This is a genomic window from Mycobacterium ostraviense (assembly GCF_002705925.1).
In the GTDB taxonomy this organism is placed as follows: Bacteria; Actinomycetota; Actinomycetes; order Mycobacteriales; family Mycobacteriaceae; genus Mycobacterium; species Mycobacterium ostraviense.
Map to the genome: position 1 here is coordinate 4,779,764 of NZ_NKRE01000001.1, position 57,671 is coordinate 4,837,434.

49 protein-coding genes and 4 pseudogenes (2 of these 53 running past the window's edge) are annotated in these 57,671 nt (G+C 66.7%); 36 read left to right on the forward strand and 17 right to left on the reverse strand.

The genetic code is table 11. The annotated features are described in order from the left end of the window. The 12 genes from CDN38_RS22285 to proB all read left to right on the forward strand — a co-directional run. Nucleotides 1–1,046: the 3' portion of a saccharopine dehydrogenase family protein gene (locus CDN38_RS22285; protein ID WP_075512933.1), read on the forward strand. It extends 211 nt beyond the left edge of the window; the window shows 1,046 of its 1,257 coding nt (coding positions 212–1,257); the start codon falls outside the window, past its left edge; it ends in the stop codon at nt 1,044–1,046. A 71-nt stretch (nt 1,047–1,117) separates the two neighbouring features. After that, nucleotides 1,118–1,711 carry a DUF937 domain-containing protein gene (locus CDN38_RS22290; protein ID WP_075512934.1) on the forward strand — a complete coding sequence of 198 codons (594 nt, stop codon included), beginning with the start codon at nt 1,118–1,120 and terminating at the stop codon, nt 1,709–1,711. Between the two features lie 44 nt (nt 1,712–1,755). Further along, nucleotides 1,756–2,370 (forward strand): LysM peptidoglycan-binding domain-containing protein, encoded by a 615-nt coding sequence (locus tag CDN38_RS22295; RefSeq protein WP_075512935.1) that lies wholly within the window; start codon nt 1,756–1,758, stop codon nt 2,368–2,370. A gap of 76 nt (nt 2,371–2,446) precedes the next feature. After that, on the forward strand, nt 2,447–5,110 hold the full coding sequence (locus CDN38_RS22300; RefSeq protein ID WP_075512936.1) for a valine--tRNA ligase: 2,664 nt from the start codon (nt 2,447–2,449) through the stop codon (nt 5,108–5,110). After that, a complete protein-coding gene (gene folC, locus CDN38_RS22305) occupies nt 5,107–6,540 on the forward strand; it encodes a bifunctional tetrahydrofolate synthase/dihydrofolate synthase (RefSeq protein ID WP_075512937.1) in 1,434 nt (477 codons plus the stop codon). The genes CDN38_RS22300 and folC overlap by 4 nt, the downstream gene beginning before the upstream one ends. Then, nucleotides 6,537–6,923, forward strand: a complete 387-nt coding sequence (locus CDN38_RS22310) for a DUF4233 domain-containing protein (protein ID WP_075512938.1) — start codon at nt 6,537–6,539, stop codon at nt 6,921–6,923. The genes folC and CDN38_RS22310 overlap by 4 nt, the downstream gene beginning before the upstream one ends. A gap of 49 nt (nt 6,924–6,972) precedes the next feature. Continuing rightward, nucleotides 6,973–7,383 (forward strand): nucleoside-diphosphate kinase, encoded by a 411-nt coding sequence (ndk, locus tag CDN38_RS22315; RefSeq protein ID WP_075512939.1) that lies wholly within the window; start codon nt 6,973–6,975, stop codon nt 7,381–7,383. Nucleotides 7,384–7,704: 321 nt separating this feature from the next. Beyond that, the gene (gene rne, locus CDN38_RS22320) at nt 7,705–10,614 is read left to right on the forward strand and encodes a ribonuclease E (RefSeq protein ID WP_075512940.1); all 2,910 of its coding nucleotides are present in this window, start codon (nt 7,705–7,707) and stop codon (nt 10,612–10,614) included. 214 nt (nt 10,615–10,828) lie between these two features. Beyond that, nucleotides 10,829–11,140, forward strand: a complete 312-nt coding sequence (gene rplU / locus CDN38_RS22325; RefSeq protein ID WP_075512941.1) for a 50S ribosomal protein L21 — start codon at nt 10,829–10,831, stop codon at nt 11,138–11,140. Nucleotides 11,141–11,187: 47 nt separating this feature from the next. Continuing rightward, nucleotides 11,188–11,442: a 50S ribosomal protein L27 gene (gene rpmA / locus CDN38_RS22330; RefSeq protein WP_075512942.1), complete on the forward strand. Its 255-nt coding sequence runs from the start codon at nt 11,188–11,190 to the stop codon at nt 11,440–11,442. 79 nt (nt 11,443–11,521) lie between these two features. Continuing rightward, nucleotides 11,522–12,961, forward strand: coding sequence for a GTPase ObgE (obgE, locus tag CDN38_RS22335; protein ID WP_075512943.1), 1,440 nt, complete (start codon nt 11,522–11,524; stop codon nt 12,959–12,961). Then, complete coding sequence (gene proB, locus CDN38_RS22340) at nt 12,958–14,076, forward strand: glutamate 5-kinase (protein WP_075512944.1); 1,119 nt, start codon at nt 12,958–12,960, stop codon at nt 14,074–14,076. Before obgE ends, proB begins: the two co-directional genes overlap by 4 nt. Here proB and CDN38_RS22345 read toward each other — a convergent pair. Next, nucleotides 14,065–14,718 carry a TetR/AcrR family transcriptional regulator gene (locus tag CDN38_RS22345; protein ID WP_075512945.1) on the reverse strand — a complete coding sequence of 218 codons (654 nt, stop codon included), beginning with the start codon at nt 14,716–14,718 and terminating at the stop codon, nt 14,065–14,067. The genes proB and CDN38_RS22345 overlap by 12 nt on opposite strands. Before the next feature lie 87 nt (nt 14,719–14,805). On the opposite strand from CDN38_RS22345, the gene CDN38_RS22350 reads away from it, so the two are divergent. After that, nucleotides 14,806–16,062 carry a cytochrome P450 gene (locus tag CDN38_RS22350; protein ID WP_075512968.1) on the forward strand — a complete coding sequence of 419 codons (1,257 nt, stop codon included), beginning with the start codon at nt 14,806–14,808 and terminating at the stop codon, nt 16,060–16,062. Here CDN38_RS22350 and CDN38_RS22355 read toward each other — a convergent pair. Continuing rightward, nucleotides 16,059–16,931, reverse strand: a complete 873-nt coding sequence (locus CDN38_RS22355) for a Sir2 family NAD-dependent protein deacetylase (RefSeq protein WP_075512946.1) — start codon at nt 16,929–16,931, stop codon at nt 16,059–16,061. The genes CDN38_RS22350 and CDN38_RS22355 overlap by 4 nt on opposite strands. A 54-nt stretch (nt 16,932–16,985) precedes the next feature. On the opposite strand from CDN38_RS22355, the gene CDN38_RS22360 reads away from it, so the two are divergent. From CDN38_RS22360 to CDN38_RS22365, 3 genes and pseudogenes are all read left to right on the forward strand, one after another. Then, nucleotides 16,986–19,028, forward strand: coding sequence for an NAD(+) synthase (locus CDN38_RS22360; protein WP_075512947.1), 2,043 nt, complete (start codon nt 16,986–16,988; stop codon nt 19,026–19,028). Nucleotides 19,029–19,245: 217 nt separating this feature from the next. Further along, nucleotides 19,246–19,374 (forward strand): hypothetical protein, encoded by a 129-nt coding sequence (locus tag CDN38_RS31955; protein WP_267888311.1) that lies wholly within the window; start codon nt 19,246–19,248, stop codon nt 19,372–19,374. Between the two features lie 145 nt (nt 19,375–19,519). Next, nucleotides 19,520–19,753: pseudogene (locus CDN38_RS22365) on the forward strand (hypothetical protein); the annotation flags it as partial. A 4-nt stretch (nt 19,754–19,757) separates the two neighbouring features. On the opposite strand, the gene CDN38_RS22370 reads toward CDN38_RS22365, so the two are convergent. Both CDN38_RS22370 and CDN38_RS33135 read right to left on the reverse strand, forming a co-directional pair. Next, complete coding sequence (locus CDN38_RS22370; protein WP_075512241.1) at nt 19,758–20,270, reverse strand: LeuD/DmdB family oxidoreductase small subunit; 513 nt, start codon at nt 20,268–20,270, stop codon at nt 19,758–19,760. Further along, nucleotides 20,267–21,128: pseudogene (locus CDN38_RS33135) on the reverse strand (isocitrate lyase/PEP mutase family protein). The gene CDN38_RS22370 and the pseudogene CDN38_RS33135 overlap by 4 nt, the downstream one beginning before the upstream one ends. Here CDN38_RS33135 and CDN38_RS22385 point away from each other — a divergent pair. Next, nucleotides 21,092–21,907: a GntR family transcriptional regulator gene (locus CDN38_RS22385; protein WP_075512239.1), complete on the forward strand. Its 816-nt coding sequence runs from the start codon at nt 21,092–21,094 to the stop codon at nt 21,905–21,907. The pseudogene CDN38_RS33135 and the gene CDN38_RS22385 sit on opposite strands and share 37 nt — an antisense overlap. Here CDN38_RS22385 and CDN38_RS22390 read toward each other — a convergent pair. Continuing rightward, nucleotides 21,900–22,763 (reverse strand): ribokinase, encoded by an 864-nt coding sequence (locus tag CDN38_RS22390; protein ID WP_099319181.1) that lies wholly within the window; start codon nt 22,761–22,763, stop codon nt 21,900–21,902. The two genes, CDN38_RS22385 and CDN38_RS22390, sit on opposite strands and share 8 nt — an antisense overlap. Nucleotides 22,764–22,900: 137 nt before the next feature. Between CDN38_RS22390 and CDN38_RS22395 the strand changes: the two genes are divergently transcribed. Then, entirely contained in the window at nt 22,901–25,108 is a 2,208-nt protein-coding gene (locus CDN38_RS22395) for an adenylate/guanylate cyclase domain-containing protein (protein WP_099319182.1), read from the forward strand. Next, nucleotides 25,105–26,508 carry a mechanosensitive ion channel family protein gene (locus CDN38_RS22400; protein WP_075512236.1) on the forward strand — a complete coding sequence of 468 codons (1,404 nt, stop codon included), beginning with the start codon at nt 25,105–25,107 and terminating at the stop codon, nt 26,506–26,508. Before CDN38_RS22395 ends, CDN38_RS22400 begins: the two co-directional genes overlap by 4 nt. 153 nt (nt 26,509–26,661) lie before the next feature. On the opposite strand, the gene CDN38_RS22405 is transcribed toward CDN38_RS22400, so the two are convergent. Next, complete coding sequence (locus tag CDN38_RS22405; protein ID WP_075512245.1) at nt 26,662–27,342, reverse strand: esterase; 681 nt, start codon at nt 27,340–27,342, stop codon at nt 26,662–26,664. Between the two features lie 247 nt (nt 27,343–27,589). Between CDN38_RS22405 and CDN38_RS22410 the strand changes: the two genes are divergently transcribed. Beyond that, a complete protein-coding gene (locus CDN38_RS22410) occupies nt 27,590–29,773 on the forward strand; it encodes an adenylate/guanylate cyclase domain-containing protein (protein ID WP_075512235.1) in 2,184 nt (727 codons plus the stop codon). Continuing rightward, on the forward strand, nt 29,770–31,173 hold the full coding sequence (locus CDN38_RS22415) for a mechanosensitive ion channel domain-containing protein (RefSeq protein WP_075512234.1): 1,404 nt from the start codon (nt 29,770–29,772) through the stop codon (nt 31,171–31,173). The genes CDN38_RS22410 and CDN38_RS22415 overlap by 4 nt, the downstream gene beginning before the upstream one ends. A 24-nt stretch (nt 31,174–31,197) precedes the next feature. Here the strand turns inward: CDN38_RS22415 and CDN38_RS22420 are convergent, their stop codons facing one another. Next, nucleotides 31,198–32,907: an amidohydrolase gene (locus CDN38_RS22420; RefSeq protein WP_082277295.1), complete on the reverse strand. Its 1,710-nt coding sequence runs from the start codon at nt 32,905–32,907 to the stop codon at nt 31,198–31,200. 191 nt (nt 32,908–33,098) lie between these two features. Here CDN38_RS22420 and CDN38_RS22425 point away from each other — a divergent pair, with 191 nt between their 5' ends. Genes CDN38_RS22425 through CDN38_RS22435 form a run of 3 tightly spaced genes read left to right on the forward strand, consistent with a single transcriptional unit; the run spans nt 33,099 to nt 36,754 of the window. After that, on the forward strand, nt 33,099–34,400 hold the full coding sequence (locus CDN38_RS22425) for a glutamate-5-semialdehyde dehydrogenase (RefSeq protein WP_075512233.1): 1,302 nt from the start codon (nt 33,099–33,101) through the stop codon (nt 34,398–34,400). Between the two features lie 25 nt (nt 34,401–34,425). Further along, nucleotides 34,426–35,301: an AAA family ATPase gene (locus CDN38_RS22430; RefSeq protein WP_099319183.1), complete on the forward strand. Its 876-nt coding sequence runs from the start codon at nt 34,426–34,428 to the stop codon at nt 35,299–35,301. 13 nt (nt 35,302–35,314) lie between these two features. Beyond that, complete coding sequence (locus CDN38_RS22435) at nt 35,315–36,754, forward strand: vWA domain-containing protein (protein WP_075512231.1); 1,440 nt, start codon at nt 35,315–35,317, stop codon at nt 36,752–36,754. Nucleotides 36,755–36,760: 6 nt separating this feature from the next. Here CDN38_RS22435 and CDN38_RS22440 read toward each other — a convergent pair whose 3' ends face one another. Continuing rightward, a complete protein-coding gene (locus CDN38_RS22440; protein ID WP_075512243.1) occupies nt 36,761–37,753 on the reverse strand; it encodes a class I SAM-dependent methyltransferase in 993 nt (330 codons plus the stop codon). A gap of 165 nt (nt 37,754–37,918) precedes the next feature. On the opposite strand from CDN38_RS22440, the gene CDN38_RS29665 reads away from it, so the two are divergent. The 6 genes from CDN38_RS29665 to CDN38_RS22465 all read left to right on the forward strand — a co-directional run bounded on the left by CDN38_RS29665 (nt 37,919) and on the right by CDN38_RS22465 (nt 41,742). Beyond that, a complete protein-coding gene (locus tag CDN38_RS29665) occupies nt 37,919–38,059 on the forward strand; it encodes a hypothetical protein (protein ID WP_180276372.1) in 141 nt (46 codons plus the stop codon). Between the two features lie 402 nt (nt 38,060–38,461). Continuing rightward, nucleotides 38,462–39,127, forward strand: coding sequence for a nicotinate-nucleotide adenylyltransferase (gene nadD / locus CDN38_RS22445; protein ID WP_082277293.1), 666 nt, complete (start codon nt 38,462–38,464; stop codon nt 39,125–39,127). Then, nucleotides 39,124–39,504 (forward strand): ribosome silencing factor, encoded by a 381-nt coding sequence (gene rsfS, locus CDN38_RS22450; RefSeq protein WP_075512229.1) that lies wholly within the window; start codon nt 39,124–39,126, stop codon nt 39,502–39,504. The genes nadD and rsfS overlap by 4 nt, the downstream gene beginning before the upstream one ends. Continuing rightward, complete coding sequence (gene gpgP, locus CDN38_RS22455) at nt 39,501–40,181, forward strand: glucosyl-3-phosphoglycerate phosphatase (protein WP_075512228.1); 681 nt, start codon at nt 39,501–39,503, stop codon at nt 40,179–40,181. Before rsfS ends, gpgP begins: the two co-directional genes overlap by 4 nt. Further along, on the forward strand, nt 40,171–40,908 hold the full coding sequence (gene octT / locus CDN38_RS22460) for a diglucosylglycerate octanoyltransferase (RefSeq protein ID WP_099319185.1): 738 nt from the start codon (nt 40,171–40,173) through the stop codon (nt 40,906–40,908). Before gpgP ends, octT begins: the two co-directional genes overlap by 11 nt. Before the next feature lie 3 nt (nt 40,909–40,911). Beyond that, the gene (locus CDN38_RS22465; protein ID WP_075512226.1) at nt 40,912–41,742 is read left to right on the forward strand and encodes a DegV family protein; all 831 of its coding nucleotides are present in this window, start codon (nt 40,912–40,914) and stop codon (nt 41,740–41,742) included. Between the two features lie 15 nt (nt 41,743–41,757). On the opposite strand, the gene CDN38_RS31960 is transcribed toward CDN38_RS22465, so the two are convergent. The 5 genes and pseudogenes from CDN38_RS31960 to CDN38_RS22485 all read right to left on the reverse strand — a co-directional run bounded on the left by CDN38_RS31960 (nt 41,758) and on the right by CDN38_RS22485 (nt 46,805). Beyond that, nucleotides 41,758–42,249: a hypothetical protein gene (locus CDN38_RS31960; protein WP_275539812.1), complete on the reverse strand. Its 492-nt coding sequence runs from the start codon at nt 42,247–42,249 to the stop codon at nt 41,758–41,760. Beyond that, nucleotides 42,177–43,295, reverse strand: coding sequence for a PE domain-containing protein (locus CDN38_RS31965; RefSeq protein ID WP_142361315.1), 1,119 nt, complete (start codon nt 43,293–43,295; stop codon nt 42,177–42,179). The genes CDN38_RS31960 and CDN38_RS31965 overlap by 73 nt, the downstream gene beginning before the upstream one ends. Further along, nucleotides 43,283–45,176 (reverse strand): annotated as a pseudogene (locus tag CDN38_RS22475) (MMPL family transporter). The gene CDN38_RS31965 and the pseudogene CDN38_RS22475 overlap by 13 nt, the downstream one beginning before the upstream one ends. Next, nucleotides 45,173–45,606, reverse strand: a pseudogene (locus CDN38_RS22480) (MmpS family transport accessory protein). The pseudogenes CDN38_RS22475 and CDN38_RS22480 overlap by 4 nt, the downstream one beginning before the upstream one ends. A gap of 149 nt (nt 45,607–45,755) precedes the next feature. Beyond that, the gene (locus CDN38_RS22485) at nt 45,756–46,805 is read right to left on the reverse strand and encodes an NAD(P)H-dependent amine dehydrogenase family protein (RefSeq protein ID WP_075512221.1); all 1,050 of its coding nucleotides are present in this window, start codon (nt 46,803–46,805) and stop codon (nt 45,756–45,758) included. Nucleotides 46,806–46,930: 125 nt separating this feature from the next. Between CDN38_RS22485 and CDN38_RS22490 the strand changes: the two genes are divergently transcribed. Then, a complete protein-coding gene (locus CDN38_RS22490; RefSeq protein WP_099319456.1) occupies nt 46,931–48,100 on the forward strand; it encodes a GNAT family N-acetyltransferase in 1,170 nt (389 codons plus the stop codon). Nucleotides 48,101–48,308: 208 nt separating this feature from the next. On the opposite strand, the gene CDN38_RS22495 is transcribed toward CDN38_RS22490, so the two are convergent. The 3 genes from CDN38_RS22495 to CDN38_RS22505 are packed head-to-tail and all read right to left on the reverse strand — an operon-like array spanning nt 48,309 to nt 51,207. Further along, entirely contained in the window at nt 48,309–48,884 is a 576-nt protein-coding gene (locus tag CDN38_RS22495; protein ID WP_075512220.1) for a VOC family protein, read from the reverse strand. A gap of 39 nt (nt 48,885–48,923) precedes the next feature. After that, nucleotides 48,924–50,033: an acyl-CoA dehydrogenase family protein gene (locus CDN38_RS22500; protein ID WP_075512219.1), complete on the reverse strand. Its 1,110-nt coding sequence runs from the start codon at nt 50,031–50,033 to the stop codon at nt 48,924–48,926. 7 nt (nt 50,034–50,040) lie between these two features. Further along, nucleotides 50,041–51,207, reverse strand: coding sequence for an acyl-CoA dehydrogenase family protein (locus CDN38_RS22505; protein ID WP_075512218.1), 1,167 nt, complete (start codon nt 51,205–51,207; stop codon nt 50,041–50,043). Nucleotides 51,208–51,510: 303 nt separating this feature from the next. Here CDN38_RS22505 and CDN38_RS22510 point away from each other — a divergent pair, with 303 nt between their 5' ends. The 3 genes from CDN38_RS22510 to holA all read left to right on the forward strand — a co-directional run bounded on the left by CDN38_RS22510 (nt 51,511) and on the right by holA (nt 54,968). Beyond that, nucleotides 51,511–52,380: a ComEA family DNA-binding protein gene (locus CDN38_RS22510; RefSeq protein ID WP_075512217.1), complete on the forward strand. Its 870-nt coding sequence runs from the start codon at nt 51,511–51,513 to the stop codon at nt 52,378–52,380. Between the two features lie 62 nt (nt 52,381–52,442). Continuing rightward, nucleotides 52,443–53,966, forward strand: a complete 1,524-nt coding sequence (locus CDN38_RS22515; protein ID WP_075512216.1) for a ComEC/Rec2 family competence protein — start codon at nt 52,443–52,445, stop codon at nt 53,964–53,966. A 30-nt stretch (nt 53,967–53,996) separates the two neighbouring features. Beyond that, nucleotides 53,997–54,968: a DNA polymerase III subunit delta gene (holA, locus tag CDN38_RS22520; protein ID WP_099319457.1), complete on the forward strand. Its 972-nt coding sequence runs from the start codon at nt 53,997–53,999 to the stop codon at nt 54,966–54,968. A 4-nt stretch (nt 54,969–54,972) separates the two neighbouring features. On the opposite strand, the gene rpsT is transcribed toward holA, so the two are convergent. Then, a complete protein-coding gene (gene rpsT / locus CDN38_RS22525) occupies nt 54,973–55,236 on the reverse strand; it encodes a 30S ribosomal protein S20 (protein WP_075512214.1) in 264 nt (87 codons plus the stop codon). A 138-nt stretch (nt 55,237–55,374) separates the two neighbouring features. Between rpsT and CDN38_RS22530 the strand changes: the two genes are divergently transcribed. Both CDN38_RS22530 and CDN38_RS22535 read left to right on the forward strand, forming a co-directional pair. Continuing rightward, nucleotides 55,375–57,009 (forward strand): circularly permuted type 2 ATP-grasp protein, encoded by a 1,635-nt coding sequence (locus CDN38_RS22530; RefSeq protein ID WP_075512213.1) that lies wholly within the window; start codon nt 55,375–55,377, stop codon nt 57,007–57,009. After that, nucleotides 57,009–57,671 carry the 5' portion of an alpha-E domain-containing protein gene (locus tag CDN38_RS22535; RefSeq protein ID WP_099319186.1) on the forward strand. It continues 315 nt past the right edge of the window, so 663 of the gene's 978 nt are visible here — the first part of the coding sequence; it begins with the start codon at nt 57,009–57,011; its stop codon lies off the right edge, out of view. Before CDN38_RS22530 ends, CDN38_RS22535 begins: the two co-directional genes overlap by 1 nt.

Genomic DNA, 57,671 nt, shown 5'->3' on the forward strand with positions numbered 1-57,671 from the left:
CGACCCTCGAGCAGATGGCGGCCCGCACCCGTGTCGTCGTCACCACGGTCGGGCCCTACATGCGCTACGGGCTGCCGTTGGTGGCCGCATGCGCCGCCGCCGGCACCGACTACGCCGACCTGACCGGCGAGCCACCGTTTGTCCGTGACAGCATCGATCAGCACCACAAGCAGGCCGCCGACACCGGCGCCCGGATCGTGCATGCCTGCGGATTCGACTCGATCCCGTCGGATCTCAGCGTCTATGCGCTGTACCGCGCCGCGCACGATGACGGCGCCGGGGAACTGGGCGACACGCACTTTGTGGTCCGGTCCCTCGCCGGCGGGCTATCCGGCGGCACCATCGCGTCGATGCTGGAAATTCTGCGTGCCGTCTCCGCCGACCCCGACCTGCGCCGGCGATTCGCCGACCCGTACACGCTGAGCACCGACCGCGCCGCCGAGCCCGAACTCGGCCCGCAGCCCGACCTGCCATGGCGGCGCGGCAGTCAACTCGCTCCCGAGCTGCGCGGACTGTGGACCGCCGGGTTCCTGATGGCGCCGACCAATACCAGGATCGTGCGCCGCAGCAACGCGCTGTTGGATTGGGCCTACGGCAGGCGGTTCCGGTACAGCGAGCACATGAGCCTGGGATCATCGCTGCTGGCGCCGCTGGCGTCGGCCGTCATCAGCGGCGTCGGAAACGTGACGACCGGATTGGGCAGCCGATATTTCCGGCTGCTACCACAAGGGTTGGTGCAGCGGGTGGTGCCCAAGCCGGGCTCCGGCCCAAGCGTGGCGGTTCGCGAGCGTGGCTACTACCGGATCGAGACCTACACCACCACAACCTCGGGCGCCCGATATGTGGCACGCATGAAGCAGGACGGCGATCCCGGCTACAAGGCCACGTCGGTGCTGCTGGGAGAGTGCGGTCTGGCGCTGGCATTCGATCGCGACAAGCTCTCGGATCTGCACGGGGTGCTGACCCCGGCCGCCGCGATGGGTGACGCGCTGCTGTCCCGCTTCCCGGCCGCCGGTGTGTCGTTGCACACCGAGCGGCTGGCCTGAGCCGGTGACGCGTACGTCTAGGGTCAGAAGGGAGGTGGCTTGATATCCGACTCCGAAGGCAGCCCGCACCGATGCCCGGTCTTGATGATCTCTACACCCAGATTCCTACATCTGACATCGCGCGCACGCTCGGCGCCGACGAAACCGAGGTGGACGCGGCGGTCCGCACGTTGGTACCGGTGCTGCTTACCGGATTGCACCAGCATTCGCAGGATCCCGAACACGCCGGCCGGATCGAGTCAGTCGCCAGCAGCCACGCCGCGCGTGGCCTGCTCGACGCGGGCGGGGCGCTCGACCAGGTTGACCGGCGCGGCGAAGAGGAGGCCGAAGAGGTCGTCGCCACGCTATTCGCCGGCAACGACAGCGACCGGGTGGCATCGGTACTGGCCAGTGGTGGGGCCGGAAGGAGGGAACTTCTGCAGCGGTTGTTGCCGCTGGTGCTCCCGATCGTGCTGGCATACCTGGGAAATCAGCTCCGGCCGGGCGGCGCACTGCAGGGTACTGCGGTTCAGCACGAGGAAACGGGCTCCGGTGGCGGCCTGGCTCAGCTGCTCGGTGGGATCCTCGGGGGCGGAAATGATGAAACGTCCCTCGGCAACCTGCTGGGTGGCAGAGGCCGCGCGCTGGGGGACATCATCGGCGGGCTCCTCGGCGGCAAAAAGTAACCCGGCGCGATCAGTCGGCCGGACCGGATAACGAAAGGCAAAGCATGTCAGACACGCTCGGCGAAGGACAGCGGCTGCAGCGAGGGGAATCTTTGGTCTCCAACAACGGGGCCTACACCTTGACCCTGCAAGAAGACGGCAACCTGGTGCTCGCCGCCGACGGCACGCCGGTATGGGCCACGGCGACCGATGGCCAGGACGTGGTGCGCGCCGAGCTGCAGATCGATGGCAACTTTGTCCTCTACACGCCGGAGCGACCGGTCTGGCACAGCGACACCGTGGGCAGCAGGAGCGTCAGGCTGGTGCTCCAGGATGACCGCAACCTGGTGCTCTACGCCGCCGACGGCCCGGCCTGGGCCACCGGGACGCAGATCGACACGCCGCCGGCGGACCTGCAGAAATCTGTTGGCGCCCCGGAGGTGACCGGCGCGGCGCAGGCGGCGCAGCCCGTCGGGGAAGCGGCGCCCCTCGCAGCGGCGGTCGCCGACGAGCCGGCTGAGCCCGCGCTCAACACGTACACCGTGGCCTCCGGTGACACCTTGTGGGGCATCGCCGAACGCTTCTACGGTGACGGGAACAAATACCAGGTGCTGGTCGACGCCAACGCGATTCCCAATCCTGACCTGATCCATCCCGGCCAGGTGCTCACGATTCCGTGATCGGCTCCCTGACAGCCGTTCACCTGCGCTTTTAGGCGCCTCCACGCCGCGACGCGGCGGTTCCTAGAATTGACCGGTGACCGCGCGCGCCCGCTCCGACGCCGACCAGCTGCCCAAGTCGTGGGACCCGGGTGCGATGGAGGGCACCATCTACCAGAAGTGGCTGGATGCCGGTTACTTCACCGCCGACCCCAGCAGTCGCAAGCCCGCCTACTCGATCGTGTTGCCGCCGCCGAACGTGACCGGCAGCCTGCATATGGGCCACGCGCTGGAACACACCATGATGGACGCCCTGACCCGCCGAAAACGGATGCAGGGCTACGAGGTGCTGTGGCAGCCGGGCACCGACCATGCCGGTATCGCCACCCAGAGCGTGGTGGAAAAGCAGCTGGCGGTCGACGGCAAGACCAAAGAGGACTTCGGTCGTGAGCTGTTCGTCGAAAAGGTCTGGGAGTGGAAGCGGGAGTCGGGCGGGGCGATCGGTGGCCAGATGCGCCGGCTGGGTGATGGCGTGGACTGGAGCCGCGACCGGTTCACCATGGACGAGGGCCTGTCGCGGGCGGTGCGGACGATCTTCAAGAGGCTCTACGATGCCGGGCTGATCTATCAGGCCGAGCGGTTGGTCAACTGGTCGCCGGTGCTGCAGACGGCGATCTCGGACCTGGAGGTCAACTACCTCGACGTCGAAGGCGAGCTGGTGTCGTTCCGGTACGGCTCGTTGGACGACTCGCAACCCCACATCGTGGTCGCCACCACGCGCGTGGAGACGATGCTCGGCGACACCGCCATCGCGGTGCACCCCGACGACGATCGCTACCGCCACCTGGTCGGCACCAGCCTGCCACACCCCTTTGTCGACCGGCAGCTGATCATCGTCGCCGACGAGCATGTGGACCCCGAATTCGGCACCGGCGCGGTCAAAGTCACGCCCGCTCACGATCCGAACGACTTCGAGATCGGGATGCGGCACAGCCTGCCGATGCCCTCGATCATGGACACCAAGGGCCGAATCGCCGACACCGGAACCCAATTCGACGGCATGGACCGATTCGAAGCACGGGTCGCGGTGCGCGAGGCGCTGGCCGCCCAACGCCGCATCGTCGAGGAGAAGCGCCCCTACCTGCACAGCGTGGGACATTCCGAGCGCAGCGGGGAGCCGATCGAACCGCGGCTGTCGTTGCAGTGGTGGGTCCGGGTGGAGTCGTTGGCCAAGGCCGCCGGCGACGCGGTGCGCAACGGCGACACCGTGATTCACCCCGCCAGCCTGGAACCGCGCTGGTTCACCTGGGTCGACGACATGCACGACTGGTGCATCTCGAGACAGCTGTGGTGGGGTCATCGCATCCCGATCTGGTACGGACCCGACGGCGAAAAGGTATGTGTCGGACCGGACGAAACGCCGCCGGCGGGCTGGGAGCAGGACCCCGACGTGCTGGACACCTGGTTCTCCTCCGCGCTGTGGCCGTTCTCCACACTGGGCTGGCCCGAAAAGACGCCGGAGCTGGAAAAGTTCTATCCGACAAGCGTTCTGGTTACCGGCTACGACATCTTGTTCTTCTGGGTGGCGCGGATGATGATGTTCGGCACCTTCGTCGGCGGCGACGCCGCCATCACGTTCGACGGCCGCCGCGGCCCCCAGGTGCCGTTCACCGACGTTTTCCTGCACGGGCTGATTCGTGACGAGTTCGGCCGCAAAATGAGTAAGTCCAAGGGCAATGTCATCGACCCGCTGGAGTGGATGGACACGTTCGGAGCCGATGCGTTGCGGTTCACGCTGGCCCGCGGTGCCAGCCCCGGGGGCGACTTGGCGATCGGCGAGGACGCCGTCCGCGCGTCGCGCAACTTCACCACCAAGCTGTTCAACGCGACCCGCTACGCACTGCTCAACGGCGCCGTGCTGGCGCCCTTGCCGGCGCCGGCCGAGCTGACCGATGCCGACCGCTGGATCCTGGGACGACTGGAAGAGGTTCGCGCCGAAGTGGATTCGGCCTTCGACAGCTACGAGTTCAGCCGCGCCTGCGAGGCGTTGTATCACTTCGCCTGGGACGAGTTCTGCGACTGGTATGTGGAACTGGCGAAAACCCAACTGGCCGAAGGACTCTCGCATACCACAGCGGTACTGGCGGCCTCGTTGGACACGTTACTTCGGCTGCTGCACCCGGTGATCCCGTTCGTCACCGAGGCGCTCTGGCAGGCCCTGATGGATGGGGAGACCCCCGAAGAGTCGCTGGTGGTCGCCGACTGGCCGCAGCCCTCCGGGATCACTTTGGATCCCGTTGCTGCGCAGCGCATCAGCGATATGCAAAAGCTGGTGACCGAGGTGCGGCGATTCCGCAGCGATCAGGGTCTGGCCGACCGGCAAAAGGTGCCGGCCCGGCTGGCCGGTATCGACGAGTCGGACCTGAACACTCAGGTTGCCGCCGTGACATCGCTGGCATGGCTCACCGCTGCTGGTCCGGATTTCCGCCCGTCGGTGTCATTGGAAGTTCGGCTGAGCCGGGCAAGGGTCGTCGTTGAACTCGACACCTCCGGCACGATCGACGTGGCCGCTGAACGCCGCCGGCTGGAAAAGGAATTGGCCGCGGCGCAAAAGGAGCTGGCAGCAACCGGCGCCAAATTGGCGAACGCGGATTTCTTGGCCAAGGCGCCCGAAGCTGTCGTCGACAAGATCCGCGACCGGCAGCGGCTGGCGCACGAGGAAACCGACCGCATCACGGCCAGGCTGGCTGCGCTGCAATGAGTTTCGAGTCGACAGACCGGCCATCTACCGGCATGGCTCCCACGCCGGACGAGATCGCGTCGCTGCTGCAGGTCGAGCACCTGCTGGACCAGCGCTGGCCGGAGACTCGCATCGAGCCGAGCCTGACAAGGATCAGCGCGCTGCTGGACCTGCTGGGATCACCGCAACGTGGCTATCCCTCGATCCACATCGCCGGAACCAACGGCAAGACGTCGGTGGCGCGGATGGTCGACGCGTTGGTCACCGCGTTGCAGCAACGCACCGGCCGCACCACCAGCCCGCACCTGCAGTCGGTGGTGGAACGCATCTCGATCGACGGAAAGCCGATCAGCCCGGCGCAGTACGTGGCGACGTACCGGGAAATCGAGCCGTTCGTGCAGATGATCGATGAGCAGTCGCAGAATGCAGGCGGGCCGGCGATGAGCAAGTTCGAGGTGCTCACCGCGATGGCGTTCGCCGCGTTCGCCGACGCGCCCGTCGACGTCGCGGTGGTCGAGGTGGGTATGGGTGGACGATGGGACGCCACCAACGTGATCAATGCGCCGGTGGCGGTGATCACCCCGATCAGCAAGGACCATGTCGACTACCTCGGGAACGACATCGCCGGGATCGCGGGCGAGAAGGCGGGGATTATCCGTCGAGCCGAAGAGGGCTCGCCGGAAACGGTCGCGGTCATCGCGCGTCAGCGCCCGGAGGTCATGGAGGTGCTGCTGGGTCAGGCGGTCCGCTCCGACGCCGCGGTCGCCCGGGAGGATTCGGAGTTCGCCGTGTTGGGCCGGCAGGTCGCCGTCGGCGGTCAGGTGCTGCAACTGCAAGGTCTGGGCGGGGTGTACTCCGACATCTACCTGCCGCTGCACGGTGAACACCAGGCGCACAACGCGGTGGTGGCGCTGGCCGCGGTCGAGGCCTTCTTCGGCGCGGGCGCCCAGCGTCAGCTCGACGTCGAGGCGGTGCGGGCGGGATTCGCCGCGGTCACCAGCCCCGGCCGGCTGGAACGGTTGCGCAGCGCACCTACCGTGTTCATCGACGCCGCCCACAATCCGGCCGGGGCGGCTGCGCTGGCCCGGACGCTGGCCGACGAGTTCGACTTCCGGATGTTGGTCGGGGTGATCAGTGTGCTGGCCGACAAGGACGTCGACGGCATTCTGCAAGCGGTGGAGCCGGTGTTCGACTCGGTCGTGGTGACCCACAACGGGTCACCGCGCGCGCTGGATGTCGAGTCGCTGGCCGCGGCGGCCCGGGAGCGGTTCGGGCCCGATCGGGTGCTGTCCGCCGCGAACCTGAGCGATGCCATCGACACGGCAACCATGCTGGTCGACGAGGCGGCAGTTGATCCGGACGACGCGTTGTCCGGCACCGGGATTGTCGTCACCGGCTCGGTTGTCACCGCCGGCGCTGCCCGCACCTTGTTTGGTCGTGACCCGGAATGACCGAGCAACCGGCAGCGCCCACACCGCCGGCCGACCCGTGGAAGAGCTTCGGTGCGGTCATGGCCGCGACACTGCTTCTCGAGGCGATCGTGGTGCTGCTGGCGATACCCGTGGTGGGCGCGGTGGGCGGCGGGCTGAGTCCGGCATCGCTGGGGTATCTGATCGGGCTGGCCGCGGCATTGATCCTGCTTGCCGGGCTGCAGCGCAGACCGTGGGCGATCTGGGTGAACCTCGGCGTCCAGCTGGTGCTGCTCGCCGGGTTCGCCGTGTACCCGGGGGTCGGCTTCATCGGCGTGCTGTTCACCGGGGTATGGGTGCTGATCGCCTACTTCCGGGCCGAGGTCCGGCGGCGGGAGCGAGGGGGAGCGTCGCCGCCGGGCTGAGCCGGGCCTGCCGTGCGAGTTCAACGCTGGCCATCTACTCTTAGCCACCGTGACCGAACGGACCCTCGTACTGATCAAGCCTGACGGTGTGCAACGCGGACTGATCGGCGAGATCATCGGCCGCATTGAGCGCAAAGGCCTCACCATCGCGGCGCTGGAGCTCAGGAACGTCAGCGACGAGCTGGCCGGCCGTCATTACGCCGAGCACGAAGGCAAGCCGTTCTTCGGGTCGTTGCTCGAGTTCATCACCTCGGGGCCGGTGGTGGCGGCCGTCGTGGAGGGGCCGCGAGCGGTCGCGGCTTTTCGCCAGCTGGCCGGCGGCACCGACCCGGTGGACAAGGCCACGCCTGGCACCATCCGGGGTGACTTCGGCTTGGAAACCCAGTTCAACCTGGTGCATGGCTCCGATTCGGCCGAGTCGGCGCAGCGCGAGATCGCGCTCTGGTTTGCCGGCGCTTAACCCGGGACGCCGGCCGGTGAGCCGGATTCACCGGTGTGCGGCTCAGACGAGGGTGATCCGATCCAGTGATATGGGATACTGACTGCGGGTGAACGTCGCCGGACCGGCGTCGAACACCCGAATGAAGACTTCGGCAAGCGCGACCATCGCCATCCGATGGGGCGCGGCGTGTCAAGCCGTCATTCAGCACGGCGCCGAGTGTGCTCGCCTGAGCGGCTCGGAGCAAGACCATTACAAGTCCGGGAGAAGTGACCCGGGCACATAGCGGAGCCCTCGCGTGGCCGCGTCGAAACGACGCGCCCGGGGGCTTGAGGAGAATACGTGGTAGACGGTGCCCCATCTTCAGACCCAAAAGAGCCGACACAGCGTGAGGAACTGCCGGACCGACTGAGAGTCCATTCGCTGGCACGAACGCTGGGGACCAGCAGCAGGCGGGTGCTCGATGCGCTCAATGCGCTGGACGGTCGAATCCGCAGTGCACATTCCAGTGTGGACCGGGTCGACGCGGTCCGGGTGCGCGACCTGCTGGCCGAAACGCCCGCCGAAGAATCCACCGAAGCCAACCAAGCCAAAGAAGAACCAAACGCTGAACCCAGTGTCGCCGCGGCGGCTGTTGCACCGGACGAAGCTGACGAAGCCCCGGAACCCGAATCCCGGCTGCTGCTGGAAACGCAGGAAACGGTCCAGGTCGTCGAGACCCGGGTGGAGCGGCCGCATTACCTGCCGTTGTTCGTCGCGCCGCAGCCGATTCCCGAGGCGATCGACGAGGACGACGGCACCGATGACGAGGCGGCCGACGATGCCGACGATGACGACGAACAGGAGCAGATCGACCGGCCGAGCGGTCGGCGGCGTCGGCGTGGCCGTCGGGGCCGTGGTCGGGGACGCGGTGAACAGGGTGGATCCGACGGCCCAGGCGAAGATGACGGCGATGAGGGCGACCGGAAGGCGGTTGGCGATTCTGCCCGTTCCGACGACTCCGAGGGTGACGATTCAGCGGACTCCGACGACACCGACGCCGGCGACGAGGACAACGGTTCAGCAGAGAGCGCCAGCCGTCGTCGCCGGCGTCGCAGACGGCGCAAGTCGGGTTCCGGAGAGGACGGCGACGACGGCCCGGCGCCCGACGATCCGCCCAACACCGTCGTGCATGAACGTGCGCCGCGCAACGGCGGCTCCGGAGACGATGAGTCCGGCGGCAACGAGATCAAGGGCATCGACGGCTCGACCCGGCTGGAAGCCAAACGGCAACGCCGCCGGGACGGCCGCGACGCCGGGCGGCGCCGCCCACCGGTACTGACCGAGGCCGAATTCCTGGCCAGACGTGAGGCCGTCGAGCGGGTCATGGTGGTGCGTGACCGGGTCCGCACCGAGCCGCCGCACCCGGGCACGCGCTACACCCAGATCGCGGTGCTGGAAGACGGCATCGTCGTCGAGCACTTCGTGACGTCTGCTGCTTCCGCGTCTTTGGTGGGCAACATCTACCTGGGCATCGTGCAAAACGTGCTGCCGTCGATGGAGGCGGCCTTCGTCGACATCGGTCGCGGCCGCAACGGTGTGCTCTACGCCGGTGAAGTCAACTGGGACGCAGCAGGCCTTAACGGGTCCGACCGCAAGATCGAACAGGCCCTCAAACCCGGTGACTACGTCGTCGTCCAGGTCAGCAAGGACCCGGTGGGCCATAAGGGCGCACGGCTGACCACGCAGGTGTCGCTGGCCGGCCGCTACCTGGTCTACGTGCCGGGCGCGTCGTCGACCGGGATCAGCCGCAAGCTGCCCGACACCGAACGCCAGCGGCTCAAAGAGATCTTGCGCGAGGTGGTGCCGTCCGACGCGGGAGTGATCATCCGCACCGCGTCCGAGGGGGTCAAAGAGGGCGACATCCGTGCCGACGTCACCCGGTTGCAGGAGCGCTGGCAACAGATCGAAGCCAAGGCCGCCGAGGTCAAGCAAAAGGCGGCCGGCGCTGCGGTGGCGCTCTACGAAGAACCGGATGTGCTGGTCAAGGTCATCCGCGACTTGTTCAACGAGGACTTCGCCGGCCTGGTGGTCTCCGGCGACGAGGCGTGGACCACGATCAACGACTACGTGAATTCCGTTGCGCCCGACTTGGTTTCGAAATTGACTAAGTATGAGGCGGCTGAGCTCGCTGAGGGTCAGACGCGTCCCGATGTCTTTGCGGTGCATCGTATCGACGAGCAGCTGACCAAGGCGATGGACCGCAAGGTGTGGCTGCCGTCGGGTGGGACACTGGTGATCGACCGGACCGAGGCCATGACGGTGATCGACGTCAACACCGGCAAATTCACCGGCTCCGGGGGCAATCTCGAGCAGACCGTCACCAAGAACAACCTGGAGGCGGCCGAGGAGATCGTGCGTCAGCTGCGGCTGCGTGATATCGGCGGCATCGTGGTCATCGACTTCATCGACATGGTGCTGGAGTCCAACCGCGACCTGGTGCTGCGCCGGCTGACCGAGGCGCTGGCCCGCGACCGCACCCGTCACCAGGTGTCCGAGGTGACCTCGTTGGGCTTGGTCCAGCTGACCCGCAAACGCTTGGGAACCGGCTTGATCGAGGCCTTTTCGTCGTCGTGTCCCCAGTGCAGCGGTCGCGGGATCCTGCTGCATGCCGATCCGGTGGATGCCGCGCCGGCTACCGGGCGAAAGTCGGAATCCGGAGGCCGGCGGAATAGGCGTTCGAAGAAGAGCCGCGCCGAGGAGCCCGGTGAGAAGGGGACCGTGGCCAAGGTTCCCGCTCACGCACCCGGCGAGCATCCAATGTTCAAAGCGATGGCCGCCGGCTCGTCCTTGGGACCAGGCCGTGGGGACGGGGAACCCGAGGAGTCCGGTGAGGAACTCGCAGCCGCGATCGACGAAGACACTGCGGTGCCGGTGTCCAACGGCATAGATGACCTCGAAGACACCGAAGATGCCGGCGAGCCCGACGACATCGAAGACTTCGAGGACACCGACGAGGACACCGACGAGGACGAAGAACTCGACGACGAGGAGCTCGATGACGACGAGCTCGACGACGACGACCTCGGTGATGACGACCTCGATGACGAGCTCGACGTTGATGATTCCGACACCGATGACGAGGACACCGACTCCGAGCCCGCCGACAGTCCCGACGGGCCCGGACCCGTCGAGGCGGCCTCGTCGCCGGAACGTTCGCGGCGGCGACGAGCGGCGGGCAGGCCGGCCGGTCCGCCGATCCATGTGGACTGACCGTCACGACCGCTGCGCCGGTTTGACCCTCTAGCCGCTGGTCACGTAACCTGGGTCAGTTGTCGCCAGGCTGCCAGCCTACGACGGCGATCCGGCCCAATCGCGCCTGCGGTGGCGCTGTGGTGCCGAATCGCGAACCAGACCCGCACGCGTAAGCCACCGCTGACGCGTGCCCGCAAGAGTAAGCACGACAACGAGCAGAGGTGCACCCACGATGGCGACCTACGCAATCGTCAAGACCGGCGGCAAGCAGTACAAGGTTGCCGTCGGAGACGTGGTCAAGGTCGAAAAACTCGAATCCGACCCCGGCGCGAAGGTGTCGCTGCCGGTCGCCTTGGTCGTCGACGGTGCCACCGTCACCACCGATGCCAACGCCCTGGCCAAGGTCGCGGTGACCGGCGAGGTCCTCGAGCACGTCAAGGGTCCCAAGATCCGGATCCACAAGTTCAAGAACAAGACCGGCTACCACAAGCGGCAGGGCCACCGTCAGCAGCTGACGGTCCTGAAAGTCACCGGCATCGCGTGATGAGCCGTCAGGCGAAGAACAGACAATCCTGAGCGGAGGCGACAAAAATGGCACACAAGAAGGGCGCTTCCAGCTCGCGCAACGGTCGGGACTCGGCCGCGCAGCGGCTGGGTGTCAAGCGGTTCGGCGGCCAGGTAGTCAAGGCCGGCGAGATCCTGATTCGTCAGCGTGGCACCAAAATCCATCCCGGCGTCAACGTCGGCCGTGGCGGGGATGACACGTTATTCGCCAAGGCGGGCGGGGCGGTCGAGTTCGGCATCAAGCGTGGGCGCAAGACCGTCAGCATCGTGCCGCGGCCCTAAGCGCTTCACGAGCGTAACGACAGGGCGGTATCGCGGGCTTTGTTTCGCCCTCACGTCACATTCGGAGGGTTGGTAACCGATGCCCCGGTTCGTGGATCGGGTGGTCGTTCACGTGCGGGCGGGCTCGGGTGGTAACGGCTGCGCCTCGGTTCATCGGGAGAAGTTCAAGCCGCTGGGCGGTCCCGACGGCGGCAACGGCGGTCGCGGCGGCAGCATCGTGTTTGTGGTAGATCCGCAGGTGCACACCCTGCTCGACTTCCATTTCCATCCCCACATCACCGCGCCGTCGGGCAAACCGGGAATGGGCAGCAACCGCGACGGTGCTGCGGGCGCCGATCTGGAGGTCAAGGTGCCCGACGGCACGGTCGTGCTGGACGAAACCGGGCGGCTGCTGGCCGATCTGGTCGGCGCCGGCACCCGCTTTGCGGCCGCCGCCGGTGGCCGCGGCGGATTGGGCAACGCCGCGCTGGCCTCGCGGGCCCGCAAAGCCCCCGGATTCGCCCTGCTTGGCGAACCCGGACAGTCCCGCGAGCTCACCCTGGAACTCAAGACCGTCGCCGACATCGGGCTGATCGGATTCCCGTCGGCCGGAAAATCGTCGCTGGTGTCGGTCATTTCGGCGGCCAAACCCAAGATCGCCGACTACCCATTTACCACCCTGGTGCCCAATCTCGGCGTGGTCTCGGCGGGTGAACACGCATTCACCGTCGCCGACGTGCCCGGCTTGATCCCGGGCGCTGCCCAGGGCCGCGGTCTGGGCCTGGATTTCCTGCGGCACATCGAGCGGTGCGCGGTGCTGGTGCATGTCGTGGACTGCGCGACCAACGAGCCGGGCCGCGACCCGATCTCCGACATCGACGCGCTGGAAGCCGAACTCGCGGCCTACACACCCACGCTGAGAGGCGACGCGGTGCTCGACGATCTCACCGAGCGGCCCCGGGCGGTGGTGCTCAACAAGATCGACGTCCCCGAGGGCCGGGAGCTGGCCGAGTTCGTCCGCGACGAGATCGCCCAACGCGGCTGGCCGGTGTTCCTGGTGTCCACTGTCACCCGGGAGAACCTGCAGCCGTTGATCTTCGGGCTGTGGCACATGGTTGCGCGATACCGCGCCGCACAGCCTCAGGTGGTGCCGCGACGCCCGGTGATTCGTCCGGCGCCCATCGACGACAGTGGTTTCGACGTGCAGCCCGACGGCCACGGCGGCTTCGTGGTGACCGGCGCCCGGCCAGAGCGCTGGATCGGCCAGACCGACTTCGACAACGACGAGGCCGTCGGCTATCTCGCGGACCGTCTGGCGCGTCTGGGTGTCGAGGACGAGCTGCTGCGGCTGGGCGCCCAGCCGGGGTGCGCGGTGACGATCGGTGACATGACTTTCGACTGGGAGCCGCAAACTCCCGCGGGCGGTCACGTCGCGATGTCGGGCCGGGGCACCGATGCGCGCTTGGAGCGCAGCGAGCGGGTCGGCGCCGCCGAACGCAAGGCGGCCCGCCGGCAGCGACGCGAACGCGGTGAGAAATGAAGGCCAGTCCGCACCGGGAAGTCATCCGGACCGCGCGCAGCCTCGTCGTCAAGGTCGGGACGACGGCACTGACCACGCCGTCGGGGATGTTCGACGCCAGCCGGCTGGCCGAGCTCGCCGACGCGATCGAGGCGCGGATGAAGGCGGGCACCGACGTCGTCATCGTGTCCTCGGGCGCGATCGCCGCCGGCCTCGAGCCGCTTGGATTATCGCGTCGGCCAAGAGATCTGGCGACCAAACAGGCCGCCGCCAGCGTCGGACAGGTGGCGCTGGTGAACTCGTGGAGCACCGCGTTCGCCCGGTACGGCCGCACGGTGGGGCAGGTGCTGTTGACCGCCCACGACATCTCGATGCGGGTCCAGCACACCAACGCCCAGCGCACCCTGGACCGGCTGCGGGCGCTGCACGCGGTGGCGATCGTCAACGAGAACGACACGGTGGCCACCAACGAGATCCGCTTCGGCGACAACGATCGGCTGTCGGCACTGGTTGCTCACCTGGTGGGCGCCGAGGCGCTGGTGCTGCTGTCCGACATCGACGGGCTGTACGACAGCGATCCCCGAAAACACCAGGGGGCCCGGTTTATCCCCGAAGTGTCCGGGCTCGCGGATCTCGACGGCGTTGTCGCCGGGCGCAGCAGTCACCTGGGTACCGGCGGAATGGCGTCCAAGGTGTCGTCGGCGTTGCTGGCCGCGGACGCGGGGGTGCCGGTGTTGCTGGCTCCCGCGGCGGACGCGGCGACGGCGCTCACCGATGCGTCGGTGGGTACGGTGTTCGCGCCGCGACCGGGACGCATGTCGGCGCGGCGATTCTGGGTGCGCTATGCCGCCGAGGCCGCGGGTTGGCTGACGCTCGACGCCGGTGCCGTGCGTGCCGTCGTGCGGCAACGCCGGTCGTTGCTGCCGGCGGGCATCACCGCGGTGTCGGGCAAGTTTTTCGCCGGTGACGTGGTCGAACTTCGTGCACCCGACGCGACCACGGTGGCCCGCGGTGTGGTCGTCTACGACGCGGCCGAGCTGGCCGCAATGATGGGCCGGTCCACCTCGGAGTTGCCCGGTGAACTGCGGCGGCCCGCGGTGCATGCCGACGACCTGGTGCCCGTGTCACCCGTTTAGCCCTGACGATGCCGAGGTGGCTTTGAGATACAGTGCGCCCCAAACTATTTCGGTCAGCGTGTTGGCCAGCTCGGCGTCCAACTCGGGTGGTTTCGCCGGCAGGCTCTGCTGGCAGACCCGCTCGACCATCCAGGTCAGCGCATCGGCGGTGGCGGTCGCGGGCAGTTCGGCACGGATGGAGCCGTCGGCCTGGCCGCCCTCGATGACACTGGCCAGGCGCCGGGAGATGGCGCTCAGCAGATCGCGATAGGTTTGTGCCGCCATCGGGTCGTAGCCGGCCATCTCGCTGAGCGCGACCAGTAGTGGCTGATGACGCCGAAAGCTGGCGATGATGCCCGTCATGGCGGCGCGGACATCCTGAGGATTGTGTCGCCAGGCCACGTCCCACCACTGTGCGGCGCGGTGCGCCAGGTCGTCGAAGACCTGGCCGGCCAACCGGCGAAGCAGGTGGCCCTTGTCCTCGAAGTAGATGTAGAAGCTGGCGCGGGAGATGCCGGCCGCGGTGGCCAGCCGATCCACGCTGAGCTCGGTGAAGCTGGCGCCCTCGTTCATCAGCTGTTCGGTGGCGTCCAGCAGCCGGCGTTCCAGCTGCTCTCGTCGCTGCCGGCGGTTGGCCAGGGTGTTGCGAGTTACCGATGGCATCTCTCGTTTTGCGCCTTTCTTCGGTTTCGGGCGAGCATAACCGTCGATTCGACATCTTGACTAGACACTATGTCTAAACCTATGGTCATGGGCGTGGCTGCTGGTACCCGTGCCTACGACACCATCGATCTGTCCTCGCGTAAGTTCTGGGCCTTGACCGCGGCCGAGCGGGAACGCTCGTTCGCGGTGCTGCGGTCCGAGCGTCCGGTGAGCTGGCACCGACCGGTCGACGACGCCCTGCTCCAAGATCCCGACGACCCTGGTTTTTGGGCGGTGACCCGGCGTTCCGACATCGTCACGGTCAGTCGCACCAACGAGGTGTTCCTGTCCGGCAAGGGCGTGCTCTTCGAAAACGTGCCCGTGGACCTGCTGGAAGGGTCGCAGTCGTTCCTGGCGATGGACCCGCCGCGACACACCAAGCTGCGCAAGCTGGTCAGTGCGGCGTTCACCCCGCGGCAGGTGCGCCGCATCGAGGACTCGATCAAGACCAACGCCAAGGCCATCGTCGAAGAGCTGCGCGCGGCCGGCAGCGGTGTCGACTTCGTCGAGCACTGCGCCAAGGAACTGCCGATGCGCACCTTGTCGGACATGGTCGGGATTCCCGAATCCGAACGTGAGCCGGTGGCACATGCCGCCGACGCGTTGGTCTCCTGGGCCGACCCCGTCTACCTCGACGGGCGCAACCCGGTGCAAGTCCTGTTCGAGAACCAGGCGTATCTGCATCAGCTGGCCGCCGAGCTGGCCGCCGAACGGCGCGACCACCCCGGCGACGACCTGTTCAGCGGCCTGGTGAACGCCGAGGTGGACGGCGACCGGCTCTCCGACGCCGATGTGGCGGCGTTCTTCGTGTTGCTCGCGGTGGCCGGCAACGACACCACCCGCCAAGCCACCAGTCACACACTGAAGGCGCTCACCGACTTTCCCGACCAGAAGGCTTGGCTGTTAGCGGATTTCGACAATCGGATCGGCACGGCGGTCGAGGAGTTCATCAGATGGGCTACCCCGGTGATGACGTTTCGCCGCACGGCCGCAACGGATTTCGAGCTGGCCGGCCAGACCATCACCGCCGGCGAGAAGGTGGTGATGTTCTATGCGTCCGGCAACCGGGACGAGGACGCGTTCGCCCATCCCGACCACTTCGACTTGAGTCGCAGTCCCAACCCGCATGTCGGCTTCGGCGGCGGCGGTGTGCACTTTTGCCTGGGCGCTCATGTGGCCCGGGCGCAGCTGCGCGCCATCTTCGGCGAGCTGCTGCGGCAGTTACCGGACATCGAGGCCGGCGATCCGGCCTACGTGCCGGGCAACTTCGTGCACGCTATTCGCAGCATGTCGTGCACGCTCTAATGGGCCGCTCTAATGGGCCGCGGGCCCGCCAGCTCGGCGGCCAGCAGTGGCAACGTCTCCGAGCACCCGCCGTCGACCTTCACCGCGGCCACGTCGTCGCCGCGGGTGGGTCCCCGGTTGACGATCGCGATCGGGATCGCCAGGGCGGCGGCGCGGCGCACGAATCGGTAGCCGGAGAACACCGTCAGCGACGAGCCGGCGACCAGCAGCGCCTGCGCCCCTTCGAGCAGTGAATATGCCTGGGCTACACGGTCTTTGGGCACGTTTTCACCGAAGTAGACGATATCGGGCTTGAGTATGCCGGCGCAGCACGGACAGTCGAGGTAGCGAAACGATGCGGTGTCGGCGGCCGAGGCGATGACGGCGTCCGCGTCGGGAGCCACCGCCAATCCGCCGACCGCCGCGGCGCGTTCGGCGAATCCGGGGTTGAGCGCTTCGAGCTTTTCGGCCAGCGCGGCACGGCTCATGGTGTGGCCGCAACTCAGGCACGCCACCTGCGCGTAGGTACCGTGCAGATTGATCACGTTACGGCCGCCGGCTTTGGTGTGCAGCAGATCGACGTTCTGGGTGATCACGCCGGTCACCACCCCGGCCCGCTCCAGCGCGGCCAGCGCCCGATGTCCGGCATTGGGCACGGTGTGGTCCATGTGCCGCCAGCCGCAATGATTGCGGGCCCAGTACCGCCGGCGAAACACCGGATCCGAGGTGAACTGGCCGATGGTCATGGGATTGCTCGGCGGTGAGTCAGGTCCCCGGTAATCGGGTATGCCGGAGTCGGTGGAAATTCCCGCACCTGTGAGCACCGCGACCGGGCGGCCGGCCAGCAGCGCGACGAGTTCGGGGGAGTCCACCCAACCGAGCCTAGGCATCCGCCGACACCCCGTCACCCGATCTCGATCGTGGTACCGCGACAATGGAGGGCAATGAGCTTCTATTCCGCATACCGGCACGGGTTCGTGCGCGTCGCCGCGTGCACGCACCACACCACGATCGGCGACCCCGCGGCCAATGCCGCCTCGGCACTGGGCCTGGCGCGCCAGTGCCACGACGACGGCGTCGCGCTGGCGGTGTTTCCCGAGCTGACGTTGTCGGGGTACTCGATCGAGGACATCCTGCTGCAGGACGCCCTGCTCGACGCCGTCGAGGACGCGCTGCTAGACGTGGTCGCGCAGTCCGCCGACCTGCTACCGGTCCTGGTGGTCGGCGCGCCGCTGCGGTATCGGCATCGCATCTACAACACCGCGGTCGTCGTCCATCGCGGCGCCGTGCTGGGTGTGGTCCCGAAGTCCTATCTGCCCACCTACCGGGAGTTCTACGAGAGCCGGCAGCTGGCGGCCGGCGACGATGAGCGTGGCAGCCTGCGGATCGGTGGATCGGACGTGCCGTTCGGCCCCGATCTGCTCTTCGCGGCGTCGGATCTGCCCGGATTCGTCCTGCACGTCGAGATCTGCGAGGACATGTTCGTCCCGGTACCGCCCAGCGCCGAGGCGGCGCTGGCCGGAGCGACCGTGTTGGCCAACCTGTCCGGCAGCCCGATCACCATCGGGCGCGCCGAGGACCGCTGCCTGCTGGCCCGCTCGGCGTCGGCGCGGTGCCTGGCCGCCTATGTCTACGCCGCCGCCGGCGAGGGGGAGTCGACGACTGACCTGGCGTGGGACGGCCAGACAGTGATCTGGGAGAACGGGGTGCTGCTGGCACAATCCGAGCGCTTCCCGAAGGGAGAGCGTCGCTCGGTGGCCGACGTGGACACCGAGCTGCTCCGATCAGAGCGGCTGCGGATGGGTACTTTCGACGACAATCGGCGTCACCACCGGGCAGCAGTGGAGTCGTTCCGGCGCATCGAGTTCCGGGTCGATCCGCCCACCGGCGACATCGGCTTGTGGCGAACCGTCGAACGGTTCCCGTTCGTGCCCGCCGATCCGCAACGGCTGCAACAGGATTGCTACGAGGCCTACAACATCCAGGTGTCCGGCCTCGAGCAGCGGCTGCGGGCACTGAACTACCCGAAGGTGGTCATCGGCGTGTCGGGCGGTCTGGACTCCACGCACGCGCTGATCGTCGCCGCCCGTGCCATGGACCGCGAAGGCCGGTCGCGCAGCGACATTCTGGCGTTCACCCTGCCCGGCTTCGCCACCGGTGATCGCACCAAGAGCAACGCGGTCAAGCTGGCGCGGGCGCTGGGCGCCACCTTCGAGGAAATCGATATCCGTGACACCGCAGCGCTGATGCTCAACGAAATGGGCCATCCGTTCGCGCGCGGTGAGAAGGTCTACGACGTCACGTTCGAGAACGTGCAGGCCGGTCTGCGCACCGATTATCTGTTCCGCATCGCGAACCAGCGCGGCGGCATCGTGCTGGGCACCGGGGACCTGTCCGAGCTGGGCCTGGGCTGGTCGACATACGGTGTCGGCGACCAGATGTCGCACTACAACGTCAATGCCGGGGTGCCCAAGACGCTGATCCAGCACCTGATCCGCTGGGTCATCTCCTCGGGCGAATTCGACGAGCAGGTGTGCGAGGTGCTGCAGTCGGTGCTCGACACCGAGATCACTCCGGAGCTGGTTCCCAGCGGTGAGGAGGAGGAACTGCAGAGCAGCGAGGCGAAGGTGGGACCCTTTGCATTGCAGGACTTCTCGCTGTTCCAGGTGCTGCGCTTCGGGTTCCGGCCGTCGAAGATCGCGTTCCTGGCCTGGCATGCATGGAGTGACTCCGAGCGCGGCACGTGGCCACCCGGCTTCCCGCACGACAAGCGGCCGTCCTACTCGCTGTCCGAGATCCGGCACTGGCTGCAGGTTTTCGTTGAGCGGTTTTATTCGTTCAGCCAGTTCAAACGTTCGGCAATGCCCAACGGCCCCAAGGTGTCGCACGGGGGCGCGCTGTCACCGCGGGGGGATTGGCGTGCCCCGTCGGATATGCCGGCGCGAACCTGGCTCGAGCAGATCGAACAGGAAGTGCCGCAAGACTGAACACGACTTAAAGATGTTTCGGTAATAGAGTGAATCGCTGCGTGGGTTCTGTGGCAGGAAAGTCTGTAGACGGCGGTCGGGGACGGGCTACAGAATGCCTGCGCCGGCGGGACTTTCAAGGTCTTGAGGATCGGCGGATGGCCGCAGCCGATATGTTTGCGCCCGCGGCAAGCATCAGATCGACGTAGTAGACAAGCTGGGCGTTTCGGCGCGGACTGTGTCGCTGGCCTACCGGCCTCACGTCAGCGAGGCTGCGCGGGTGCTGCACGACCTGCACGCCCACGTCAGCGACGACAAGGTCACCTTGATCGAGGACGATCCTGGATCGAAACATTCAGATCTCTAAATCCCTTGTGTCACTGTGGTTTCTGTGGTCACATGATGGCGGTTCTTGTCGGTGGTCCTTCGTAACATGTCAGGCATGGGTTCGGGCAGTCGTGAGGCGATCGTCGAGGTCTTCAACGCGCTCGACGCGGACCTGGACTGCTTGTCACGTCCGGGGCTGGGCCAGCACCGGGCGCACCGACATCAACGACCTCACCCTGGCTTGCGGGATCGACAACCGACTCGTCGAGAAAGGTTGGCGCACCCGCAAAAACGCCCACGGCGACACCGAATGGATACCCCCGGCGCACCTGGATCACGGGCAACCCCGCACCAACCCCTACCATCGCCCCGAAAGATTCCTACGCGGCGACGGCGGCGACGACGACGAACCCGATTGACGCTTTAAATTTGTTGGCAAAGCGGCAGATAGCCCTGTGCCGCCAGCCGCGCCAGGACCCCGCCGCTGTCGATGATGTCGAGGATCAGGTTCGGCAGTACGGGCACCGTTCCGCAGGCTCCGGTGGTGTCGTTACGCCAGCTGCCCTCGCTCAGATCGAAGGTTGCGCGATCGCCCTCGCGAAAGATACTGGTGGCGTTCGGAACTGTCATCGCGGGCAGCCCGGCGTTGACCGCATTGCGGAAGAACAGGGAGTTGAATTCCTCGGCGACCAGACCCGCGATACCGAGCTCGACGAACAGGGCCGCAACCGGCCGCGACGACCCGACGCCGAAGTTCCTGCCGGCCACCAGGATATCGCCCGGCGACACCTGATCGGTCCAGCCGGGACGAAGTTGGTGAAAAACGTGCCTGGCCGCCTCGGGCGGATCCATCTTCATGGCAAAGCCGGGGTACATGGCATCGGTATTCAGGTTGTCGCCGAAGACCCACACCCTGCCGCTGAAAGTGAGTGTCATGCAGCCAAACTCCTCGGGTCGGTGATGTAACCGGTGACCGCTGAGGCGGCGACGGTCGCCGGTGCGGCCATGAAGATCCGCGCCTCGGTGCTGCCCATCCGCCCGGTGAAGTTGCGGGTGCTCGAGGTGATGCACACCTCGCCGGGCCCGACCACCCCCATGTGGTAGCCGAAGCAGGTGGCGTTGGTGACGACCGCGCCGGCGTCGGCGATGTCCTGTAAGTAGCCCAGCCGCATGGCCTCCCGGTACACCGCTTGGGAAGCGGGCGTGACCAGCAGCCGCACCCCCGGCGCTACGCTGCGGCTCGGCCGCCAGGGTCTGCTCGAACACCGCGGCGTCCACCACCCGTTTGTCGGGCAGATGGCCACACCGCTTGGGAAATGACTGGTCCTCCAACTGGATCGCGGCCACACCGGCGTTGTCATAGGAGCGGACGGTGCGCACCACGTTCCTGGGGGCGCCGTAGCCGGTGTCGGCGTCGGCGATCAGCGGAATGTCGCCCAGCACGCCGACGACCATCCGCGCCCGCGCGGCCATTTCCGACGCGGTGACCAGGCCGATATCGGGTAGGCCGAAACCGGAGGCCGCCACCCCGGATCCGGTGAGATACGCCGCGTGGTGACCGGTGCGTTTGGTCAGGTGCGCCGAGATTCCGTCGAAAAGCCCTGGCGCAATGACGAGTTCACCTGTGTCGAGGAGGGCTCGCAGTCGCCGGCGAGCCGGTGTGGTTGGCATGGATGGTCGGTCCTCTCCGCTGTTGGTCAAAGTTGTTATACACATATAATGACATGTCGCGAGGCGCAACCGCAGGATATGGAAGCATGGGCGCCGTGCACCAAACCAGGGGGAAAACCGCATCCGTGTCGGCCACCGCCGGGGTGCCGCTGCACCGGCAGCTCTTCCTGGTGCTGCACGACGAGATCGAGCGCGGCGTCCTTGCCCCGGGCGATGCGCTACCCACCGAGCAGGCGCTGTGCGAGCAATTCGGAATTTCCCGGATCACCGTGCGGCGCGCCCTGGCCGATCTGGCCGAGCAGGGATACATCCAGCGCAAGCACGGCGTGGGTTCTTTTGTGCGGGAACGGGTTCCAGCAGACCGGTCGGCGCCGGGCCGCTCGTATCTGGACGGGTTACGCCAGACCCAGTTCGAGACCGAGGCCGAGATCGTCGAACTCGGGGTACGGCGACCGCCGCATGCGGTGGCGCAGGCGCTGCAGACGACCGGCGAGCTGCTCCACGTGGTGCGGTTGCGGCGGCAACGCCGCACCGGCGAGCCGTTGATCCTGAGCGACGTCTGGTTGCCGGCCGAACTGGCCGACACGCTGACCGAATCCGCGCTGCGCAAAGCACCGCTGTACGAACTGGTGAGGCGAACCGGGGTGGTCGTGGATCGCGTGCAACACGAGATCACCGCCGAAATCGCCGGTCCCCGTAACGCGCAGCTCCTCGAGACGGCGATCGGCGCCGCGCTGCTGCGGATCAATCGGCTGATATTCGCGGCGGGCGTGCCACATCGCTACCAGTCCGTACTCTTGTCGCCGACCCGCAGCCGCGTGCTGCTGACGCAGTCCTCCGATGAACTCGAGACCGCCGACGGTCTGGCGATCGCCCACGACGTGCGCCGCAAGCCTACGTGAGGGCCGCCTCGATCGCAGCTGCGGCGGGAGCACAATTTCCCGCACCTGCCACCGTGGTCGACAGTGCCCCTGCCGCGCAGGCTCGTTCTAGCGCGCGCAGTCGTTGGGCCGGCGAAGCCGGGTCCGGTGGCCAATGGGCAGCCAGCACCCCGGCGAAGACGTCACCGGCCCCGGTGGTGTCCACCGCGGTCACTGCGGGGGCGGCCACGTCCAGTTCGCCGTCGACACCGACGTAGCGGGCGCCGCGCGACCCGAGGGTGACCACGAGGTGGGCCGGCGGCCAACGCCATTGCTCGGCTTCGGACTCGTTGGCGATCACCACGTCCGCCACCGCCGCCAATTCGGGCCCGGCGCCGTGCAGTCGGCCGGCCGGGGAAGCATTGACCATGACGACCGCCCCGGCCGACCGGGCCTGCCGGGCCGCGGCCACCGCCGCGTCCGGCGGAATCTCCAACTGGGTCAGCAACACGTCGCAGTCGCCGACCGCCGCGGGCGGCAGCTTCAGCTGCCCATTCGCGCCGGGAGCCACCACGATGGCGTTCTCGGCGCCGGTATCGACCACAATGATCGCCGTCCCGCTCGGGCCCGGCACCCGGACCATTCCGTCAATGCCAACACCGTTGGCCAGCAGGTGGGCCCGCAACTGGTCGGCGGCCGCGTCGTCGCCCACGGCGCCGACGAACTGGACGTGCGCGCCCGCGCGCGCCGCCGCCACCGCCTGATTGCCGCCCTTGCCCCCGGGCGCAGAGGTCAGTGCCGACGCCAGCACCGTCTCGCCCGGGCGCGGCAGGGTGGTGACGACGAACGTCAGATCCATGTTCAGGCTGCCCACCACACAGACTCGCCGCGCCGTCATTGTGCCGACGATAACAACGCTCGCCCCAGGTCATCACATTGTCGGCAAACATCGTTTACACGCGCGTGTCGGCGCTAGTCTGCGAGGTGATTCGGTGCTTGTAGAGCGGAAGCAAAGAGGAAGTAGGAAGGAAGCCGGTGATATCGGGCGAGGCAACAGATTCCGTGCCGGAGGCACCCGCCGCCCCGGTCCACACCAGCATCATCCCCAAGAGCCTGAGGAAGGAGAGCCGCCGCCGGCCGCGCTTCCGGGTGAGCATCCAGTCCAAGCTCATGGTCTTGCTGCTGCTGTCGAGCATCGTTTCGGTGGCCGCGGTCGTTATCGTCGGTTACCAAACCGGCCGTGCCTCACTACAGGCGGCAGCATACGAACGGTTGACCGAGTTGCGCGAATCGCAGAAGCGGGCAATCGAGACGCTGTTTGCCGACCTGACGAATTCGTTGGTCATCTATGCGCGGGGATTGACGGTGGTGCAGGCGGTCGCGCAGTTCACCGCCGGGTTTGACCAGTTGGCCGACGCGACCATCAACCCCGCCCAGCAGCAGGCGATTGTCAACTACTACACCAACCAGCTCATCAAACCGGTGGAACGAACGACGGGCGAAAAGCTCGATATCACCGCGCTGCTGCCGACGTCGCCGGCCCAGAAGTATTTGCAGGCCTACTACACCGCGCCGTTCACCTCTGATCAGGACTCGATGCGGTTCGACGACGCCGGTGACGGCAGCGCATGGTCGGCCGCCAACGCGCGATTCAACGGTTACTTCCGCGAAATCGTCACCCGCTTCGATTACGACGATGCGGTGTTGCTGGACACCCGGGGCAATATCGTCTACAGCCTGAGCAAGGATCCCGACCTGGGCACCAACATCCTGACCGGGCCGTACCGGGAATCCAACCTGCGCGACGCCTACCTTAAAGCGCTGGGCGCCAACGCCGTTGACTTCACCTGGATCACCGACTTCAAGCCATATCAGCCACAACTGGACGTGCCGACGGCGTGGCTGGTGGCACCGGTTCAGGCCGACGGGAGAACCGCAGGCGTGATCGCGCTGCCGCTGCCGATCGCCAAGATCAACCGGATCATGACCGCCAACCAGCAGTGGCAGGCCGCGGGCATGGGCCGGGGCACGGAGACGTATCTCGCGGGCCCGGACAGCCTCATGCGTTCTGATTCGCGGCTCTTCGTGGAAGACCCCGACGAGTACCGGCGACAATCGGTGGCCGCGGGCACCCCGCTCGACGTGGTGAACCGCGCGATCCAACTCGGTGGCACGACGCTGCTACAGCCCGTTGCCAGCGCGGGTTTGCGTGCCGCCCAACGCGGTCAGACCGGAACCATCACCGCCACCGACTACACCGACAACAAAGAGCTGGAGGCCTACGCGCCGCTGGATGTGCCCAATTCCGACCTGCACTGGTCGATTCTGGCAACACGCGACAACTCCGAGGCATTCGCCGCGGTGGCCGCGTTCAGCAAGGCCCTGGTGTTGGTCACCGTGGCCATCATTCTTGGTATCTGTGTCGCTTCGATGCTGATCGCCCAGGCGATGGTGCGGCCGGTCCGGCGGCTGGAGGCCGGTACCCAGAAGATCAGCGCCGGCGACTACGACGTCACCATTCCGGTAACCACGCGTGACGAAATCGGTGATCTCACAGCGGCTTTCAACGAGATGAGCCGAAACTTGGAAATCAAGGAGGGTCTGCTCAACGAGCAGCGCCAGGAAAACGACCGGCTGCTGCTGTCGATGATGCCCGAGCCGGTGGTGCAGCGTTACCGCGAGGGGGAGAAGACCATTGCCCAGGAGCACCAAGACGTCACGGTGATCTTTGCCGACATCCTGGGGCTGGACGATATTTCCAGGGACCTCTCGGGCAACGAGCTGGTCGGAATCGTCGACGACTTGTTCCGGCAGTTCGACTCGGCGGCAGAATCCCTTGGGGTCGAACGGATTCGCACATTACACAACGGCTACCTGGCCAGTTGCGGGGTGACCACGCCGCGGCTGGACAATGTCGCGCGGACCATCGACTTCGCGCTGGAAATGCGGCGCATCATCGACCGGTTCAACCGGCAAACGGGTCACGAACTGCGCCTGCGGGCCGGTATCAACACCGGCAACGTCATCAGCGGGCTGGTCGGCCGATCCAGCGTCGTCTATGACATGTGGGGCGCCGCGGTGAGCCTGGCTTACCAAACGCACAGTGGCTCACCGCAACCCGGAATCTACGTCACCTCGCCGGTGTACGAGGCGATGCGGGATGTGCGGCAGTTCACCCCGGCGGGCACCATCTCCGTCGGCGGAGTAGACCAGCCCATCTACCGATTGTCGGAGCGATCATGAATGTCCTGAGTACGCCATGGTTTTACTGGGCTGTCGCCATCGCCATCGGATTACCGGTCGCGCTGATCATCCTCACCGAGTTGCACAACTCTCTCGTCCGTCGCCAGAGCCACCTGGCCCGGCAGGTCGGCCTGCTGCGTAACTATCTGCTGCCGCTGGGTGCCCTGCTGCTGCTCCTGGTCAAGGCGTCCCAGATCCCCGCCGGAGACGGCACGGTGCGAATCCTCACCACACTGTTCGGCTTCCTGGTGCTGGTATTGCTGTTGTCGGCGCTCAACGCCACGGTATTTCAGTCAGCGCCGGAAGACAGTTGGCGCAAGCGACTGCCCACCATCTTCCTCGACGTGGCCCGGTTTGCGCTGATCGGCGTCGGCCTGGCAATGATCCTGTCCTACGTCTGGGGGGTGCGGGTCGGGGGCATATTCACCGCGCTGGGGGTGACCTCGGTCGTCATCGGCCTGATGCTGCAGAACTCCGTGGGCCAGATCGTGTCGGGGTTGTTCATGCTGTTCGAGCAGCCGTTCCGGATCGACGATTGGCTGGACACACCCACCGCGCGGGGGCGAGTTGTGGAGGTGAACTGGCGCGCGGTACACATCGAGACCGGAACCGGCTTGCGGATCACCCCGAACTCGATGCTGGCTACCACGTCGTTCACTAATCTGTCCCGGCCGGGTGGCTCGCACAAATGCACGATCACAACGAAATTCGCCCTCGCCGACGCGCCGAACAAGGTGTGTGCGATGCTGACCCGTGTTGCCTCCGGGCTACCCCAGCTCAAGTCGGGAACCATGCCGGAAACGGTCGCACTAGGGGGCGGCGAGTACCGCACCACGGTCCGGCTGAGATCGCCCGCCGACGACGGCGCCGCACAGGCGACATTATTGCCGTGGGTCTGGTACGCCGCCCGGCGGGAAGAGCTTCACCTCGACGAGGCCGATGACGAATTCTCGACGTCCGACCGAGTGCAGGATGCGTTGCGCACGATGGTGGGGCCGGAGCTGCGGCTGAGTCTGACCGAACAGCAGTCGCTGGTTCCCTACGCGAGGGTGGTGCGCTACGGCGCCGACGAGATCGTGCAACGCGCGGGCGTCGTCCCCAAGGGAATGGCCTTCATCATCGCCGGCAGTGTTCGTCTGACCGCGACGGCGGAGGACGGCTCCGTTGTCCCGATCGGCACGCTCAACCAGGGAGCGTTTCTGGGGGTGACCGCACTGACCCGGCAACCCAACCCTGCCGGCGCGGTGGCACTGGAGGAGATGACCGCACTCGAGATCGACCGCGAACACCTCGAGCACGTCATCATGAACAAGCCGCTGTTGCTACAGGAGTTGGGCCGGCTCATCGATGAACGGCAAAGCAAGGCGCAGCGGGTGACCCGGCGTGAGCGGGTGGGCTGAGCCACGCCGGACCGGCGCACCGCGTGGCTGAATGGTCATGCCCGTCATGTTCGTCGGGTGTGCGGATCGCGGTCCTTGCGCCGACGTCGACGGTAGCGTCACAGCTTGTCGTGATTTTCCGCGCTGGCGTCAATCTCGACGCTTACCACGTGGCTAGGCCAGCATCGAATCGATTGCGGAGCGCGGGACCGATGCCTGGGTGGAGCCGGCGGACTCGGGCAGCAGTTCACCCGGGTTGAAGAAAAAGGTCACCCCATCATTGGTGATCGCGAAATTCTGGTAATTCGCCGGATCCAAACCGGCTGCGGGCGCTACCTGCTGTCCGGTCTGCTTTTGCAGGGCAGTTTGCACGACGGGGAAAACGGTCGGCAGCGGGTCGGTCTTGGGCTGCCACAGCGTGTCGTAGGTGATCGGCTTGCGATACCCCTGATCCCAGTTGAACGCCTTGTACTTCGTCGTCGGCTGCCCGCTGCCAACGTTCTGTACGACCTTGAGTACCAAGGACTGGGTGCCGCGAGGTGGTATCGCCGATTCGTAGTTGGTCGAGGTGATCTCCAACTGGTAGGGCGCATCGCGGGGAGCGGACGATTTGGCGACGTTGAGGAAGTCGTCTCGCGTCTGGGCGACGTAGCTTTGCAGCGACTTTTGGTCAGGGTAGTTACTCGGGAGACTGATATTGATGGTGTATGCCGGGTCCGAAACCTGAATCTGGCATACCTGGCCGGCAGTGGTGCCCTGCAGCTCGTCGCAGTAGGTCTTGGGTGCGGCCGCGGCGATTCCGGGACTGCCGAGCGCGACGACGGCCAGGACAACCAGGGGCACTGTGATTCGCATGACGAGGTTCCCTCCGAGGCAAAGTTGCGGCACCGGGGTAACGGACCAGTGTCCGGCTGCGGTGATGCCCGAGTCGTCGACCAACCCGGCCATCGACCAACATAGGCCATCGCGGCACCCGCGGCTGTCAAGGGGGCAGCGGACCCCGGGGCGGCATGTTTTCGGCCAAACCCGATTTTCCCTGCATTTTCGCGTTAGTCTGCTGCGTGATCTGCCGGTCTGGCCGCAGTAAGCGAAAGGAAGCCGAGTGACATCGGGGCAGCCAACGCAACCGGTATCCCAAGAAGAGTCCGCCCCAACCGGGAGTCGTGGGCGCCGGCTGCTGCGGTTGTTCCGGATGGGCATCCAATCGAAGTTGTTGGTGACGCTGCTGCTGTGCAGCATCATGTCGGTGGCGGTGGTCGGTCTCACCGGGTATGTGACGGGCCGCAACGCTCTGCAACAAGTGGCGACCGAGCGGTTGCTCGAATTGCGGGAGTCGCACAAGCGGCAGCTGGAGGGGCTTTTCGGCGAGTTCACCAATTCGCTGGAGGTGTACAGCAGCGGTTTCAGTGCCGTCCAGGCGATCGAGGCGTTCACCGACGGCTTCAACCAGTTGTCCAACGCCACCATCAGCCCGGCCCAGCAGGAGTCGATCGTTAATTACTACAGCAACGCGGTGGTCAAACCGATCAGTCAGCTGACCGGTGACGATGTCGACATCAACGCGCTGTTGCCGACCTCCAACTCGCAGAAGTACCTTCAGGCCAACTACACCCCGCAGTGCGCGTCGGCGAGCGAATCGGTGTTGTGCAGCGACGCCGGTGACGGCAGCGCCTGGTCGGCAGCCAACGCCCGCTACAACGACTTCTTCCGCGGGATCGTCACTCGCTTCGCCTATCGAGACGCGTTGTTGCTCGACCTTCACGGCAATGTCGTCTACACCGTGAGCAAAGGCCCCGACCTGGGTACCAACATCTTCACCGGGCCCTATCGGGAAACGGTCTTGCGGGATGCGTACCGGAAAGCGTTGCGCTCCAACAATGTTGACTTCGTATGGATCACTGATTTCCAGCAGTATCAGCCGCAGCTGGACGCCCCCACCGCATGGGTGGTGTCGCCGATCGGGATGGCGGGCAAGATCGAAGGCGTTATGGCGTTGCCGCTGCCGATCTCGAAGATCAACGACATCATGAACGCCCACAAGCACTGGGAAGCCGTCGGCATGGGCCGCTCGACCGAGACCTACCTGGTGGGCCCGGACAACCTGATGCGTTCCGATTCACGGCTGTTTCTGCAAGACCGAGACAAGTATGAACGGGAGGCGGTGGCGGGCGGCACTCCCCGCGACGTGGTGGACAGCGCGATCCGGCTGGGAACCACTGTTCTGGTGCAGCCGGTTCCGAGCGCGGGGGTTCGGTACGCCCAACGCGGCCAGACCGGCGTCACGAAGGACACCGACTACCTGGGCAATCGGGAGCTGCAAGCATACGCGCCGCTGGATGTGCCGAACTCCGATCTGCACTGGTCGGTCCTGGCGACCCGGGACGACTGGGATGCCTATCAGCGGCTGTCCACGTTCGGCAAGACGCTGGTGCTGGCGGTCGCCGGGATCACCTTGGCGATCTGCGTGGTATCGATGCTGCTCGCCAAGCTGCTCGTGCGCCCGATCCGGCGCTTGGAGGCCGGTACCGAGAGAATCGCCGCCGGCGACTACGAGGTGACCGTTCCGGTGCGGTCACGCGACGAACTCGGCGATCTCACTGCGGCTTTCAACGAGATGAGCCGCAACCTCAAGATCAAAGAGGAGCTGCTCAACGAGCAACGCAAGGAAAACGATCGGTTGCTGCTGTCGCTGATGCCCGAGCCGGTGGTGCAGCGGTACCGCGAGGGAGCGCAGACCGTCGCGCAGGAACACCAGGACGTCGCCGTGATCTTCGCCGACATGGTGGGGCTCGACGACATGTCCGACGACCTGTCCGGGGACGAACTGGTCGCCGTCGTCAACGAACTCTTCCGGCAGTTCGACTCGGCGGCTGAAGCGCTTGGCGTGGAGCGGATTCGAACGTTCCACAACGGCTACCTGGCCAGCTGCGGTGCCACCACCCCGCGGCTGGACAACATCCACCGAAGCGTTGACTTCGCCATCGAGATCCAGCGCATCATCGACAGATTCAACAGCCGGTCACGGCACAAGCTCCGGCTGCGGGTCGGAATCAATACCGGGAAGGTCATCAGCGGCTTGGTCGGTCGCGCCAGCCTCGCTTACGACATGTGGGGTGCCGCGGTAAGCCTGGCCTACCAAATGCACAGCGGCTCACCGCAACCCGGCATCTATGTCACCTCGCAGGTATACGAGGCGATGCGCGACATCTGGAAGTTCGTGCCGGCCGGAACCATCTCGGTCGGCGGTTCGGAGCAACAAATCTGGCGGTTGGTGGAACGCCAATGAACATCTTCAGCGCCTCGTGGTTCTACTGGGCCGTCTCGGTCGCGCTGGGATTGCCCATCCTGATCGTCATTCTCACCGAGTTGCAGCACGCGTTGCGCCGCAGGGGAAGTCATCTCGCCAGGCAAATCAGCCTGCTGCGCAACTACTTGCTGCCGCTGGGAGCGCTGCTGTTGCTCATCGTGAATTCGGAGGGCGTCCCGGCCCACGACAACGCCGTCCGGATTCTCACCACGGTATTCGGTTTCCTGGTGCTGGTGCTGCTGTTATCCGGGCTCAATGCGACCGTCTTCGCGGCAGCTCCGCAAGGTTCGTGGCGCAAGCGGTTACCGGTGATCTTCCTGGACGTGGCCCGGTTCGTGCTCATCGGAGCCGGGCTGGCGGTGATCCTCTCCTATGTCTGGGGTGTGCGGATTGGCGGACTGTTCACCGCCGTGGGTGTGACTTCGGTCGTCATCGGCCTGATGTTGCAGAACTCCGTCGGACAGATCGTGTCCGGCCTGTTCATGTTGTTCGAGCAGCCCTTTCAGATCGATGACTGGCTCGACACCAGCACCGCGCGGGGACGAATCGTCGAGGTTAACTGGCGCGCCGTTCACATCGACACTGGCAGCGGCCTGCGGATCACCCCGAACTCGGTGCTGGCCAGCACGCCGTTCACCAATCTGAGCCGGCCGGCGGGCGGCTACCAATTGGCGATGAAGACCATATTTTCCGACGCGGATTCGCCCGACCGGGTTTGTGCGTTGCTGTCGCGGATTGCCGGCGCGCTGCCGCAGCTCCACAGCGGTTTCAGCCCCACCTGCGAGCCGGTCGGCGGCGCCGAGTACTGCACCACGATCGGCTTGCGGTCACCGGCTGACGAAAGTGACGCTCGAGCGACTTTTCTGCGGTGGATCTGGTATGCCGCGCGGCGGGAAAAGCTGCACCTCGACGGCGCCGACGACGACTTCTCGACGATCGAGCGCCTGCGGGACGCCCTGAAAGCGGTGGTGGGACCGGCATTGCGGCTCAACGACGCTGACCAGCAGACGTTGCTGTCGCACGCGAGATTGCTGCGATACGGTGCCGGCGAAATCGTGCAATGCGCGGGCGAGGTGCCCGTGGAGATGATGTTCGTCGTCGCCGGGCGGGTTCGGCTCACCGCGACGGCCGATGACGGATCGGTGGTGCCGATCACCACCCTGGAGGAAGGCGGATTTCTGGGTCTGACCGCGCTGACCCGGCAGCCGAATCTCTCCAGCGCATACGCGATCGACGAGGTGACCACGGTGGAGATCGGCCGCGAGCACGTCGAGCATTTGGTGGCACGGCAACCGTTGCTGCTCCAGGACTTCGGCCACATCCTCGAAGAGCGGCAAAGCCAGGTGCGCCAGAGTCTGCATCGAGAATGGTTCAACTGAGGAAACCGCCGCAACCGCATGCCGTTACCCGAGCGGATGCACCTCTCCTTCGAACACCGTGCCCCAGATGCCGACGTCCTTGAGGCCCTCCGCGCCAACGTCGTAGGGATTTTCTTCGAGCACCGCGAAGTCCGCTTTCTTGCCGGCGCGAATGGAGCCGATCTCGTCTTCTTTGCGCAGGATCCAGGCAGCATCGATGGTGATCGCCTTGAGCGCGGTATGCAGGCCGACCCGCTCCTGCGGACAATTCCGGTTGCCGTTGATCGTCACCCGGTTGGCCGCCACCCAGGCCAGGGTGAGCGGCGACAACGGCGCCATCGGACAGTCGGAGTGCACGGTGAACGGCATACCCATCCGCTCCAGCATCCCCATGCGCACCATCTGCGTTCCGCGATCCGGGCCCAGCCACTGCTCGCTGAAGATGTCGCTGAGCATGTACAGGTAGTACGCGTTGCAGGAGACCAGCATGCCGATCTCGTTCATTTGCCGGCACTGGTCCTCGCTGTTGAAGGCATAGTGCTCCAGCGTGGCGCGATGGCCGAAGCGCGGCTTGACGTCGAGCAGCCTGCGGATGATGTCAATGTAGGTTGCGGAGCTGAGGTCGCCGTTGATGTGGGCGTGCAGCTGGTAGCCGGCCTTCCAGAATGGTTCGGCATAGCTGTATAGCAGCTCGGGCGGGGCCATCCACACGCCCTGGTGGCCGTCCAGATAACCGGGGAAGGCGCATTGGGAGAGTCCGCTGTAGATCGCGCCGTCGGCCTGCAGCTTGAAGTGACGGTCGAACATCACCCGCCGGCTGTTGTGTGTTGCCCACTCTTCGGCCGCCTCGAGCGCTGCCGCCGGGTTGACGCCGCGGGGGATGAAGTCGGCCGTGGTGGGTGTGAGAATGATGCGGCAGGGCGCCTGCGTCGACTCGGCGGTGTCGCGGATCAGTGTGGTCTCGCCGACCGGGTCGCCGAAGATGCCCACTCCCATGTCCAGGCACGTGGTCACGCCGGCCATGTGCACCATTTCCAGGAAGTTCTGCATCCCCTTGCGATAACGGTCCGGATCGAAGTGCAGTCTGCCCAGCCGAGACGCGTTCAGTAGCTGCGCCCCGTTCTCCCAGAAGTGTCCTTCTTCCCAGTTGGCGTCCGGATGCCCGGTGAACTGCTCTGGCCTGACCCCGGTCCAGTCGAGCGCGGCATCGTTGAGGAAGAGCTCGTGAAACGACCGATGCCACAAAATGATCGGCTTGTCGCCGTAGCGCTGGGTCAGGTCGGACTTGGTGAGTTTTCCGTGCCACAGCGGATGGTAGCCCCAGGTGACGAACGGCAGCGTCCAATCCTGGTGCGCCGCAACCAGTTTGTCGAGCCCGGCAAGGTAGGACTCCGGAGTTTTCGCCCCGGGGAACTTCCCGGTCGGCAGGGTCCAGTCGTCGGGCGCCAGAAACGGATACTGAGTCAAGACAGCGGGCAAAGACGGGTGCACGTGCGGGTCGATGAAGCCCGGCATCAGGACCTTGTCCTTCATCCGGTCATCGACTTCGTACTCGTAGCGGTCGAGCCACGGTTGCAACATGTCCAGCGTGCCGACGGCCACGATCTTCCCGCCACCCACGGCCACCGCCGTTGCCGTCGGCATCGCCTCGCACATGGTGATGATCTCGCGCGCCGGAAAGACGGTGATTTTCTCGAATTCTTGGTGCGTGAGCTTCTGGGCCGGCCCCTTTTTGTGAGTTTTGTCAGAAGGCATGCATGTGGTCCTTTCCCGTCTTCCCGGCCTGCCGTGTTCCGCCCGCCCTCACGACTCGGTCGCATCGGATCACGTCGCATCGGGTCAAGAGGCCCATTGTGCCGAACCCGCCGTTCGTCCCCGGCTTCGCCCGCAGCGTCCCAGAACCGGGCCGTCGTACCCGGTCGGCTAACACCCGTTACGCTGGGGCAATGAGTGTGCAAGCGCCGTCCCCGAGCGCTGGGGGCACCTCCCGCCCCCAGGCCCGGGGGACGACTCAGGAGCGAGAGCCGGACTACCGTCGACAGGTGCACGACGCGGCCCGCCGGGCGCGGGCGGCGGCCCGGTTGCTGGCCGTGTTGTCCAGGACCGTCAAGGACCGTGCGCTGCACGCCGCCGCCGACGAGATCTTGTCGCGCGCCGACCAGATTCTGGCCGCCAATGCCGAAGACCTCGACGCGGCGCGCGCCGCCGGCACACCCGCCGCGATGCTCGACCGGCTGGCCCTGAACCCGCAGCGTATCGACGGTATCGCCGCCGGTTTGCGCCAGGTCGCGGGACTGCCCGATCCGGTCGGCGAGGTGCTGCGCGGCTACACGCTGCCCAACGGGCTGCAGCTGCGCCAGCAGCGCGTCCCGCTCGGCGTGGTCGGCATGATCTACGAGGGCCGGCCCAACGTCACCGTCGACGCCTTCGGCCTGACGCTGAAGTCGGGCAACGCCGCGTTGCTGCGCGGCAGCTCCTCTGCGGCGAGGTCCAACGAAGCCCTGGTCACCGCGTTGCGCACCGCGCTGGCCGGCCAGGACCTGCCCGCCGATGCGGTACAGCTGCTCTCGGCCGCCGACCGGTCCACCGTCACCCACCTGATCCAGGCGCGCGGCCTGGTCGACGTGGCCATTCCACGCGGGGGAGCGGGCCTGATCGAGGCCGTGGTGCGCGACGCGCAGGTGCCCACCATCGAAACCGGTGTGGGCAACTGCCATGTGTACGTCCACGAAGCCGCCGATCTGGACGTCGCCGAACGGGTTTTGCTGAACTCCAAGACCCGCCGGCCCAGCGTCTGCAACGCGGCCGAGACGCTGCTGGTGGACGCGGCGATCGCCGATCACGCGCTGCCCCGGCTGCTGGCGGCTCTGCAGGACGCCGGCGTCACCGTGCATCCGAATGCCGACGACGACAACCTGCGCCGGGAATACCTGGCGATGGAGATCGCGGTGGCTGTGGTCGACGGTGTCGACGCGGCGATCGCCCACATCAACGAGTACGGCACCGGACACACCGAAGCCATCGTGACCACCAATCTTGCTGCGGCTCAGCGGTTCACCGAACGGGTCGATGCCGCCGCGGTCATGGTCAACGCGTCGACGGCGTTCACCGACGGCGAGCAGTTCGGCTTCGGCGCCGAGATCGGCATCTCCACCCAGAAACTGCATGCCCGCGGTCCGATGGGACTGCTGGAATTGACTTCGAGCAAGTGGATCGTGTGGGGAGACGGCCATACTCGTCCGGCCTAGCCGGCCCTGTTAAGGAGAACTGATTGTGACGGTACCCGCTCGGTCCGCGCCACTATTCGCCGATATCGCCGACGTCTCGCGGCGGCTTGCCGAGACCGGTTACCTGCCCGACACCGCCACCGCGACGGCCGTCTTCCTGGCCGACCGGCTCGGTAAGCCGCTGCTGGTAGAAGGCCCGGCCGGCGTCGGCAAAACCGAACTCGCGCGTGCCGTCGCCCAGGCCACCGGATCCGGACTGGTCCGGCTGCAGTGCTACGAGGGCGTCGACGAGGCCCGGGCCCTCTACGAGTGGAACCATGCCAAGCAGATCCTGCGCATCCAGGCCGGCTCGGGCGACTGGCAGGCGACCAAAGATGACGTGTTCAGCGAGGAGTTCCTGCTGCAGCGGCCGTTGCTGACGGCGATCCGGCGCACCGATCCGACGGTGCTGCTGATCGACGAAACCGACAAAGCCGACATCGAAATCGAAGGCCTGCTGCTGGAGGTACTCTCCGACTTCGCGGTGACCGTTCCCGAGCTGGGCACACTCACCGCCGAGCGGGCCCCGTTCGTGGTGCTGACCTCCAACGCCACCCGCGAGCTGTCCGAGGCACTCAAGCGTCGCTGCCTGTTCCTGCACATCGACTTCCCCAGTCCCGAGCTGGAGCGGCGCATCCTGCTGTCGCGAGTCCCCGAGCTGCCCGAGCACCTGGCCGAGGAGCTGGTGCGCATCATCGGCGTGCTGCGCGGCATGCAGCTCAAGAAGTTGCCGTCGATCGCCGAGACCATCGACTGGGGCCGGACGCTGCTGGCACTGGGCCTGGACACCATCGACGACGCCGTGGTCGCCGCCACGCTCGGTGTCGTGCTGAAACACCAATCCGACCAGCAACGCGCGACCGGCGAGTTGCGGCTCAACTGACGGGGCTGCGCTGATGGCCACCCGACGTATCCGTCCCGCCCGGCCGCTGGCCCCGCACGGGCTGCCCGGCCATCTGGTCGGGTTCGTGGAAGCGCTTCGCGCCGTTGGCATTTCGGTGGGTCCGTCCGAAACGGTGGACGCCGGGCGGGTGATGGCAACCCTGGGTCTGGGCGATCGCGACGTGTTGCGAGAGGGCATCGCGTGCGCGGTGCTGCGCCGGCCCGATCACCGCGAGACCTACGACGCGATGTTCGACCTGTGGTTTCCCGCAGCACTAGGCGCCCGCGCGGCGGTCACCGAGGACGAGGTCGGCGACGACGAGTCCCTGCCGCCCGACGACGTCGAGGCGATGCGGCAGCTGCTGCTGGATCTGCTGACCGACAACCCCGACCTGGCCGATATGGACGAGCGGCTGGTGGCGATGATCGCGCGCATCGTCGAGGCCTACGGCAAATACAGCTCCAGCCGCGGGCCGTCGTTCTCGTCGTATCAGGCGCTCAAGGCGATGGCGTTGGACGAACTGGAGGGCAAGCTGCTGGCAGGGCTGCTGGCACCCTATGGCGACGAGCCCACCCCCACCCAGGAGCAGATAGCCAAAGCGCTTGCAGCGCAACGGATTGCACAGTTGCGAAAGTTGGTCGACGCCGAGACCAAGCGGCGCACCGCCGAGCAGCTCGGCCGCGACCACGTCCAGATGTACGGCATCCCACAGCTTTCCGAGAACGTCGAGTTCCTGCGGGCTTCTGGTGAGCAATTGCGCCAGATGCGCCGGGTGGTGGCCCCGCTGGCCCGCACGCTGGCCACTCGGCTGGCGGCGCGACGGCGCCGGTCCCGCGCCGGATCGATCGACCTGCGAAAGACGCTGCGCAAGTCGATGTCCACCGGCGGTGTCCCGATCGACGTGGTGCTGCGCAAACCGCGCCCGGCGCGCCCGGAACTGGTTGTGCTGTGCGACGTTTCCGGTTCCGTCGCCGGGTTCAGCCACTTCACGCTGCTGCTGGTCCATGCTTTGCGCCAACAGTTTTCCCGGGTCCGGGTGTTCGCCTTCATCGACACCACCGACGAGGTGACGCACATGTTCGGCCCGGAAGCCGATCTGGCCGTGGCCATCCAGCGGATCACAAGGGAAGCCGGGGTGTATGCCCGCGACGGTCATTCCGACTACGGCAACGCGTTCGTCTCCTTCCTGCAGGCTTTCCCGAGCGTGCTGTCGCCGCGCAGCTCGCTGCTGGTGCTCGGCGACGGCCGCACCAACTACCGCAACCCGGCCGTCGACGTGCTGGCCGACATGGTGACCGCGAGCCGGCATGCGCACTGGCTCAACCCCGAGCCCAGACACCTGTGGGGCAGTGGCGATTCAGCGGTGCCGCGCTATCAGGAAGTGATCACCATGCACGAATGCCGGTCGGCCAAACAGCTGGCCGAGGTGATCGACCGGCTGCTGCCGGTGTGATCCGCCTCAGCGGGTTTTGCTGAAGACCAGCCAACGCATCGCAATCGGGCTCATCTGACGCTCGACGGGGAACACGTCGAGGCCGCTGACCCAGTCGGCGTACCAGCTGGTGGGCGGCCAGGCGCCCGGGGGCAGGTGCGCCTTCTCGTAGTCGTAGACCGAGTCGTCGCCGACGAGCTCGAGCGCCAGCCCGGCCGCGGCAGCCGACATCTCCGGTCGAGTGAAGATGCCTGTATACACCTGCTGCCCGAACTGCCGGGTGGCCTGGTCGGGTATGTAGTCCAGGTCAGCCAGGAAGGCATTGAACACCAATCGTCCGCCGGGAGCCAGGCAGTGCGCCGCCAGTTCGAACAACCCGCGCAGTTGCTGTGTCGTCCGGAAATCAGGCACCACCTCGGAGAGCACGATCAGCTGGTAGTCCTGCCGCAGGTCGGCCGTGCTGGCGAAGACGTCACGCACGATGACCCGCACATCGAGGGATTCCCGTTGGGCCTCGGAGCGAATGATGTCGGCGAACTTCGGGGTCAGCTCCACCACGTCGACCGGATGCCCGCGTCGTGCCAGCGCCAGGGCGTTTCGGCCGGTTCCCGCTCCGATCTCGAGCACCCGATGAGCGCGGGGTTCGGGGGCTTCGTTGGCCAGCGCCCACACCCGCGCGTCGGGTTCGGTGCCGAAAAGCGGGGGCTCGCGGGTGCTGATCCAGTTCTCGTATTCCTGCGCCAGGGTCCGCCATTGTGCCCGAACTTGGTAATGCAAGGTCGGGCCGATCGGCGCTTTGAACGAGATGACGATGCTCGAACGCTGGGAAGCTGCGTACGCATCGGCCAGTTGGGCCTCGAGGACGCTTCTGACATGGGCGAGTTCATCGTCGGAAAACGCCCGGCCCACAGTGGCAAAGAGCTTGGCGCACATCGCCACGTATTCGTCGATCATGCCCGGAACGGCCGGCAGCGAGATCTCGCCGGTGACCTGGGAGCGGGTGTAGAACCGCCGGAGCATGGACTCCTTCAGCAGCGCTGTGGGCTGGTCGGAGCTGGGCGCCAAATTGTCCACAGACACCTTTTACACGACCTAGCGGGCGGTTACATCGGCATTGAAGCAATGGCTTGGGCCGGCTTGGGTCGGCTTGGGCCGGTATTCCTCCGAACTGGTACCCACCGACGAATGGCTGACGGATCGCGGCGCTCGGGTCAGCAGCTCGAATCCAGCTCCGAGCGGTCGTGGGGCTGCGCCCCGGTGTGGGGAGACGGAAATCGCGTGCTGATGCGGTTGGGTCGGCGGCTGATGGCGCCGAGTGTGCCCTGACGGGTCCGAGTGTGCCGTCGGGGCGCCGAGTGCGCGCTGATGGCGCCGAGTGTGCCGTCAGGGCGGCCGATCGTGGCGGTTCCCGCCCTACATACACAGTCAAAGCCGTCACCGCACACTCGATACGGGTTTGAGCGAAGGTGCGGTATCGGCGTGCCGATAACAGAGCCAGGCATCCAAGGCTGCCCACAAGGACATCGTTGACCAGCAGCATTCGTGGTCAGGTCACCATGAATTTCCGAGTGGGGCGCGGCGACCTCCGGCGCCCACCGATTCTTGGGCGCCAGGGCAATCGATGCTCTTCGGCAGCCGCACCGACCAGTGTGTCGTGGGCGAAGCCGGACGCCGCCCAGCTGAACCGCGCGACAAGATCCGCGAAAGGCCGAAGTAAGCTGGCACATCGTGCAAAAGCACCGTCGCAGGCTGGGAGTGATGGGTGGGACGTTCGATCCCATCCACCACGGCCACCTGGTTGCCGCCAGTGAGGTGGCCGACCGGTTCGACCTGGACGAAGTGCTGTTCGTGCCCAGCGGCCAGCCATGGCAGAAGGGCGGCGACGTTTCCGCCGCCGAGGACCGCTATTTGATGACGGTGATCGCGACCGCGTCCAATCCCCGGTTTTCGGTGAGCCGGGTCGACATCGACCGCGGCGGCCCCACCTACACCAAAGACACGTTGCGCGATCTGCACGACCTGGACCCGGAGGCGCAGCTCTACTTCATCACCGGCGCCGACGCGCTGGCGTCGATTCTGTCGTGGCACCGCTGGGAGGAGCTGTTCGAGCTGGCGCGGTTCGTCGGTGTCAGCCGGCCCGGCTACGACCTGCGCCACGACCATGTCACCGCCGCCCTGGCCGGGCTGTCCGAGGACGCCTTGACCCTGGTCGAGATTCCGGCGCTGGCCATCTCGTCCACCGACTGCCGTCAGCGGGCCGCAGAATCACGGCCATTGTGGTACCTGATGCCCGATGGTGTCGTGCAGTACGTGTCCAAGCGCCGCCTCTACCGCGGGCCCGGGGAGCCCGCGAACCCCACGAGCTCCAGCCTGACCGCAGGGAACAGCGCATGACCGCCACCCGAGAAGCCATCGACATGGCGACCGTGGCCGCCGGCGCGGCCGCAGCCAAGCTCGCCGACGACGTCGTGGTCATCGACGTCTCCGGGCAATTGGTCATCACCGACTGTTTCGTCATTGCCTCGGCGTCCAACGAACGGCAGGTCAACGCGATCGTCGACGAAGTCGAGGAGAAGATGCGCCGGGCGGGTTACCGGCCGGCACGGCGCGAGGGCGCCCGGGAAGGCCGCTGGACATTGCTGGATTACCGCGACATCGTCGTGCATGTCCAGCACCAGGATGACCGCGACTTCTATGCCCTGGACCGGCTGTGGAGCGACTGTCCGGTGGTGCCGGTGGACCTGGCGCCCTCCTCCGAGGATCTGCAATGAGCGCGCGGCGGCGGCTGGTGATGCTGCGCCACGGGCAAACCGATTTCAACCTGGGCAGCCGGATGCAGGGTCACCTGGACACCCACCTGACCGACCTGGGCCGAGCCCAGGCGGTCGCCGCCGCCGAAGCGCTGGGCAAGATGCAGCCGCTGCTGATCGTGTCGTCGGATCTGCGGCGCGCCTACGACACGGCGATGACGCTGGGAGAACGGACCGGATTGCCGGTCCGGGTTGACCGCCGGTTGCGCGAAACTCACATCAGCGACTGGCAGGGCATGACCCACGCCGAGATCGACGACGAAGCACCCGGTGCGCGGTTGGCCTGGCGGGAGGATGCGACGTCGGCACCGCACGGCGGGGAAAGCAGGATTGACGTCGCCGCCCGAAGTCTGCCTGTGGTAACCGAACTGGTGTCCAGCGAACCCGGTTGGGGTGACCCCCAACAACCGGATCGACCGGTGGTGCTGGTGACCCACGGAGGGCTCATCGCCGCGCTGACCGCCGCGCTGCTGCAGCTGCCGGTAGCCCACTGGCCCGCCCTGGGTGGTATGGGCAATGCCAGCTGGACACAACTCAGCGGACATTCGACCGGTCATGGTGCCGGTGATGACGCCGAGATCCGCTGGCGCCTCGACGTGTGGAATGCCTCGGCTCAGGTTGTCGGCGATGTCCTCTGAGACTCGACCGGTGCTGCTGGTCTTCGCCGACTCGCTGGCCTATTACGGGCCCACCGGCGGCCTACCCGCAGACGATCCGCGCATCTGGCCCAATATCGTTGTAGCCCAACTGGATTGGGATCTGGAGCTGATCGGGCGCATCGGCTGGACGTGCCGGGACGTATGGTGGGCGGCGACCCAGGACCCGCGGTCGTGGGCGGCGCTGCCCCGGGCGGGAGCGGTGGTCTTCGCCACCAGCGGGATGGATTCGCTGCCGTCGGTCCTGCCGACCGCGCTGCGGGAGCTGATCCGCTACGTCCGCCCACCCTGGTTACGGCGGTGGGCGCGCGACGGCTACGCCTGGGTGCAGCCGCGGTTTTCGCCGGTGGCCCGGTCCGCGCTACCGCCGCACCTGACCGTCGAATACCTCGAACAGACCCGCGGCGCAATAGATTTCAACCGGCCCGGCATCCCGGTGGTGGCCTCGCTGCCGTCGGTGCATATCGCCGAGACCTACCGCAGGGCGCACCACGGCCGGGCGGCTACCGCGGCGGCCATCACCGAATGGGCGCAGGGCCACGATATTCCCCTGGTGGACCTCAAAGCCGCTGTCGCCGAGCACATTATGAAAGGGCGAGGCAATCCGGACGGCATTCACTGGAACTTCGAAGCCCATCAGGCGGTCGCGGAACTGATGCTCAAGGCGCTGGCCGAAGCCGGGGTGCCGGACGAGAAACCGCGCCGCTGAGCCATGTCTGTCGTGGTGGTGACGGATACGTCGGCGCGCCTGCCGGCCGGCCTGCGCGATACCTGGGCGATACGCGAAGTGCCGTTGCATATCCTGCTCGACGGCGCCGACCTGCGCGACGGTGTCGACGAGATACCCGCCGACATCTACCAGCGCCACGCCACCACCGCCGCGGCCACCCCGGCCGAGCTGGACGCCGCCTACCGGCAGGCCCTGGCCGACAGCGGCGGGGACGGGGTGGTGGCGATACATATCTCGTCGGGACTGTCGGGAACTTGCCGCGCGGCCGAGCTGACCGCGGCCGGCCTCGGCTCGGCCGTGCGGGTCATCGACTCGAAGTCGGCGGCGATGGGCACCGGATTCGCCGTGCTGGCTGCCGCGCGTGCCGCGGCCGCCGGCAATGACCTGGATGCCGTTGCTCGCGCTGCCCAGGAAGCGGTGCGGCGTACGCGGGCGTTCATCGTCGTACACCGGCTGGACAACCTGCGCCGCAGCGGACGGATCGGCGGCGCTAAGGCATGGCTGGGTACCGCGCTGGCTCTCAAGCCGATCCTTCGCATCGACGACGGGAAACTTGTTCTGGCCCAACGTGTTCGCACCGTCAAACACGCGATGGCGGCGATGATCGACCGGGTGTGCGAGGTGGTCGGCGAAGGCCCTGCTGCTGTTGCGGTGCATCACGTCGCCAACTCCGGCGGCGCCGGGGAAGTGGCGGCGGAGCTGGCCCGGCGGCTGCCGGCGAGTGAACCGGCAATCGTGACCGACTTGGGGCCGGTGCTGGCGGTACACGTGGGCGCCGGGGCGGTCGCGGTCTGCCTGCACGTCGACCGTTAGTTAGCGCTGATGCGGTCAGGCCAGTCGGTCGAAGACCGTCGTTCCTATTGGGCTGGGATCGTTCCAGATATAGATCGGCCCGATGGAGAAGGGGTAATTCCCGGTATTGAACGGATTGCCCGAGGACACAACGGTTGGGGAATTGGCCGCGGTGACCGTCTGCGTGTAGAGCGGCACACCGTTGATCGTGGAGACCGTGATGCTTGTTCCCTCGGGAAGGCGATTGCCGACCGCCAGGCCAGGCACCAACGATTGTGGAATGGTTCCGCCCACGCCGCCGGAGTCGATGTATGCGGGGACGGTCTGCGGCAACTCATTGTTAATCTGTACCTGAACCATGGTTCCCGGTGCTCCATTGAGCTGGACGATGGGCGGCAGCGAATTTGGGCCGAACTCCAGCAAACCGCGAGGCATATTGATGAGCACACCCTGATTCATGCCGACCGGTAACGTCGCGTTCGTGGGCTGGAGAACGGGTACATGTTGTTGGGACCCACGCCCAGATATGCGGGTAACAGCGAAACGTCGACGGGGTTGCTCGGCGTACCCAGATATGCCGAGGTGGCGACGCCCACGGTGGTCGGCCCGGTGAGGATCCCGTTCCCGAAATTCACGGTCGTTTGATATGTCTGGTAGTCGATGTAGAGGCGACCGGTGCTGCTGAGGCCGTAACTGACGGAGCCCGTCCCGGTGGGCGGGCCGAGAGCAGCCACATTGACGTATTGCGGTGGAACCAAGAGGCCAGTGGAGCCGGAGTCGACGATGACGGGCATACTCGGTCCGCCGCCTACCGAGATGTTGAGCAGCGGGTTGCCGTATTGATCGACATAGATGAGGGTTTGGTTCGGTGACAGAAGAGTACTGACGCCCGCGGTGCCGGGCTGTCCCCACAGTAACCCGGCACGGCCGCCAAGGCCGCCGACGCCGCCGGGCCCGCTGGCCCCGCCGGTGCCGCCGTCACCGATCAGGATCGCGGGCCCGCCAGCACCCCCGGGTGCCCCACCGTAAACGCTGCGGCCGCCGGTCCCGCCCGTACCGACCAGACCGGCAGCCCCGCCGGCACCCCCGGCCACTCCGGCTCGAGTGCTGATGCCACCGGTACCGCCGTTGCCGTACAACCAACCGCCGGGGCCGCCGGCCGTCCCCACGCCCTGAGCGTTGGTGTACCCGTTGGCGCCGTCGCCGATCAGCGGGCGCCCGGTCAGCTCGAGGACGGGCTGGTTGATTGCGTCGGCCAACGTGCTGGGCGCGCTCAAGAGCATCCGCTCGGCGTTGGCAATCTCGGTGCCCACATACGAATTCGCGCCAGCCACCAGATTGCGCGTGAACTGGTCATAAGAGGCCGCCAACTGCTCGGCCACCGCTTGATATTGCCGACCGTATTCACCAAAGAACGCCGCCAGCGCCGCTGACACCTCATCGCCGGCCGCCGCCAGAAGCCCGGTTGTCGGGATCACAGCGGTCGCGTTTGCGACCCGAATTGCCGATCCGATACTGGTCAGATCTGTTGCTGCCGTCACCAGCCCCTGCGGCGCCACGTTCAACAACGACATCTCGCACCTCTCGCCGGCCCGGCAATCGCGTGATCGTGATCAGCTACCAGAAGTATGCGCCGACAATGAAGAGACGCTGAAATTTTTCTTGAACGGTGCCCAAGTCGCAGGTCCGGCTGCCGAAGCCGTAACGCTCGCCGGGCATTGTGACCGCGCGGGTGGACCACCTGCGGCCACCAGAACCAGCGGCCCAGCAGCGTGGCGATCGACGGCATCAGCAGGGTGCGCACGATCAACGTGTCGAGCAGCAGACCGATACAGACGGTCGACCCGAACTGGCCGAGCACCCGCAATTCGCTGCCCAGCATGGCGGCCATGGTGAACGCGAACACCAGACCCGCGGCCGTCACCACCCCGCCGGTGCCGGCCATCGAGCGGATGGTTCCGGTCTTGAGTCCGGCATGGATCTCCTCCCGGAACCGGGACACCAACAGCAGGTTGTAGTCGGACCCCACAGCCAACAGGATGATGACGGACAGCGCCGCCACGATCCAGTGGATCTTGATGCCGAGCAGATCCTGCCAGATCAGCACCGACAACCCGAAGGACGCGGCGATCGAGCTGGCCGCGGTGCCGACGATAACCAGTGGGGCGACCACGCTTCGGGTCAGCAACAGCATGATCATGAAGATCAGCGTCAGCGCCGACAGCACCGCGATCATCAGGTCGTACTTTTCGCCGTCGGCCATGTCCTTGAACGTCGCGGCGGTTCCGCCGAGATACACCTTGGCATCCGACAGGGTAGCTGGTTTTGAACGTCGGCAGGGCCACCATGCCGATGAGTACGATCGCCCCGCTGACCGCCAGAATCTGTGCCGGCCAACGCACCACGGCGGTACCGACCCGCCGCCACAGCCGACCCTTCCCGCCTGCCCCGACTGCCCATGAAGACCACCGCCGGACCCAGCGTCATCCCGGCCAACACCACCACCAGCATGCCGATCGCCACGGGCGCTTCCATGGTGTTGAACCAGGGCAGCCGCGCGAAGCTCAGACAGTAGGTCGCCCCGGCGATGGTCAGGCTCGAGCCCAACACCACCGGGGCCACCCCGCGAAAGGTGGTGTAGTAGGCGGTTTCTCGGTCCTCGCCGGCCCGCAGCGCCTCCTGATAGCGGCCGACCAGGAAGATCCCGTAGTCGGTTCCGGCCGCGATCGCCAGCATGGTGAGGATGTGCCGGTCATGAACAACTGAATCAGCGTGGTGACAATGGAGCGGTAGACCAGCAGCAGCTTGATGGCGATGGCGCCGAGGGTGAACAGGGTGATCTTGGCCAGGCTGGCGTTTCCGATGAGGTGCATGTCGTCGCTGAGCGCGGCGGGACCGGTGACGTAGGCCTGCACCCCGGGCGGCGCAGGGTGGTGGTCGATCACCTTGTGGACGGCCTCGACGGATTCGTTGGCCAGCGTGGTGCCCTGGTTGCCGGCGAGGTTCAGCATGACGTAGGCGCCCTTGGCGTCGGCGCTCTGCGCGCCGGCGGCGGTGAGCCGGTCTCCCCAGAAATCCTGGATGTGCTGGATGTGCTTGGGGTCTTGGCGCAGTTGGCGAATCAGGTTGTCGTAGTAGTGGTGCGCGTCGTCGCCGAGCGGATGCCGAATCGAACTCCCGGAAGTTGTGCCCCAACAGCATCATCGCCTTCATCGACGGCGCGTCCAACGGCGTCATCGGCGCGGAATGTCCTCGCTGACGACTTCCAGTCGCGGTACGGCGACGTTGACGATGACGGTCAGCACCACCCAGGCCAGGATGATCGGCACCGCGAAGATGCGGATGGTGTGCGGGATGATGGGGCGGTGCGGGTGACCGGTGTCCGAGCCCCCGCGGGTGATTTCGTGGTCATGGGTGCTGATCGGTCTCGTGGTCGCGTCTTCTACGTGGCTCATGCGGATTTCACCAAGCAGAACGTCTGCGGGTTGGCGCCGTCGGACTTCTTCTCTTGCCGGACGACACCGTCCACCGTGATGCGACAGCCGATCCGGCTGCCGTCGCCTTGAGCCATGATGTTGGCGCTCACCGAGGGCAGCGTCGTCGAGACCGTCACCGACCACGGCAGCGCTACGGCGTTGACCTGGCTTCCGCGTCCCAGTAGTTGATGTTCGCGGTGCTCCCGGGCGGACCGAAGATCTCATAGGTGACGACCTTGGGGTTGAATTGCACGATCTCGATCCCGCCGCCGGCGTTCGCGTTGAGGTCCTGGGAACCGAAGATCCGGTGCAGCCGCATCACCACCAGACCCGACACCGCGAGCACGATCACCAGGACCAGCGGTATCCATAGGTACCTGGTCACGCGGGCAATGGGAATCGTTCTCACTTCACTGCCTTTCGCCCACCGCCAAAGGTCATCGCGGCCCACCCCATAAGCCAGGCCCCGTATCGACCGAAGCTTTGCTTATCTAAGCACCTTGCCCTTAGTGGACGTGACCGTTCCTCGCGGGTACCGGTCGGGCGCGGGGCTCGGGGCTAGCGAGCCACGCGGCCGGTGATCGGCGGCAGATCGGCGAGGGTCACGATCCCCGGTTTGGCGGCCACCACCGCCGGCACCGCGTTGGTGACCGGCATCGCCGTGTAGATCATGCCCAGGCCCATGAAACCCGGCTCCGTCCAATCCTTCGGCGGCAGGCAGTGCAGCACGGTGCGCATGTTGGGCAGGCCGAAGACCTGGATGACGTGGCCGTGCTCCAGCGGTTTGGGCGGCACCACGTGGTTGCCCATGGTCCAGTTGAATCCGACGCTGACGACGTTGCGGTCGCCCTGCCAGCCGCGGTGGTAGCCGTACACGCTGCCGACGGTGCCGGCGGGAATCTTCATGAAGCCCAGGTCGGTGTCGGCGGTGGCCGCGGTGAAGGTGACATCGAAGGTCATCCTGTCCAGCTTGGCCCCGATCGCGTCGGCCATCATGGCTGCCGATTCGGCGAAGACCTCGCTTTCGGTTCGGACGCTTTCGGCCAGGCCGGGGGTGTCGGGGTCCCGCGAAAAGCCCATCGCCGTCTGGGTTTCCGCCGACTCGTAGGTCGAACAGTCCACCGATTCGGTGATGCGGATCTCGTCGACACGCTCGCACGCGGCGCTGAGCACCATGCCGACCATATTGGTCATGCCGGGATGTGCCCCGCTGCCGAAGATCGTCGAGTCGCCACGCTCGCAGGCGGCGACGATACGGTCCCGATCTTGCGGTGTCTGTTTGCCGCCCGTGATCCAGGCCGCGCTGGTGCACACGTTGACGCCCGCTTCCAGCAAGCGCACCAGCTCAGCGATGTTGGGCCACAACGGGTTATAGCAACACGCGTCGGCGCCCAGCGCCAGTAGCGCGTCGACGTCGTCGGTGGCCCGCACTCCGGTCGGCTCCGGCCAGCCCGCCAGGTCCGCGGCGTCGACACCGACTTTTTCCGGGCCGTGCGCATACACCCCGACCAGTTGCATGTCCGGCCGGCCGATGATGGCGTGCAGCGATCGCCGGCCGATGTTTCCGGTGGTCCACTGGATCACCCGCAGCGGGCGGTCTGGGGTCATCGAAGGCTCCTTTGCCGGGTGCGATTGGACCCATTATTGCCGCGATATTCAGATGCGCGGGGCCACGGGTATGTGCCAGAGTCGGTTTCGTGACCGCCGCCGTGCCCAAGGCTTTACCGACATCCCTGACACTTCGCAGCCCAACGGAGGACGACTGGGCGTCAATGTACTTCCTGGCGGCCGCCAGCTTTCCGGACTTCATGGGTCCTCGTCCGGCCAACACCTGGCGCGGTCTGATACCCGCTGATGGTGCAGTGGTGGGTTGCGACGGTCGTGACGTGGTGAGCATGGCGCTGTATCTCGACCTGCGGTTGACGGTGCCCGGCGGCGCAGTGCTTCCGGCGGCCGGCCTCAGTTTCGTCGCGGTTGCCCCCACTCACCGGCGACGTGGATTACTGCGCCTGATGTGCGCCGAATTGCATCGTCGGATCAGCGATTCCGAGTATCCGGTGGCGGCGTTGTATGCCAGTGAGGGCGGCATCTACGGCCGGTTCGGCTATGGGCCTGCCACCGTACTGCAGGAGCTGACCCTGGACCGGCGTTTCGCCCGCTTCCACCTCGACGCACCCGATGGCGGAAGGGTCCGGTTGGTTAACCCAGCCGAGCATCGCGACGAGTTCGCTGCGATCTATGAGCGCTGGCGCCAGCAGGTGCCCGGCGGGCTGGTCCGTCCTGACGTGCTTTGGGAAGACGCGCTGGGTGAATGCACGAATTCACCACGCGGTGACGCAAGATTGTTTGGCTTCCTGCACACCGACGGCTATGCGTTGTATCGGGTGGACGCCACAGATCAGAAGTTGGCGCGGGTCGAGGAGCTGCGGGCCGTAACCGCCGATGCGCATATCTCCTTATGGCGTGCGCTGCTCGGGCTTGACTCGATGGAGCGAGTCAGAGTTATCACCCATCCGGATGACCCGCTGCCGTTCCTGCTCACCGATACGCGACTGGCCAGCCCGACATTTCGCCAAGACGGTCTGTGGCTGCGCATCATGGATATCCCCGCCGCGCTCGAGGCGCGTGGCTATTGTGCCGACCTCGCCACGGTGATCGACGTATCGGATGGGGGTCGATATCGGCTGCAGATCCGGGATGGATGTGCCAGCTGTAGCCCGACCGATGCGTCGGCGGACGTCGTGCTGGGTCGCGACGTGCTGGGCAGTCTGTACCTCGGGGTGCACCGGGCGTCCACGTTGGCCGCGGCGAACCGGTTGCGCGCCAAGGACTCTGGCTTGGTGAGTCGGCTCGATGCAGCGTTTGCCAGCGACGTCCCCGCCCAGACGGCGTTCGAGTTCTGAAGGACCCGCCAGAGCTACCTACTACAGTCTGGCAAGGTCATAGCCGCCGACGTTTTCGGTGGCCCACTGGGATTGCCCGCAGCGGACGGTCTGTACTCATCGAAGGCTCCCGTGCCGCTGCGATGGGACCCATGATTGCCGCGATCGTTCCGGACATGTCGGTCACTCGCGGCCTCGGTTGCGCGGCCGGGCAGCGCCCCTGAAATTCCTATGGCCCCATGATGGCCAGGCCCCAGTCGAGGTGGCCGTGCCATACGGTGGCGATGCGACCGCCTTGGACGGCGGGTTTCGGGTCCGAGATCGGGCCCCCGTCGGCGCGGATCGCGCTCACGGTGGCATTCAGGTCAGGAGAGCGCAATGCCAGCCCGATCAGTGCCGGCTCGGCGCCGGTGGCCGCCACCACCTCGATGAATGCCTCACCTACCCGGTAGAACGCCATTTCCGGACCGTCCGGCCCACGCGGATGAAAGCGTCGGCGCGGCGGGGTGCCCAATGCCGCTGTGAGAGCGGCGATTCCGGTGTCCAAGTCTGGCACGGTATACACGACGTGATCGACCTGGGTCACCCCACATGAGTGCACAGCACCGGTCACCGCCGGCCGGACCGTCGTCGGTACCCCGAGAATCGCTGCGTCGTCATGGGTTTCGTCGAAACCCCAGCAACGCTCGTCGGTGAGTGCACAGCACACCCGGCCGATCCGGATCTCACCGTCGTCGACGGTGAATCCGAGCGTGATCCATGCCTGTTCATCTCCGGGCACGCCGAGCCAGGTCAGTGTGGCCATCTCGCTGAGCCTTGCCTACCTGGGTAGGTAGGTCCCGACTCAAAGCCGGACAAGCTCGTAGTCGCCGAGGTGGTCGATGAGGACGTGCAGGTGGTCCTGGCCGGAACCCAGAGTGTGCTCGATCGCGGTGAGCCGGGCCGCGTAATGCCCCACCGGATATTCCGCGGTCATCCCGATGCCGCCGTGCAACTGAATCGACTCCTGCGCGATGTGCTGGGCGGACCGGCCGACCTGCACCTTGGCCCGGGACGCGATCAGCGGGTCGAGGTTGCCGTCGGCGATCGACATCGCCGCGTAGAGATCCATGCTACGGGCCATTTCCAGCGACACGTACATGTCGGCGGCACGCTGGGTGAGTGCCTGGAACTTGTTGAGCGTGACACCGAATTGCTTGCGGGTCTTGAGGTAATCGGTGGTCAGGCGTAGGGCTTCGGACATCGCGCCGACCGCCTCGGAGCACAATGCCGACTGGATACGAATGATGGCGTCACGGATCGCCGTTGACGCGTCTTCAGCGGCCTTACCCAGAGGTTCGCCGGGCGTCTGGTCCAGGTCGACCTGGGCGCCCCGCTGTCCGTCGAATGTCGGGTACGGGTGCCGGGTGACGGCATCCCCGTCGACCAGGAACAACCCGACGCCACCGTCGGGCAGCGCGGCGCTGACCACCAGCGTGTCGGCGCAGTCGCCGGCCATCACCGGATTCTTACGTCCGCTGAGCAACCACGAATCTCCTTGGTGCACAGCACGAGTCGAGATGTCGGTGGATGGCGTCCGGTGGCCGGGCTCTGAGTGCGCGAACGCCAGCAGCAGCTGCCCGGCGGCGACGTCGTCGAGCAGCTGTAGCTGTGCGTCGTTGCCCAGCTCGGCGATGAGCGCTCCGGGTGCCAGCGCGGCATCCACCACGGGTTCGGGCGCCAGCCGCCGCCCGATTTCGGTCATCACGACCATGATCTCGATCTGCCCGGACTCGGCCGGGTCGAATCCGAGGCTCAAGATCCCGGTGTCGGCGAGTTGGCTCCATACCTCGCGGCTCCACCCGAGATCGGTGTCGATGACCTTGTTGCGGCTCTCCGCGTCGTAACTGCGGGACAGTAGGTCGCGGGTGGTGTCGCGCAGCAGCGTCTGCTCGTCGCTTAGCTGAAAATCCATGACTGCCTCACAATCCCAGAATGGTGGACGCGATGATGTTGCGCTGCACTTCGTTACTGCCGCCGTAGATGGACGTCTTGCGGTAGTTGAGGTAGCGGGGTGCGCTGGTTTGTGCCCATGGCGGCGACGCGATCTCGTCGCCGTGGGAGCCGTCTGCCGGTAGCGCATCGGGACCGGCCACCTCGACCAGCAATTCGGTGGCGATCTGCTGCAGTTGGCTGCCGCGGAGCTTGAGCACCGACGACGCCGGGTTCGGCTTACCGTCTGCGGAGTCCGAGACCACCCGGGCTTGGGTGAGTTCCAGTGCCAGCAGCTCGTTTTCGGCCTCAGCGAGTCGCGCCGCGAAGAGCGGATCGCGCAGTAAACCCGTGTGCGCGGCATGTTTTTTCACCTCGGCGAGGCGTACCTTGGTCCGGCCTACCCCGGCGATTCCGGTGCGCTCGTTGCCCAGCAGGAACTTCGCGTAGGTCCAGCCCTGATTCTCTTGTCCGACAAGCTGGTCGGCGGGTACCCGGACGTCGGAGAAGAAGACCTCGTTGACCTCGTGGCCGCCGTCGATCGTCTTGATCGGCCGCAGGGTAATGCCGGGCGTGGCCATGTCGATGAGCAGAAAAGAGATGCCGGCCTGCCGTTTAGGCGCTTGCGGGTCGGTGCGCACCAGACAGAAAGTCCAGTCCGCGTACTGGCCCAGCGTCGTCCAGGTCTTCTGCCCGTTGACGACATAACTGTCACCGTCGCGGACCGCGGTGGTGCGCAGCGAGGCGAGGTCGGAACCGGCCTCCGGCTCGGAGAAGCCCTGGCACCACCAGATGTCGATGCTGGCCGTCGGCGGCAGGAACCGCTGCTTGATCTCCTGGGAGCCGAATTCGGCGATCACCGGCCCCACCATCTTGGTGTTGAAGTTCAGCGGCTCCGGGACACACGCCAGTTGCATCTCGTCGGCCCAGATTTGGTGCTGGGTTGGTGTCCAGTCCTTACCGCCCCATTCGACCGGCCAATTCGGTACCGCCAGCCCGTGATCGTTGAGGATCTTCTGGCAGCCGACGATGTCGTCCTTGCTCAGCGAGTCGCCGCGGCGCACCCGGTCACGAATGTCTTGGGGGATCTGCGTGGTGTAGAAGGCGCGAAGGTCGTCGCGGAAGGCGGCTTCGTCGGTCGTCAGCGCCAGCTTCATCGGTAGCCTCCTGTGTCGGGTGACCGCCGGTGCGTGCCCCTCGTGGAGCTGGAACCATCCGCATGGCCACCGGCAATCCTGCCCTGCACGTTAGGCGTCGCGCGGCGCCGAACGTCAACCGGGGTGGCGCGGCAGCGGTCGGCTTCGGTCGGCGCCACCATAGGGAGCCGGCCAGCCAATAATGATCTGCCGCGAGTGCACGGCATATCGACGCACTCACAGCCATGGTTTCATCCACAGACAGGCGTCGCGACCCGCTGATCGGGGATCGTGGTGGCGGTCGGGACACCTACCGTCGGCGCCATGCAAACTGAACTGCCTGCCGAGCGCGTGCATCGCCGGCTTGGCGCCGACCCGGATAGTCGATCGGCCGCCGACCCGGCCGCCGTCGAAACTGAAGGCCCGGACGACGACCCGAATTCGCTGCTGCCGTGCTGGGTTCCGGCGACTCCCGGCAGCCGTGGATGGCTGGCCAAGGTGCGCGCAGATCCGGGACGTCCCGGTGCCATCGCGTTGGCGCTGGTCGCGGCCCTTGCGGTACTGGTCACCGTGTTCACGTTGCTGCGCGACCGGCCTGCTCCGGTGATGTCGGCCAAACTTCCCGCGGTGGAACGGGTTTCAGGGCCGTCGGGAAGCGGTCCGAGACCGTCTTCAACCCCGGGGCAGCTGCCCGGTCCGGATCGGCCGGTGGTGGTCAGCGTCGTCGGACTGGTGCACACCCCGGGTCTGGTCACCTTGGCTCCGGGCGCGCGGATCGCCGACGCCCTGCAGGCCGCCGGCGGGGCGGTCGACGGTGCGGACACCATCGGCATGAATATGGCTCGCCAGCTGGTCGACGGGGAGCAGATCGTGGTCGGGCTGGCGCCGGCCCCTGGGCAACCGATCACGCTGCGCAGCTCGATCGGCGCGGGCACCCCGGCGCCAGGACCGGCCACCTCCGGTGTCCCTCATCCGGGCCCAGAGCCGAGCTCCAGGCCGGCCGAGGTGCTCGACCTGAACACCGCGACCGTGGAGCAGCTGGATACGCTACCCGGCGTCGGCCCGGTCACCGCCGCCGCTATCGTCGCGTGGCGGCAGGCCAACGGCAGGTTCACCAGCGTCGACCAGCTCGCCGACGTCGACGGCATCGGCCCGGCGCGGCTGGAAAAACTGCGGTCGCTGGTCCGTGTCTGACGCCGGTGCACCCTCTGACCGGGCCCGTCGACCCCGTTCCAGGCGCTGCGGCGCGACTGGATGTGCGCCTGGTTCCGGCCGCGCTGACCAGTTGGGTGGTGACCGCGGCGGGGATCGGGTGGCCGGTCGGCCGGACGTGCGCGGCCTGCTGCCTGATGCTGGCTACCGGCTCGGCTGCGCTGTGGTGGCACGCCGCGCGCCGGAAGTGCCCGGCCCGACTGCGCGCCATCGGCGCCGCCCTGGTGGCGATCGGTGTGGTCGGTGCCGGATACGGACTCGCGATCGCGTTGCGAGCCGACGCGGTCGGGCGCCACCCGATCAGTGCGGCGTTCGGAACGTCCGTGCCGGTGACCGTCACGCCCAGCGAAACCGCCCTGTCGCTGGGGGCCGGCCGATTGATCTTCCGGGCGACCATCCAGCGGCTGCGGGACGGCGAAATATCGGGCCGAGTGGTCGTTTTCGCGCGGGCGTCGGAATTCGACGAGCTGATGGCAGGCCAGCCGGTGCGGTTTACCGCGCACATCACCCGGCCGACGCGTCGGGACCTGACGGTCGCGGTGCTCACCGCGGTGGGCCGGCCCCAAACCGTGTGCGCGCATCGTGCGGGTGCGGTGTACCGGGCCGCGCACACGGTTCGTGGCCGGTTTGCCGCGGCGGTTCGGGAGGTGTTGCCCGGCGATCAGGCCGCGATGGTGCCCGCGCTGGTGCTCGGTGACACCTCGGCAGTCAGCTCCGCCACCGGCCGCGAGTTCCGCGCGGCAGGGATGACGCATCTGACGGCGGTATCGGGTGCCAACGTCACGATCGTGTGTGCGGCAGTGCTGTTTTCGGCACGGCTGATCGGGCTGCGCGCGGCCGTCGGGCTGACCGGGGGAGCGCTGACGGCGTTCGTCGTCGTGGTGCAGCCGACGGCCAGCGTGTTGCGGGCGGCCGTGATGGGTGCGATCGGCCTGGCGGGGATGCTGTCTTCGCGGCGGCGACAGGCGATTCCGGCGCTGTCGGGCACCGTGCTGGTGCTGATGGCCACGGCACCGCAGCTGGCCGTCGATGTGGGTTTCGCGCTGTCGGTGGTGGCGACGGCCGGGCTGGTCGTCATCGCTCCGCTATGGTCGCGCCGCTTGGTCGCGCGGGGCTTGCCCAAACCGCTGGCGGATGCGCTGGCGGTCGCCGCTGCCGCGCAGGTGGTGACGGCTCCGCTGATCGCCGCGATCTCCGGCCGGTTCAGCCTGGTTGCGGTGTTCGCCAACCTCGCGGTGGCAGCGGTGATCGCACCGATCACCGTGCTGGGCAGCGCGGCAGCCGCGCTGGCCGTCGTGTGGCCGGCCGGGGCGCAGCTGTTGATCCGCTTCACCGGGCCGGAGATGTGGTGGGTGTTGCGGGTGGCGCATTGGGCGGCCGGTGTGCCGATGGCGACGGTGCCGGTCCCCGACGGCCCGGCCGGCGCGCTGGTCGTCGGCGGCGTCACCGTGCTGGCGGTTGCACTGTGGCGATTCCGGTGGTTTCGCCTCGTGACGAGTTGGGCGCTGGTGGCCGCCCTGGGGTGCCTGCTGGCCTGGTCGCTGGCGGGTCTGGTCGGCCCCACGTGACACCATCGTGGGGTGAGCGAGATTTCGTCGTTGCATTTGGTCCTGGGGGACGAAGAACTGCTGGTCGAACGGGCGGTCGCGGAGATACTGCGGTCGGCGCGGCAACGCGCGGGCGCTGGCCCGGGCGCCGGCTCGGGCGGCGATGACGTGCCGATCAACCGCCTGCGGGCCGGCGACGTCAGCACCTATGAGCTCGCCGAGTTGCTGAGCCCCTCGCTGTTCGCCGACGAGCGGATCGTCGTGCTGGAGGCCGCCGCAGAGGCGGGCAAGGATGCCGTCGCGATGATCGCGTCGACTGCTGCCGACCTGCCACCGGGCACTGTGCTGGTGGTGGTGCACTCCGGCGGCGGGCGAGCCAAAGCCCTGGCCGGCCAACTGCAGTCGCTGGGCGCGCAGGTGCATCCGTGCGCGCGGATCACCAAGCTCAGCGAACGCCTCGACTTCGTCCGCGGTGAATTTCGCTGTCTGCGCGTCAAGGTCGACGACGAGACCGCGGCAGCCTTGCTCGACGCGGTCGGTTCGGATCTGCGTGAACTCGCCGCGGCCTGCTCGCAGCTGGTCGCCGACACCGGTGGTCACGTCGACGTGGCGGCGGTTCGCCGCTATCACAGCGGCAAGGCCGAAGTGAAGGGCTTCGACATCGCCGACAAGGCCGTCACCGGCGATGTGGCCGGAGCCGCCGAAGCGCTGCGCTGGGCCATGATGCGCGGCGAGCCGCTGGTGGTGCTGGCCGACGCGCTGGCCGAAGCGGTGCACACAATCGGCCGGGTGGGGCCGTTGTCCGGCGACCCGTACCGGCTGGCGGCACAACTGGGCATGCCGCCCTGGCGGGTGCAGAAGGCGCAAAAGCAGGCGCGGCGCTGGTCACGAGACAAGGTAGCGACGGCGATGAGGCTGGTCGCCGAACTGAACGCCAACGTCAAAGGGGCCGTGGCCGACGCCGACTATGCGCTGGAATCCGCGGTCAGGAAGGTGGCCGAGTTGGTCGCCGACCGCAGCTGAGGACTCAGCCCAGCCTGTTGAGGGTCCGCGCCAGGGCCGACTTCTTGTTGGCCGCCTGGTTCTTGTGGATCACGCCCTTGCTGGCCGCCTTGTCCAACTTGCGGTTGGTCGACACCAGGAGCTCCGCGGCCTTCTCTTTGTCGCCGGCGTGCGCGGCCTCGCGAAACGCCCGGACAGCGGTACGCAGCGACGACTTCACCGACTTGTTGCGCAGCCGGGCGCGTTCGTTGGTCCGGTTGCGCTTTTGCTGCGACTTGATGTTGGCCACGCGTTGATTCCTTATGTCGATTCGGGGATTGCTCGGGCGCCCCTGTCGCCCGACAACGACTGCTCAGGTTAGCAGTCGGTTACGTTTTCGCCCAAAAGAGCCGCCCCTGGCCTGCTGAAACGCCCGAAGTGAGGCAGCATGACACGGGTGAGCCTTTCTGACCCGATCGAAGCGACCAGGCGGCGATCATCCGCCCGTTCGGAGCGCATCTTCGACGGCTATCACAAGTCGGACGGTTACTCCTCGGCCTTCGACGAGATGTTCGACGCGCAAGGCAACGTTCGCGGCCCCTACAAGGGCATCTATGCCGAGCTGGCGCCCACCGACGCATCGGAGCTCAAAGCGCGAGCCGATGCGCTGGGCCGGGCGTTCATCGACCAGGGCATCACCTTTTCGCTGTCGGGTCAGGAGCGACCGTTTCCCTTGGACCTGGTGCCCCGGGTGATCTCGGCTGCCGAGTGGACCCGGTTGGAACGGGGCATTATCCAGCGCGTCCAAGCCCTCGAGCGCTACCTCGACGACATCTATGGTGATCAGGAAATCCTGCGCGACGGCGTGATCCCGCGCCGGCTGGTGACCTCTTGTGAGCACTTCCATCGCGAGGCGGTGGGGATCGTTCCTCCGAACGGGGTGCGCATCCATGTGGCCGGCATCGACGTGATCCGCGACGATCGCGGCGACTTCCGGGTGCTGGAGGACAACCTGCGCTCGCCGTCGGGAGTGTCTTATGTCCTGGAGAACCGGCGCACCATGGCGCGGGTTTTTCCGAACCTGTTTGCCACTCACCGGGTCCGCGCGGTCGACGACTATCCGGCGCACCTGCTGCGGGCACTGCGCAACTCGGCGGCCACCAACGAGGCCGATCCCACGGTGGTGGTCCTGACCCCCGGGGTCTACAACCCGGCCTACTTCGAGCATTCGCTGCTGGCCCGCCAGATGGGTGTCGAGCTGGTCGAAGGCCGCGACCTGTTCTGCCGCGACAACCAGGTGTACATGCGCACCACCGCGGGGGAGCGCCAGGTCGACGTCATCTACCGGCGCATCGACGACGCCTACCTGGACCCGCTGCAGTTCCGCGCCGACTCGGTGCTCGGGGTGGCGGGCCTGGTCAACGCCGCCCGCGCCGGCAATGTCGTCATCTCCAGTTCGATCGGCAACGGTGTGGGTGACGACAAGCTCGTCTACACCTACGTGCCCACCATGATCGAGTACTACCTGCGCGAAAAGCCGCTGCTGGCCAACGTGGAGACCTATCGGTGCTGGCTGGATGACGAACGCGAGGAGGTGCTCGACCGAATCGACGAGTTGGTCCTCAAACCGGTCGAGGGCTCCGGCGGTTATGGCATCGTCTTCGGCCCGCAAGCCTCCGCGAAAGAGCTGGCCGCCGTCGGCAAGAAGATTCGCGACAATCCCCGCAGCTGGATCGCCCAGCCGATGATGGAGCTGTCGACGGTGCCGACCCGGATCGAGGGCTCGTTGGCGCCGCGCTACGTCGACCTGCGGCCGTTCGCGGTCAACGACGGCAACGACATCTGGGTGCTGCCGGGCGGACTGACCCGGGTAGCTCTGGTAGCGGGCTCCCGGGTGGTCAACTCCAGCCAGGGCGGCGGATCCAAGGACACCTGGGTGCTGGCGCCGCGCGCTTCGGCGGCCGATCGCGAGCTGGGCCGCGCACAAGTGGTGCGGTCGCTGCCGCGGGCGGTGCCCGAGCAACCACCGACCGACCCGCCCCGCAACGAACAATCCCAACGACAGCAGAAAGCGACCGACTGATGCTCGCGCGCAACGCCGAAGCGCTCTATTGGATCGGCCGCTATGTCGAGCGTGCCGACGACACGGCGCGCATCCTGGATGTCGCGGTGCACCAACTGCTCGAGGACTCCAGCGTCGACCCCGACCACGCCTCCCGGCTGTTGCTGCGGGTGCTCGGCATCGAACCCCCCGACCACGAGCTCGACCTGTGGTCGCTGACGGACTTGGTGGCTTTCAGCACCACCGCCCAGGGGGGGTCGTCGATCGTCGGGGCGATCTCGGCGGCGCGGGAAAACGCCAAGTCGGCGCGCGAAGTCACCTCCATCGAGATCTGGGAGTGCCTCAACACCACCTACAACGCTCTGCCGGAACGCGAGCGAGCCGCCAAACGTCTTGGGCCACATGAATTCCTGTCGTTCATCGAAGGCCGCGCGGCGATGTTCGCGGGGCTTGCCGACTCGACGCTTTCCCGCGACGACGGCTACCGATTCCTGTTGCTGGGCCGTGCCATCGAGCGGGTCGACATGACCGTGCGCCTGCTGTTGTCGCGGGTGGGCGACAGCGCGTCGTCCCCGACGTGGGTCACCCTGCTGCGGTCGGCCGGCGCGCACGACACCTATCTGCGCACCTACCGCGGAGTCCTGGACGCCGGACGGGTGGTCGAGTTCATGATGCTCGACCGG

Coding starts and splice junctions, on each gene's coding strand:
- CDN38_RS22405 (WP_075512245.1), bottom strand. CDS start 27,342: ATGCGAATCACAGTGCCCCTGGTTGTCCTGGCCGTCGTCGCGCTCGGC.
- CDN38_RS29665 (WP_180276372.1), top strand. CDS start 37,919: ATGGCTGACGGATCGCGGCGCTCGGGTCAGCAGCTCGAATCCAGCTCC.
- CDN38_RS22510 (WP_075512217.1), top strand. CDS start 51,511: ATGCAAACTGAACTGCCTGCCGAGCGCGTGCATCGCCGGCTTGGCGCC.
- CDN38_RS22500 (WP_075512219.1), bottom strand. CDS start 50,033: ATGGATTTTCAGCTAAGCGACGAGCAGACGCTGCTGCGCGACACCACC.
- proB (WP_075512944.1), top strand. CDS start 12,958: ATGAAGGCCAGTCCGCACCGGGAAGTCATCCGGACCGCGCGCAGCCTC.
- CDN38_RS22505 (WP_075512218.1), bottom strand. CDS start 51,207: ATGAAGCTGGCGCTGACGACCGACGAAGCCGCCTTCCGCGACGACCTT.
- CDN38_RS22440 (WP_075512243.1), bottom strand. CDS start 37,753: ATGCTCCGGCGGTTCTACACCCGCTCCCAGGTCACCGGCGAGATCTCG.
- CDN38_RS22435 (WP_075512231.1), top strand. CDS start 35,315: ATGGCCACCCGACGTATCCGTCCCGCCCGGCCGCTGGCCCCGCACGGG.
- CDN38_RS22530 (WP_075512213.1), top strand. CDS start 55,375: ATGACACGGGTGAGCCTTTCTGACCCGATCGAAGCGACCAGGCGGCGA.
- gpgP (WP_075512228.1), top strand. CDS start 39,501: ATGAGCGCGCGGCGGCGGCTGGTGATGCTGCGCCACGGGCAAACCGAT.
- CDN38_RS31965 (WP_142361315.1), bottom strand. CDS start 43,295: ATGTCGTTGTTGAACGTGGCGCCGCAGGGGCTGGTGACGGCAGCAACA.
- CDN38_RS22290 (WP_075512934.1), top strand. CDS start 1,118: ATGCCCGGTCTTGATGATCTCTACACCCAGATTCCTACATCTGACATC.
- CDN38_RS22420 (WP_082277295.1), bottom strand. CDS start 32,907: ATGCCTTCTGACAAAACTCACAAAAAGGGGCCGGCCCAGAAGCTCACG.
- CDN38_RS22385 (WP_075512239.1), top strand. CDS start 21,092: ATGGGCGCCGTGCACCAAACCAGGGGGAAAACCGCATCCGTGTCGGCC.
- CDN38_RS22400 (WP_075512236.1), top strand. CDS start 25,105: ATGAATGTCCTGAGTACGCCATGGTTTTACTGGGCTGTCGCCATCGCC.
- CDN38_RS22425 (WP_075512233.1), top strand. CDS start 33,099: ATGAGTGTGCAAGCGCCGTCCCCGAGCGCTGGGGGCACCTCCCGCCCC.
- CDN38_RS22350 (WP_075512968.1), top strand. CDS start 14,806: ATGGGCGTGGCTGCTGGTACCCGTGCCTACGACACCATCGATCTGTCC.
- CDN38_RS22485 (WP_075512221.1), bottom strand. CDS start 46,805: ATGACCCCAGACCGCCCGCTGCGGGTGATCCAGTGGACCACCGGAAAC.
- CDN38_RS22495 (WP_075512220.1), bottom strand. CDS start 48,884: ATGGCCACACTGACCTGGCTCGGCGTGCCCGGAGATGAACAGGCATGG.
- CDN38_RS22415 (WP_075512234.1), top strand. CDS start 29,770: ATGAACATCTTCAGCGCCTCGTGGTTCTACTGGGCCGTCTCGGTCGCG.
- CDN38_RS22360 (WP_075512947.1), top strand. CDS start 16,986: ATGAGCTTCTATTCCGCATACCGGCACGGGTTCGTGCGCGTCGCCGCG.
- CDN38_RS22465 (WP_075512226.1), top strand. CDS start 40,912: ATGTCTGTCGTGGTGGTGACGGATACGTCGGCGCGCCTGCCGGCCGGC.
- CDN38_RS22390 (WP_099319181.1), bottom strand. CDS start 22,763: ATGACGGCGCGGCGAGTCTGTGTGGTGGGCAGCCTGAACATGGATCTG.
- CDN38_RS22310 (WP_075512938.1), top strand. CDS start 6,537: ATGACCGAGCAACCGGCAGCGCCCACACCGCCGGCCGACCCGTGGAAG.
- CDN38_RS22295 (WP_075512935.1), top strand. CDS start 1,756: ATGTCAGACACGCTCGGCGAAGGACAGCGGCTGCAGCGAGGGGAATCT.
- folC (WP_075512937.1), top strand. CDS start 5,107: ATGAGTTTCGAGTCGACAGACCGGCCATCTACCGGCATGGCTCCCACG.
- rplU (WP_075512941.1), top strand. CDS start 10,829: ATGGCGACCTACGCAATCGTCAAGACCGGCGGCAAGCAGTACAAGGTT.
- rsfS (WP_075512229.1), top strand. CDS start 39,124: ATGACCGCCACCCGAGAAGCCATCGACATGGCGACCGTGGCCGCCGGC.
- rpmA (WP_075512942.1), top strand. CDS start 11,188: ATGGCACACAAGAAGGGCGCTTCCAGCTCGCGCAACGGTCGGGACTCG.
- CDN38_RS22355 (WP_075512946.1), bottom strand. CDS start 16,931: ATGCCTAGGCTCGGTTGGGTGGACTCCCCCGAACTCGTCGCGCTGCTG.
- octT (WP_099319185.1), top strand. CDS start 40,171: ATGTCCTCTGAGACTCGACCGGTGCTGCTGGTCTTCGCCGACTCGCTG.
- obgE (WP_075512943.1), top strand. CDS start 11,522: ATGCCCCGGTTCGTGGATCGGGTGGTCGTTCACGTGCGGGCGGGCTCG.
- CDN38_RS22345 (WP_075512945.1), bottom strand. CDS start 14,718: ATGCCATCGGTAACTCGCAACACCCTGGCCAACCGCCGGCAGCGACGA.
- CDN38_RS22370 (WP_075512241.1), bottom strand. CDS start 20,270: ATGACACTCACTTTCAGCGGCAGGGTGTGGGTCTTCGGCGACAACCTG.